Origin of the sequence: Pseudarthrobacter sp. AB1, assembly GCF_014926485.1 — a bacterium.
GTDB lineage: Bacteria > Actinomycetota > Actinomycetes > Actinomycetales > Micrococcaceae > Arthrobacter.
The window spans coordinates 1-55,311 of sequence record NZ_PZKO01000006.1; the positions used below are offsets into that span (position 1 = coordinate 1).

Sequence of the window (55,311 nt, forward strand, 5' to 3'; positions counted from 1 at the left end):
GTTGACGTGTTTGAGCCCACGAAAGTGGCCCGCTCGGTCCTGGCCATGCAGCTGCGCTACGCCACCGTCACCGGGGTGGCCCGGGATGACCTGGCCGATGAGGGTGTGTGGCTCTATGCCGAGACGGTGCGGAAGATCCACGAGCTGAACCCGGGCACCGGCGTCGAACTTTTGATCCCTGACTTTTCCGGCAAGCCCGAGCACATCGAGGCGATCTGCGCTTCGAAGCCGGAGGTCTTCGCGCACAACGTCGAAACCGTGCCCCGGATCTTCAAGCGGATCCGGCCCGCGTTCCGGTATGACCGGTCCCTGGATGTCATCACCCAGGGCCGGAACCTGGGCATGGTGACCAAGTCCAACCTGATCCTGGGCATGGGCGAGACCCGCGAGGAGATCTCCGAGGCGCTGCGGGACCTGCACGAGGCCGGCTGTGACCTGATCACCATCACCCAGTACCTGCGCCCGTCCGAGCGGCACCTGCCGGTGGACCGCTGGGTCAAGCCGCAGGAGTTCGTGGACCTCCAGGACGAAGCCAAGGAAATCGGCTTCCTCGGCGTCATGTCCGGACCCCTGGTCCGTTCCTCCTACCGGGCCGGCCGGCTCTGGGCCACCGCGATGCGCAAAAAGGGCTGGGAAATCCCCGCCCAGCTCGCCCACATCGAGTCCTCCGGCAGCACCCGCCAGGAAGCCAGCTCACTGCTGGCCGCCCGTTCCTAAGGCGTAGTTTGGTATCCCTGGGGGCCGGCACCGGACATTCTCCGGTGTCCGGTCCTCAGGCATAAATCACGTAGAATTGAAGAACTATGGCGAACACCCCTGATTCCAGTAACAGCACTCCGGCGGCCTCTGGCGCCCCGAAACGTGGCCTCTTCTCGCGCAAGCCAAAAGAAGCAAAGGTCAAGAAGCCCAGCCGGCTCAAGCAGATCGGCGAAGTCTTTAACATGACCCGCCGCCATGATCCCATGGTCCCGTGGCTGATGCTGCTGGTGTTCCTGGGTGTTGTGGCTGTCAGCTTCCTGGTGGGTTATTGGCTGGAAAACTGGATCACTGGCCTGCTCATCGGCATTCCGCTGGGCCTCCTCGGAGCCACCCTGATCCTCTCGCGTCGTGCCGAACGCGCCGCCTTCGCCCAGATCGAGAACCAGCCGGGAGCCTCGGGCGCTGCACTGGGCACGCTGAAGCGCGGCTGGATCACCGAGGACCAGCCGGTCGCCGTAAACCCACGCACGCAGGATGCCGTGTTCCGCGCCGTCGGCCGTCCCGGCGTCGTCCTCGTCAGCGAAGGCCCCACCATCCGAGTTAAGCCGATGCTCGACGCCGAGCGTAAGCGCCTCGCGCGCATCCTCCCAAACGTCACGGTCCACATGATCGAAAGCGGCCGCGACGAGGGCCAGGTCCCTATCAGCCAGGTAGCCAAGAAGATGGGCAAACTCAAGAACGAGCTGACCAAGCTTGAGGTGAATGCGGTATCCAAACGCATTTCCTCGCTGGGCAACCGACTCCCGATTCCCAAGGGAATCGACCCTTACAAAGCTCGTCCCAACCGCGGACGCTAAGACACTTGAACTGCCCTGGTTCCGGCCACGCCGGAACCAGGGCAGTTTTTGTCTGACCGACGCCGGCCACCCAGGCCGGTACATTGATTGGAAGCAGCTACATGGCGATCCCCGCAAGAACCCTCGTTGTCCGGACCTTCCGCGTCCTGGCGGTTGCCGAAGGCGTCAGCTGGGCTGCGCTCCTGGCGGGCATGTACTTCAAGTGGATCGCCAAGACCACCGAACTGGGCGTGGAGATCGCCGGCCCTATCCATGGTGCGCTGTTTGTGGGCTACGGCATCGCTGCCCTCGCCTTGTGGCGGCTCCAGCGGTGGCCCTTCGTGGTGGCCCTGTTCGCGGGACTGTCGGCGGTGTTCCCGTTCGCCACGGTCGCGTTCGAACGCTGGGCCGGAAAGCGCGGCTACCTGACGCCACGCACGGGCGTTCCTGCCGGGACGAAGGAAACGGCGGGGGTCTGACCCGGCACGGCACTGTATTGGCGCGCCGCGAGCTGCCGGCATACCGCCTTCGCCAGGTGCATAGACCCTGCTAGCGTCTGACGAGGACCGTATTCATCGCCTTGTCGTGCAGTCCCCGCTGGTCCGGATCGAAAATTACGGCAGGAATCACCAGGCACAGCAACACTGACCTCACCACGGCGGCCATCGGACCAGCGGGTCCGCCGCCCAGGCGCAGCACATGGATCCCGGCCACGCGGTGGCCGATGCTGTAACCAAGGGTGCCCACGAGCAGCATCTGTTCCGCGGCAAATACCGCCAACGTGGCCCAGGAGTCACCGCCAAAGGCAAAATTGCTGATCAGCAGAGCAATCCCCCAGTCAAGGACGATAGCGAGGATTCGCCTGCCTGCCCTGGCCATGGAGCCGGAACCGGATTCAGGCATTCCCAAGCGCTCCCCCGGGTACCTTGAGATGCCGGACGTGTCCGGTCCGCTGAGCCAGGAACCAATGTCATTGCGATCTACCACCATCCAAGCTTACCGACTCACCGCCGACCACAGAGTGGAAACCGTTGGACCACACTGTGGACACCGGATAGCGTTACCTGTTCAGGACAATTCTGTAACCTGATCAGGGCATTCTGTAACCTGCCCGAAACAATGTGGACACTGACGGGAAATGACGTGTCCATAGGCTGGTAGCAGTTTCAAGCAATACCTCCCAAGCAGGGAAACGAGGTTTCCCTGCCCTTCGGATTGCGCTGGATCAGTTGGCTTGCCAGCCAGATATTACATATGCGTAAGGAGCATAGATGTTCAAGACTGCGGACGAAGTCCTCAAGTTCATCAAGGACGAAGAAATCAAATTCGTCGATATCCGCTTCACCGACCTCCCGGGTGTGCAGCAGCACTTCAACGTGCCGGCAAAGAGCGTCGACGCGGACTTCTTCATCAACGGCCAGCTCTTCGACGGTTCCTCCATCCGCGGCTTCCAGGGCATCGCCGAATCCGACATGCAGCTGATCCCGGACGTTACCACCGCATTCCTGGACACCTTCCGCATGGAGAAGACCCTTGCGCTGAACTTCTCCATCGTGAACCCCCGCACCGGAGACCCGTACCACCGCGACCCCCGCGGCGTGGCCGAGAAGGCTGAGGCCTACCTCGCCTCCACAGGCATCGCCGACACCGCGTTCTTCGCTCCGGAAGCCGAATTCTTCGTCTTCGACAACGTCCAGTACCAGTCCTCCCCCGAGGGCAGCTTCTACAAGATCGACTCCGAAGAAGCACACTGGAACACCGGCCGCGAAGAAGAAGGGGGAAACCTCGGCTACAAGACCCCCATCAAGGGCGGCTACTTCCCCGTTTCCCCCACCGACAAGCAGGCCGACCTCCGCGACGCCATGTGCATCGCCCTGGATGAGGCAGGCCTCGAGGTCGAGCGCAGCCACCACGAGGTAGGCTCCGCCGGCCAGGCTGAAATCAACTACAAGTTCACCACCCTGACCCACGCCGCAGACGACCTGCAGAAGTTCAAGTACGTCGTCAAAAACACGGCCGATTCCTGGGGCAAGTCCGTGACCTTCATGCCGAAGCCGGTCTTTGGCGACAACGGTTCGGGCATGCACTGCCACCAGTCGCTGTGGACCAACGGCGAGCCGCTGTTTTACGACGAAAAGGGCTACGCCGGCCTGTCCGACATGGCCCGCTGGTACATTGGCGGCCTGCTGAAGCACTCCTCGGCCGTCCTCGCCTTCACCAACCCGACGGTGAACTCTTACCGCCGCCTGGTCAAGGGCTTCGAAGCTCCGGTCAACATGGTCTACTCGCAGGGCAACCGCTCCGCCGGAATCCGTATCCCCATCACGGGCTCCAACCCCAAGGCCAAGCGCATCGAGTTCCGCGCTCCGGACCCCTCGTCCAACCCGTACCTGGCCTTCGCTGCCCAGCTGATGGCCGGCATTGACGGCATCCGGAACCGCATCGAACCGCCGGCTCCGATCGACAAGGACCTCTACGAGCTGCCTGCCGAGGAAGCCAAGGACATCCCGAAGGCTCCGGGTTCGCTGGAAGAGGCGCTGGAGGCCCTGCGCGAGGACAACGAGTTCTTGCAGGCCGGTGGCGTGTTCACCCAGGACCTGATCGACACCTGGATCGAGTACAAGTACGAGTACGAGATCCGCCCGCTGTCCCTGCGCCCGAACCCGTACGAGTTCGAGCTCTACTACGGCGTCTAGCTACATCACGCGGCTGAAGCGGGCATAGTCCGCACACAGTCCGCAAGAATTCGGATACAGCGAAGGCCGGTCCCAGGTTTCATCACCTAGGGCCGGCCTTTTGCCATGCTGGGAACCGCTCAGCCGTGCTGCTCAGTTCGCAAGCTCAGCCGCTCCCGCAGCACACCGGCCACGGCGGCCCGCGCCGACTCTTCCTTGTCCGGCCACATGTGCCCGTAGGTGTCCAGCGTGGTCTTCGCTGAGGAGTGCCTGAGGCTCTTCTGTACAACCTTCACGTCAAGGCCCTGAGCAATGAGCAACGAAGCGAAATAGTGCCGCAGATCATGGAACCGGAACCCCTCTGGAAGATCCTTGACCGTGGCCCGCGCTTCCCGGAAATAATGTTCTAGCCTGTGAGGCGAGATAGCCCGCCCCCAAGCGTTAGTGACGAGCGTTTCACTCCCCCAGCGCGTGTGATTCACCGACAATTCGAGGCAGAGATTCTGAGGAATCGGGATAGGCGTCCTGGATTCCTTGGTCTTCAGTTCAACGCCCGGATACTGGATGGCCGGTGCAATGATTCCGCGCATGAAATCCACGTCAGAGACCCGCAGCGCCACGGCCTCAGCAACACGAAGCCCAGCGAACGCCGCCAGCAGCACGGCAGGCTGCAGGCCGTCCGGCATCGCGTCATGCAGTGCCCAGACCTGTTCCGTTGTGGCTACATAGGGCCGCTGCTCCCCCGCCTTAGGCGCCGTGCGACGGCTCAGCGGCGACTTGGGCAACAGCCCGTCATGCACGGCGTCGCTGTAGAGCTGCCCCATGCGTGAATGCAGGGCGTAGATGGTGGAATCAGCCAAACCCTCATCACTGAGTTTTGCCGTCCACGCCTTGACCTCTGACGGCCGCACACTCTTCAGTGCGCGGTGCCCAAACGCCGCATTGATCCGCTTTAGGTGGGTCTTCGCCTGGCGAACAGTGGAGGGCCGGTTGTTCTCGTAGCCCTTCAGCCAGATCACCGACCACTCCTGAACAGTGGTCAGCGCCGTCTTCGGATCCACATAAGTCCCTGTGACCACCGACGCTGTAACCTCATCGAGCCACGCCTTGGCATCCTTCTGCCGCGTGAAGTGCCTGGCGTGCTCCTTGCCCGCGTCGTCACGGTACCGGGCACGCCAGGAGCCGTTATCCCTCTTCTGGATCGACGCCATAGTAGCTCTCCAAGAACTCCTTCATGACACCGTTAGGGGTCATCTTCAGTGCCCGGCGGGCGGCCTCGATCACACTCGAATACCGTTCCCTAACCCAGTCGTCCGCCGACTCGTCCACGGAAATCTCAAGAGCTTCCTCAAGTTCATACTGCAATGACGTCTGGGTACCTAAGAGTTCCTGGGCGGACGCCGCAATAGCTGTTGCCGCCTTCTCCGCGTTCACAACCGAAAGCTCAAGGTCTCTGAGCGTCTTGCTCTGCTCCGCGGGCAGGAGCATCTGACCAACTAGAGCGCCAAGTGCTTTGGCCAAGCCTCTCGCTTCCCCGAGCCTAACCGGCCGTTCGCCCTTTTCGATTCTCGAGATTGTCGTCTGGTGGAACCCCTCCCACCCGGAATCCGACATGCGTTTAGCCAGTTCGCCTTGCGACCAGCCCAGTTCCTCGCGTATCCGCTTCACGGCCGCAATGAAATGAGCCTCTTCCTCAGCGCCGGGCCCGTTAGTTTCATCCTTTTTCACCATTTGCCAACAATCCCACAAACCGGACTAGACAGTCAACACAAACTGGTGTTAGTGTCGATTGTGTTAGCTCACCAACACAAATTGATGGAGGACGGATGGAAACCGTAAAGGCCATGAAGTTGCACACGATGGACGAGGTATCGGAGATGTTGCGGAAGTCGCCGGCTCAGCTCCGGTGGATGCGCCACAACGGGACAGGCCCGAAGTCAGCCAAGCTGGGCGGCCGCGTGATGTACCGGGAGCAGGACGTTATCGATTGGGTAAACGCAGCGTTTGAAGATGACGCCAAAACGGCATGAGCGCCCGAACTTACACCGAGGCCGATTTGGCCATTGCGTTCGAGCGTGGCTACTGGCGCGGGGTGGACCACAAGGGCCCGCTGAATGACGCGGCCGTGAGAGCCAAGAACCCGTACACCAAAAAAGAAAGCGACGCCGGTTCTCCCGCCAAGAAGAACACCAGCGCCGCCACCGAAAACACCTACGAAAAGGATGATTCCAATGACTAATGCTACCAACTGGCCCGCCACAGTGCGAGAACTTGGCGAAATGGCTGCAAACAAAGACTTGGATCTGTCGGCAATGCTGGCAGAGCTCGAAGCGGCGCATGGTCCCATGCCGATGCCGCCGGCCGGTTACACCCTGGCGCCGGGATGCGATGACCTATGGGTTGCTGACGAGACGATGAACCGCGGGTGGATCATGACGCCGGGATGGAAGTTCCACACCGGCCACTGCATCAACGTCTGGACCGTCCAGGACCGGGACCTAACGCCCACTGAGGCCCTAGAACTCGGAACAGCGCTTATTACCGCCGCGCAGGCTGCCGGCGTCGCTGCAGGCGAATAGGCCGGACGGATGATCAGCGTCGCCACTTACCAGCGCTGGGAATTTAGGAACTGGCTCGCCGTACACGACCCCGCCTACCTCCGAGAGATGGACGCCGCCGCATGAAAGAAATCACTCCCGAACTGGCCGAAGCGGTTTCGGCAGCCCAATTCGACGCAGCCCACACGGTGCCCACTGAACTGCATGTCGAGCCGACCGTCCCACCGTTCCCGACAGGCTCGCTGCCCGCGTGGTGGAAATCCTTTGTTGAAGCCACTGCGGAGGCGACACAGACACCCCTTGACCTCGCCGCGTCCGTGACGCTGGGGGTCATGGCGGCCGCCGTCTCCGGCAAGAGCAGGATCCAGGCGGCTCCCGGTTGGGTGGAGCCCCTCAATCTGTACCTCGCCTGCGCGCTGCCCCCGGGTAACCGCAAGTCAGCGGTCTTCAATCTCGCAACGGCTCCGCTGCGAGAGGTGGAGATGGACCTCATTGAAGACGCGAAGCCCGAAGTGCGCCGGCAAGCAACACTAAAGAAGCTTCGGGAGGATACGGCCGAGAATGTCCGCAAGCAGGTCATGAATGGGAAGAAGACCGAGGATCAGTACCTCGCCGCGGTTCAGGCAGCGGAAGAAATCCCGGTGCTCACCCTCCCCCGACTCCTGGCCGACGACGCAACGCCAGAAGCGCTCACATCCCTAGCTGCGGACAATGGCGGGAAGATATCCGTTGCCTCAGCAGAGGGTGGAATCTTCGATATCTTCGCTGGACGGTACAGCGGCGGCATGCCGAACATGGACATACTCCTGAAAGGCCACGCCGGCGACGCGATGACCGTTGACCGGAAGGGCCGACCTTCGGAACGGATCGAGTCCGTTTGCCTCAACATGAATCTCACGGTTCAGCCGGCAGTCCTCAGGCAGATCGGTTCCGGTTCGCCGGAGAAATCCAAGGGTGAGTTGGAGCGGTTCCTGTTCACCGTCCCGAAGTCCAGTGTCGGTTTCCGCTCCGTGGACTCACGGCCCGTACCGGCAGCGGTGAAAGCCGCCTACTACCACCACGTAAGCGCCCTGGCGCGGGCAGGCGCGGAACCCGGAGAGCCTCTCCTTATCCGACTGGACCCGGATGCAACCAAGCTGTTCACCGACTGGCAGCGGGTCATTGAAGCGGACCTGAGGCCCAATGGATTGTTGGGAGATCCCCGCGTCATCGGCTGGGGCTCCAAGCTCGCCGGAACAACAGCCAGGTTCGCCGGGATCCTCCATCTTGCTTCAGGAAAATCGGCCGATGAATTGGTTTCTGCGGATACTGCGGATTGTGCGGCGGCCATGGCGGAACACTTCGCACAGCACGCCTTGGCTGCTTTCCACCTTATGAGCCTCTCTGATCCTCATAAGAAAGCTAAGGAGTTGAGAATGATAATCATTATCAACAAGTTCTATAGCTTCACTGAACGGGACCTCCTGACTAAGGCCAGCCGGTCAGTGTTCCCGGATGCCCTGGCCATAAAGGAAGCACTGGCCATCCTGTTGGATCACGAATGGGTCTTCCGAGTAGAGATGCCAGACCAGCCAGGGCCCGGCCGGAAACCCTCCCAAATGTACGTACCTCACCGAAGCATTTTCGACCAATCGCATACCGCCGCAGTATCCGCACAATACGCAGAATCAGCCTAAGGAGCAGAAAATGACCGCTCAACCCCCCACACCTGCCGACGTGTGGTTCGGTATGCACTCCCCGACGATCGTCACGGTTCCCCGCGCCGACGGCGCAACGGACTTAGTGCTCAACTTCGACGGCGGATACGGCAACCCGGACGACGCCGCCGAAAGTGCAATCCTATGGGCCCAAGAGCTCAACCAGGCGGGCCTCAAGACATACGTGCACGCCGACATCATCAAGACAGTTCGGGGGATGAAATGACCACCGCAAAGGAACTACGCGCAACGTTCCATGAGGCAATCCTTGACCACGGCGGACGCCGCACCGGCGGGTATTACACAGTCCCCGTAGGCGGTCCAGTAGACGGCCGTCAGCCCTGGCTCAGCGTCAGAGTAAACCCCAACGGCTACGGGCCATCAGCTTGCACCATCGTCCTCGACAGGTGGAACGCCTCAGACCCTCCCGAATCAGCCCGCGACTGGTTCCAAGAGCATGTCTACCCGTTCGTCAAGAGCGCGGTTCACAGCATCCGTAAAGGCAACTACTGGATGACGCTCCCCGGAATCAGTTCCTACACTTCCGCAACGGTCCTACGCACCGACGTCGCCGCCGTCCTGGACGTCTGGATCCCCCAAGAAAAGCAGTGGCAGCAGGAGCAGGCCCGATGACCACCCCACCGCCGTCTGTTGCCCTTATGAAGCTTAACAAATCCGAGTACATCGAACTCTGCGACAGGTTCCGGGATAAGGCCCAGGAGGCCCACCAGGACATGCGCGCATGGATGAACCGGGCGTTGGTCGCTGAGTCCCGGATAGCTACCCTCAGGGCCGCTTATGAGCCCCAGACCGCCAAGGAGAGCAATTGAGCCGCCGCCCCTACGTCACCGCCAAGCCCTACGTCTGGAAGGACGCGGCAGGCGTAGCAACACCAGGAATCGCCCTCATGCAGGGCGCAAAGGTGAGAGCCCATCTCACCGCCGATGAGGCCCGCACGCTGGCCGACACCCTGCATGACATGGCCGACCGGATAGACGCCGCCGAATCCACCCCAAAGGAGACCAACTAATGGCAAAGCAAGCCCACGATCCTGGCGTCAAAAAGAGACGCGCCCGCGAACTCGCCGCCACCAGCACGACCAGCACCACCGACTCAGACCGCCGTACAAAGAAAGAAGAATCCAAATGACACGCACACGCCCCAACTCCGCACCCTCTGACGCCGCTTACGCCGCCATCCACGCCGTGCCGCCCCTCGAACTCCTACCCCCGGCACTCGCCAAGATCATCACCGAAATCCGGGGACTCTCCGGACGCCAGCGCGACGCCCTGAACAAGGTCAACGAGTTCACCAGCGACGAGCGCGCCACGGCCGCTAAAGCCGCAGATCTCGCTGAACACGGCAAGCAGGTTCGGGCGGGCAAGAAAGGCATGGTTGTTCAGGACGCTCAACGCCAGCTCGCCCAGGACATCACCGCCGCGCAGCATGAACTCGACGGGATCAACGCCGCCATCACCCAGGCTTACGCCGAGTTCTGGACCCTCAGGGATGAAGCCGACGCAGACCCGTCAGCAGCAGGCCAGGCCCGCAAACTCGCCAAGGTCACCCGTGACGCCCTAGATGCCTTCCAGAAGGCCTACGCCGAATACAACGAGTTCGACATGATCCGCGGTTGGTATCACCGCAACCAGTACCAGCCCATCCCCGGATTCGTTCTCACTGAACTGGTCACCGCGGCCCGCAACGGCGACCGCCCCCACCTTATCCGCGTGGATATCAACGACCTTGTAACCAACCTCAAGCAGGAGCTGTTCAACGATGACGACAAGTAACCCACAGCAGACCATCCGCCACACCCCCGGCGACATCATGGCAACCATCGCCCGAATCAATGCAGGGATGCCAGCCGTCAACGGCAACGGCCAACCGGTCAACGCACCCGAACAGCACACCGTCATCCACCTTGTCACCACCCCCGAGCAGGTACTCATGGCATCCATCCATGCAGAGAACGCCAAGCTTGCGCCCGAGCCAATCACGGACGCGGAGAACGCCAACAAGGACACGGCGCCTGACGCAGCGGTAAACGACTAATGGTAGCCGTGGCAGTAGTCAAGGGCCGCGACGGTAGCGAAGTAGTCATCAATGAGCTAGCCCAGTCCTTCGCCAAGTGGACATCCGAAGTGCAGTACATCGCACGATGCACATGCTCATGGCAAGAGCAGCACATCGTACTAAGGCCGCTACTCACCACAGCAGCACAGCACGCCGCGCAACACACGAGCCTGACCACACAGACCGGCACGACTCCACCATGACCCGTGAAGCGTGCCACGGCGCCGTCTGCCAACCACGTAACCGGCAGGCGGCGCCACACCCCACAGGCAAGGCCCGAAGGGTGTGGGGGGGACCCCAGGGTAGCCCCCTGCTTTTGACGCGCCCGGGAGGCGGCTCGGATCGGACGCACGCATCGCCGTCCATTTTTCGCCCTATTGGGCTTGGTTTCGTTGATTTCTAGGGAGTTTTGATGACAAAGGTTAGGGCACCGAGCGGGCTAAATGCCCGTGGTAAGGCGTTTTGGGCACTGATTACCGAGGGTTTCGAGCTGGATTCGGCCGAACTTGAGGTTCTGAAGGAGGCGTGCCGGACGCTGGACGAGATCGACGCGCTCAAGGCGGCGGCTGACGAGCACGGCCCGATGGTGAAGGGCAGCACGGGGCAACTCGTGGTGAATCCGGCGCTGTTGGAGGTACGCCAGGCGCGGGCTGCTTTTGAGCGGATGGTGAAGGCGCTGGCGTTGCCATCGGAGGATGACGAGCATCAGACGGCGGCGGAACGATCCATTTCTGAGGACGCCAGTAAAGCCGCGCAGGCGCGTTGGGGTAAGCGGGCATCCGGTGGCTAAGCGGCGCGTGGCGCCCCGCCCGCCATCCGCTGACGTCCTACCCGCGGAGTTGCTGCCATCAAACGACCTGTTCGATTCCTTCACTGTTCCGAAGAACGGACGGCTGGGAATCGACCAGGCCGCCGCTGTGAGACAGCAGGCGGCGGAAACGGCACGGCGAACCAAGTTTGCTGAATGGTTCGCCCGCCGTGGCATCAAAACACGATACGCGGACCACGACGAGCGGTTCGAGGAAGTCCTGGCAGCGAGCCGGGCGCAGGGCAACAAGAGCTAAGCGCTTCCGGCCACGGCGGCAACACACCACGAGCGGTCCCGGATCTCATTAGAGGTTCGGGACCGCTTTCGTGCTTAAACCGGGCTTAGAGCTTTGCGGCAGGCGCCGTTTCTGCAATCTCAGATGAAGCTATGAGCGCCGCGGATATGCGTTTCAGGTAGCCCACGCAGATGATGAGCAGCCCAAGCACTCCGCCGCCGGTAAATATCAGCCCATTTGGTACGCCGTTGAGCGCGGTTATGACATAGAGCGCCACACTCAGAAAGCAGAAGATTATTCCGGTTCCGATAAGAGCGTCGCCCGGCAGTTTCCCGTTTTTCCCCAATTTGATCCCCATGCGCTGATCTAACCATGGACTGTAGGCAATGAACACCCCAGGCGGGAAATAGCACGGGCGTGCTAAATAGATGCTATCCGCTGAGGGTACGTCCACGCGGGCCATCGCGCCCATTCAGACACGCGCTTCTGCTTGGCATACTGTGCGACCGCGATAATTTCCGTCCCTTGGTGTTGCGATCCGCACGGGCAGGAGCGTGGGGAGATTGAGACGAAATCCGAGGCGTCCATTCGAGCCACAGCAACTCGGGAAGTAAACCAAGGCCGACTAGATCGAAATAGTTTTACCAATTCGATCCCGGACAAGCCGAGGCCTACCGACTACGCCAAGGCGCACGAGCTGAGCGGTAGTGACAAGCAGCCGGGAATTTACATGATGTCGGACTCTGCCACCGACTCCGAGTTCGACGCCGACGACCTGCGCCGCGAAATACGCCCCGCACCGCACGGCAACCTTCCCGGCCTCGCGTTCGCCGCAGCACGGAACGCCGGCCATATCGAATCAGTAAGCGCCGCAAGACAAGCAGGTGTTCAGAACTGAACAGGTGGAAGCGCCAACCCAAGGGCTTGACGGCAAGACGCGAGTGTATCAGCCGACGTGGGACATGATGTCCCACCCCGCGCCTACGATTCCGGGCATGGTGAAGTTTGATCCTGAGGGATTCCTGGCGATGATGGCGCGCATAGAAGCGGAGGACCGAGACAGGGCCGTAGTGCGCTCACCGTATGAGGATCTAGAGCCTGACTATGAGTTCCTGCCAGCGCCGCGTATTTGCGTAACGTGACGCCTACCCGAAACGTTACGGTTATGGATAACGTTACGGGTAAGTGCGCAGAGTGTGGCAACGAGATGCAGGGCCGCGCCGACCGCAAGTTCTGTTCCGCCGCCTGCCGTCAGAAGGCGTACCGCAATAGCCGTAACGAGACGGCTACCCATAACGTGACGGCTGAACCGTTCCCGCTCAGTGATGATCCCGTGCCATACAAGGGCAAGGATGACTTTTGGCTGGCAATGTCCGCCCTACCCGGAACGCTTGGGGGTCTGGGCGTGTTTGATGCTGACGCCGACCTAGCGAGCTTCGGGTTTGATGCTGCTGACCCCCGGCCCGTTATCTCTATCTATCCGGCGCGGCGGAAGGCCGCGGCTCTTGCAGAGCAGGATACCGCCGATGCCAAGCGTTCTCTAGGTGAGTTCCTGGCGCAGTACGACGAGATGCAGGACAACCTGGTGCGCATGAAGGCCACGGCGGAGCAGATCGCCAAGCACCACGGCTGGAGCTGACGGCATAGAAAAGCCCCGGACCGATAACCGGAGCCGGGGCAGTTTCTAGGCGCTGACGGCCGCGTCAGGCGTACTTGGTAGCGAGCCTTGCCAGCGCGGTTCCCGCTTCGAGTGCCTGGGATGCCGAAAGCACGCCCAGCGAATAGCCTCCATTCAGTGGCACGAGCTCGAACTCGACTCCGCGCTCAACGGTGAAGACTGTTTCGATCCGCCAGCCGTCGCCCGTCTCGGAAGGTCCATCGAAGTATTCGGCCGGCAGATCAGGCTGCAAGGCGTCCATTGCCTGGATGAAGCCCTCAGGAGCGACAGGGGAAGTCGTGGTGTGGTTCATGGCTGATGCCGTTCTCTTGGTACTGGGTAGACGCCGTGAGTCTAACGGGCGGACGTGACCATCACGCCATCAGTCCGCAGAAAGTCCGCAAGAGGTCCGCAAAGTGCCCAATTCAGACAATCAGAACCAACCATGAAAACGCCGGAATCTAGCTGATTTTTAGCCCACTCAACACCAGCCAACCACCGTTGTTTAGTTCGAGCTCTACTACGGCGTCTAGCAAGATTCCCGGCTGAACCCGTTCAGTCCGCCAAAAAGTCCGCCCGGGCTGCCCGCATCAGTGCTGCAGCCCGGGCGGACTTTTTTGTCCCTTAAGGTGGGGGCTGCCTCCAGACGTGCTGAGACCAGGAGCCAGCCCCCTGACATGTGCTCCCCGAGACGAAGACTTTTCAAGCCTTCCCCCCAACAAGGTTTGAAGAACACCGCCAACCCTCATGATCGGTCAATGTTGAACCGGAGGCAATGCAAACCGCCGAACATTACTTTGTGAAGCTCCGGTACATGGTCCGTTGCGGTCCGGAACTGCCGCCCAGGTACTGCCCTTGGTCCACAAAACCGGCGGTCCGGTATGCGGCCAGCCCGGCCGGGTTGGTTTCGTTGACGGAAAGCACGACGCCGGCCTCGTGGGTTCCGCATCTGGCGGTCAGTTTCGCGGCGGCGTCCACTGCGGACGCGGCCGCACGCGGTCCGAGGCCTCGCCCCTGGTGGCGCCTGTCGATCAGTAAACCGCGTAGCAGCCACGCGGAATCCTCGTCCGGCCAGCCGGCCAGGCGCGCGGCACCGGCCTGGAGGGTCAGCACGCCGACGGCGTAGCCCGCAGCCTCCACGACATAAGGGAACCGCGAATCCTCCTCCAGTCCCGCCAGGATCATGCGGAGCGGGTCACCAACGAAGCTGCTTTGTCCAGGGCCCAGTTCAAGGTTGGCTACCTCACCCAGCTGAATGGCAAGGGCGTCACCGTCGAGGTCATCCAGGGCGATGAGCCAGACAGAATCGACCCGGGTTTTCAGGTGGGCTGTCCGTCTGATCCGGCGGGAGCCCCGTCGTCGGCCGGTGGACCGGCAGCGTCTGTCCACAGGACCTCCCACAGGTGCCCGTCCAGGTCCTGGAAACTGTGGTTGTACATAAAGCCGTAGTCCTGGACTTCCTGCGACGGGGCGCCGCCAGCGGCCAACGCCTTGCGTACGGTTGCGTCAACGTCTTCCTTGCTGTCCACCGAAAAGGCCACGATGGCTTCGGTGGAACTCGTGGCGTCGGCCACGTCCCTGGAGGTGAAGGTCTTGAAGAATCCCTCTACCAGGAGCATGACAAAGGCGTTGTCGTTGATGATCATGCAGGTCGCGTTTTCGTCGGTGTAGTCCGGGTTGAACGAGAAGCCCAGGGCGGTGAAGAAATCGACGGACCGCTTCAGGTCCTTAACGGGCAGGTTCACGTAAATTTGCGTTGCCATGGCCCCCAACCTAGCACCGCGCCTCTGCGGCTGTCTGCAGCCCTCCGGGGAGGACCCAAACAGCCGCTAATGTCCGTAGAAGGCTTTCTCGAACACGCCCCGCGCACGCCGGCTCAGCCGGAGGTAGTCCTCTTCCAAGGCGGCCGCGTGGCCTGGTTCGTAGCCACACCAGCGGGCCACCGCCTCCAGGTCCCCCCGCGCAGATGGCAGCAGGTCCGAAGCCCTGCCGCTCCAAATGACGTTGGCGGACCGGATCCTGCTGGCGAGCCGCCACGCCTCGGCCAGCAGCTTCGCGTCGGCAGCCGTGAGCAGGTTCAGTGAAGCCGCGGCGTCAAGGGCCTCCACCGTGGACGTTGTCCGCAGTTCCGGATGCTTGGCAGCGTGCTGGAGCTGGAGTAGCTGTACCAGCCACTCGACGTCGCTCAGTCCCCCGCGGCCAAGCTTCAGGTGGCGGGCGGGGTCCGCGCCGCGCGGCAATCGCTCCGATTCCACCCGCGCCTTTACCCTGCGCACCTCCCGGACATCCTGCTCCGAAATCGATGCCGGGTACCTGATCGGGTCGATGAGTGAAAGAAAGTCTTCGGCCAGGGCGTCGTCGCCCGCCATGGGCCGGGCCCGCAGCAGCGCCTGCGCTTCCCAGATCAACGACCAGCGGCGGTAATATTCGGCAAACGAATCGAGGGAGCGGACCATGGCGCCGTTCTTGCCTTCGGGCCGAAGATCGGCGTCCATCTGCAGTACACGCTCGGCCATAATGGCCGGTTTGAGTGGCTGCGTGAGCAGGCTGGAGACCTTGGCCACAATCCGGGCCGCCTGATCCTGCGCCTCATCGTCGGTATAGCCCGGCAACGCGCGGTGCACGTACATTACGTCGGCATCGGAGCCGTAGCCGATCTCGCGGCCACCCTGCCGGCCCATGGCCACCACCAGCATCGCGGTCTTCAGCGGTCCCTTAGCGGTGACGATTCCTTCGGCCACACGCAGGGCGCCCAGCACCGCTGCCCGGTCGGTGTCCGCCAGCGCCGCGCCCACTTGGTCCTGGTTGAGCAGCCCGGCAGAATCGGCGATCGCGATCCGGAGGATCTCCCGGCGCCTGATCAGCCGGATCAGCCTCATGGCGTTTTCCGGGTCCGGGTGCCGCGACATTTTGGCCGTGATTTCCTGCCATTGGGCTTCGAAGTTCAATGGCACAAGGTCCTTGTTGGTACCCAGCCATGCCACCGATTCCGGCGAAACCTCCAGAAGGTCCGCAATCAGCCGTGAGTTGGAGAGCACGTGGCATAGCCGTTCAGCGGCCGCCGTGGAATCCCGGAGCATGCCCAGATACCAGTGGGTGGTGCCGAGGGCTTCACTGACGCGCCGGAACGCGAGCAGCCCGGCGTCGGGATCAACGCCTTCGGCGAGCCAGTCCAGCAGGATAGGCAACAGCTGGCGTTGCAGGGCTGCCCGCCGGCTGACACCGGCGGTCAACGCCTCAATGTGCCGCATCGCGCCCTGTGGGTCGCGATAGCCCAGCGCGGCGAGGCGGCCCTGGGCGGCTTCAGGCGTCAGCCTGGCGTCCTCGCTGCTGAGTTTGGCCGCGGTATTAAGCAACGGACGGTAGAAAATTCGTTCATGCAGTTCACGGACAGAGCGTTTGGTCTTCTGCCAGGTAGCCAGGAGAGAAGCCGGTGGCGGCCTGTCATTGGAAAAGGGGCTGAGCACTGCCTTTGCGAGGGCGCGCTGCGCCGCCTCGCCAACAGGCATCAGGTGCGTCCGCCGGAGCTGGAACAGCTGGATGCGGTGTTCCAGGAGGCGAAGGTATCGGTAGGCGTGGTCGAAAGCGGCGGCGTCGGTCCGGCCGATATAGCCCCCGGCAGAGAGTGCCGCAATGGCCGCGGTGGTATCCCTGCGACGGAGGGTTTCGTCGGATTTTCCGTGCACCAGCTGAAGCAGCTGCACGGTGAACTCGACGTCCCGGAGGCCGCCCCGGCCAAGCTTGATCTGCCGCTGTTCCTCCGCCGCCGGGATATGCTCGGTGACCCTGCGGCGCATCGCCTGCACGGACTCCACGAACCCTTCACGGCCCGCGGAGCTCCAGATCAGTGGGGCTACGGCCTTTTCGTAGCGCTCCCCAAGGTCCCTGTCGCCGGCGATGGTCCGGGCCTTCAGGAGTGCCTGGAATTCCCAGCTTTCCGCCCAGCGCGCGTAGTAGCTTTCGTGCGACGCGAGGGTTCGGACCAGGGGGCCGGACTTGCCCTCCGGCCGCAGGTTGGCGTCCACTTCCCAGAGGCCGGGCTCACGTGCCACCGACGAGATGGCCCGGGAAATGCCGGCGGCCAAGGCTGTGCCGATGGTGTTGGCACGGGCGTCGTCGAGGTCGCCGGCGTCGATCACGTAAATGACGTCGACGTCGGAAATATAGTTCAGTTCCCGCGCTCCGCATTTGCCCATCCCGATGACAGCCAAGCCGACGGCGGCCACTTCCCCGGCGCTGAAGTGCTCAGCAGCCTCGGCACGGGAAACTGCCAGCGCAGCTTCGATCGCGGCCCCCGCCAGATCAGCGAGCTCAGCCCCGACGGCGGGCATAAAGTCCAGCGGGTCAGCGGCGCACATGTCCTTGACCGCCAGGTCCACCACCCCGCGGCGGTACGCCGACCGCAGCGCCGCATAAGCCTCGGTTCCGGTCATTCCTGCCACGGGCCGGGCTGAAGCGGGTTCCGCGCGGACAGATTTCAGGAGGACAGAGCGGAGCTGCTCCGGATCTGCCTGCAGTGGCTCGGGACTGGCGGTGACTTCGAAGGCATCGAGGTGTTCCGGGTGCCGGATAAGGAATTCCCCCAGCGCTTCGGAGGCCCCGAGCACCCTGTAGAGCGGCTCGCTGATCTCCGGATCGGCCGCCGCCAGCTCCCGGAGACCCGGGTGCTTTTCAATCAGCCGCACCAGTGACTGCAGGGCGGTGTCGGGGTTGGCGGCCAGCTGCAGGCCGGCGAAAATCCTGTCCGGGTCCAGGCCAACCAGCTCCGGGGCAGCAAGGAAGCGCTCACCCTTCTCCAGGTCACTGAAGCCGGCTGAGATGAGGCGGCGTGCGAGGCTCACCGCCGCCTAAAGAATGCCGAGGTTGCGCTGCAGTTCGTAGGGCGTCACCTGGAGCCGGTAGTCCTGCCATTCGGCACGCTTGTTGCGCAGGAAGTGCTCGAAGACCTGCTCACCAAGGATCTGCGGCATCAGCTCGGAGTCCTCCATGGACCTGATGGCATCGTGAAGGCTGGCGGGCAGGGGGTCGTGGCCCATGGCACGACGCTCGGCGGAGCTGAGTGACCAGACGTCGTCCTCTGCTGCGGCGGGCAGCTCGTAGCCTTCTTCGATCCCCTTCAGTCCGGCCCCCAGCAGGACGGCATAGGCAAGGTAGGGGTTCGCCGCTGAATCAATGCCGCGGTATTCGATCCGGGCCGACTGGCCCTTGCCGGGCTTGTACAGCGGGACCCGGACCAGGGCAGAACGGTTGTTGTGCCCCCAGCTGAGGTAGCTCGGCGCTTCGCCGCCACCCCAGAGCCGCTTGTAGGAGTTCACAAACTGGTTGGTCACAGCGGTGAACTCGGGGGCGTGCTTCAGGATGCCTGCGATGAATTGGCGGGCGGTTTTGGAGAGCTGGAATTCGGCGCCCGCCTCATAAAAAGCGTTAGTGTCGCCCTCGAACAGCGAGAAGTGCGTGTGCATCCCGGAGCCGGGGTGGTCGGTGAAGGGCTTGGGCATAAACGTGGCGTAGGTGCCCTGTTGGAGGGCCACTTCCTTGATCACCGTGCGGAACGTCATGATGTTGTCCGCGGTCTGCAGGGCGTCCGCGTAGCGCAAGTCGATCTCGTTCTGGCCGGGACCGGCTTCATGGTGGCTGAACTCCACCGAAATACCCACGGATTCCAGCATGGTTACGGCCGTGCGGCGGAAGTCCTGCGCCACGCCGCCGGGAACGTGGTCGAAGTAGCCGCCCTCGTCAACGGGTATGGGCGCGCCGTCGGGCCCGGGCTGCTGGGACTTGAGGAGGTAGAACTCGATCTCCGGGTGGGTGTAGCACGTAAACCCCATGTCCGCGGCCTTGGCCAGCGTGCGCTTGAGGACATTACGGGGATCCGCGGCCGACGGTTCGCCGTCCGGAGTCAGGATGTCGCAGAACATCCTCGACGTCTGTTCCGTCTCGCCACGCCACGGCAGGATCTGGAAGGTGGACGGATCCGGTTGCGCCAGCATGTCCGATTCGAACACGCGCGCCAGGCCTTCGATGGCTGAACCGTCGAAACCGAGTCCCTCCTCAAAGGCCCCTTCAACCTCGGCCGGGGCAAGTGCCACCGATTTGAGTGAACCTACGACGTCGGTGAACCACAAACGTACGAACCGTACGTCGCGCTCCTCGATTGTGCGCAGGACAAACTCTTGCTGGCGGTCCATGATGGCCTCTTCTCCGGTCAATCGTTCATGCCCCGGGCCCGCGGAAGCGGCGTCCGGCAGCAGTTCACCATTACTTTACTAAGCAATCGGCTCCAATGCGGGCGACCGCACCGCGCGTAACACAGCGTTAACACGGCAGCCCCGCCGGCCGAGCCCGCAGGTGGCAAATATGCCCTCGCCGGGCACTTGAATATGACACGGATCACGGTCCGTTGGCCCGTCTGCGGTGGCTAGGACTGCCCGTGCCGCATTACGCTCTTGCCATGGACTCCACCAATAGCTCTGAGTCAAGCGCGTCCGCTGAAGTACGCGCCCCCTACGGAACCGGACCTGCACCGGTGCAGGCACCGTCGTCGGAAATTAACGCGAAGCCCGCACCCAGAGTGCGCATTCACCACCTGCAGCAGGCCAAGCGGGACGGTAATCGCTTCGCCATGCTGACCGCCTATGAGCAGTACAGCGCGGAGATCTTCGACCAGGCCGGCATCGAGGTCCTCCTGGTGGGCGATTCGGCATCCAACAACGTTTTCGGCAACGAGACCAGCCTGCCCGTCACGGTGGATGAACTCCTCCCTCTCTGCCGCGCCGTGGCGCGGTCCGCCAAGCGCGCCCTGGTGGTGGCAGACCTGCCGTTCGGCAGTTACGAAGTTTCGGCGCAGCAGGGTGTCGAAACAGGCGTCCGGTTCCTCAAGGAAGGGCTGGCCCACGCCGTCAAAATCGAGGGCGGAAAATACTACGCGGAAACCGTCCGCGCCATGGTCCAGGCCGGCGTCCCGGTCATGGCCCATATCGGCTTCACCCCCCAGAGTGAACACGCGCTGGGCGGCTACCGGGTCCAGGGCCGCGGGGAGGATGCGCAGCGCCTGATTGACGACGCGGTGGCGCTGGTAGAGGCGGGGGCGTTCGCCGTCCTGATGGAAATGGTTCCGGCGGACACGGCAGCCGCCGTTGACGCGGCGGTCAGCGTGCCGACGGTCGGGATCGGCGCCGGCAATGCCACTACCGGGCAGGTGCTGGTGTGGCAGGACATGGCCGGGTTCCGCGGCGGCAGGATGGCGAAGTTCGTCAAACAGTACGCCGACCTGCGCACGGCGCTCAGTGACGCGGCGAAGGCGTACGGCGACGAGGTCCGAACAGGTGCGTTCCCCGGCCCGGAACACTCTTTCTAGGCCACGGCGGGACGCGGGGCCGTTCTGGGCGCTGGCACGTCACGGGCCGGCAGATGAGTGCGGTTCAGTCGTCATCGCCCTTTTCCCACGACTCATTCCGGGCCCGGACCTTTTCGAGGGCGTGTTCGGCCTCTTCCCGCGTTTTGTAGGGGCCGATCAGCTGGCTCCAGTCCGAGAGTGCGTCTTCTTCCACCTCGTGGGTGTTCACGTTGTACCAGTACTCAGTCATCGGTGCTCCTCGTTCCGGCTGGCGGAGGCCCGGCCGTGATCCACGTAACTTAAACGTCGATGCGGACAGCTTGGGGCTCCCAGTTACTTGGCCTAATGCGGTGCCTTATATGATCAATCTATGCCTTCCCTAGCCTCGACTGCACCCACCGGCACCCTTACCCGGGGAACCGTAAGTCCGCAGCTCCCCGTTCCAGCGTCCATCACGCGCCCGGAATACGTGGGCAAGCCCGGCCCGGCCAAGTTCACCGGCTCCGAAATCAAGTCCGCCGAGACCGTAGAGAAAATCCGGATCGCCAGCCGGATCGCCGCACAGGCCATCGTTGAGGTGGGCAACCACATCAGGCCCGGTGTGACCACCGACCAGCTGGACAAGGTGGGTCACGAATTCCTGCTGGACCACAAGGCCTACCCGTCCACACTGGGCTACCGCGGGTTCCCGAAATCCCTGTGCTCGTCGCTGAATGAAGTGATCTGCCACGGCATCCCGGACAGCACCGTCGTCCGGGACGGCGACATCCTAAATATCGACATCACGGCATTTATTAACGGGGTACACGGCGACACGAACCACACCTTCCTGGTGGGCGACGTGGACGACGAATCGCGCCTGCTGGTGGAGCGCACCCGGGAATCCCTCAACCGCGCCGTCAAAGCAGTGGCCCCCGGCCGGGAGATCAACGTGATCGGCCGCGCCATCCAGTCCTACGCCAAGCGGTTCGGCTACGGCGTGGTGCGGGACTTCACCGGCCATGGCGTCGGCGAAGCGTTCCATACGGGCCTGATCATCCCGCACTATGATGCGGCGCCGGCCTACAACACCGTGATCGAGACCGGCATGGTGTTCACCATCGAACCCATGCTGACACTCGGCACCATCGAATGGGACATGTGGGAAGACGACTGGACAGTTGTCACCCGGGACCACAAGCGGACCGCCCAGTTTGAGCACACCCTGCTGGTAACAGAGTCCGGCGCCGAAATCCTCACGCTCCCCTGAAATTTCCCGGTCAGCCGTCCGGCCGACCAGCCCGCCCAGCCACGAACGGAACAACATTGGCCAAGAAGGACGAGAAGTCGCACAAGAACGCCCCGCTGATCGGCATTGACATCGGCGGCACGGGAATCAAGGGCGGCATCGTCGACCTGAAAAAAGGCAAGCTCCTGGGGGAACGGTTCCGCGTGCCTACGCCCCAGCCCGCCACCCCTGACGCCGTAGCGGACGTTGTGGCGCAGGTGGTTGCCGAGCTTTCAAGCCGCCCGGAGGCTCCGGCCGCCGACTCGCCCGTGGGGGTCACCTTCCCTGGCATCATCCAGCATGGCGTGGTCCATTCGGCGGCTAACGTTGACAAAAGCTGGCTCAACACCGACATTGACGCGTTGCTCACCGCACGGCTTGGCCGCCCGGTGGAGGTCATCAACGACGCCGACGCCGCCGGACTGGCGGAAGCCCGTTATGGCGCGGGCAAGGGCGTGGACGGAACTGTCCTGGTCATCACCTTGGGCACCGGAATCGGCTCGGCATTCATCTTCGACGGACGGCTCGTCCCCAACGCGGAACTGGGGCACCTGGAGATCGACGGCTTTGACGCCGAAAGCAAGGCCTCAGCGGTGGCCCGTGAACGGGACGGACTGACCTGGGAGGAATACAGCGTGCTGCTGCAGCGCTACTTCTCCCACGTGGAATTCCTCTTCTCGCCTGAACTGTTCATCGTGGGCGGCGGCATCTCCAAGCGCGCCGACGAATACCTGCCGCACATGAAACTGCGGACCCCGATTGTGCCGGCCGAACTCAAGAATGAGGCCGGGATTGTCGGCGCGGCCGTCGAAATTGCCGTGAAGCACAAGCTCACAAAATAACCGGTGGCTGACCGGCGCCCGAGGGGCAGCCGGTGCCGGTGGTGGCGGCGGCTTCCCCTCCGCGGCCACCACCGGAGTTTACAGGGGGCTCTTTTCGGAGCTCTTGGCGGCCGCCGCCGTGCGTTGCGTGCCTTCTCCCACTGATTCATGGCGGAGCAGTGCAATGGCGGTCTCGAAATCCTCCAGGGATTCGAACGCCTGGTACACGCTCGCAAAGCGAAGGTAGGCCACCTGGTCAAGCTTCTGCAGCGGACCAAGGATGATCAGGCCAACTTCATGGGCGTCGATTTCGGCCGCGCCAGAGGCACGGATCTGCTCCTCCACCTCCTGGGCCAGGAGCGCCAGGTCATCTTCGCTGACCGGCCTGCCCTGGCATGCCTTACGCACGCCGTTGATAACCTTGCTGCGGCTGAAGGGTTCACCCACTCCGGAGCGTTTGATCACCGAAAGGCTGGTGGTTTCCACGGTGGTAAACCTGCGGCCGCATTCCGGGCACTGCCGGCGGCGGCGGATGGCCGAGCCGTCATCGGCCATGCGGCTGTCCACGACGCGGGAGTCCGGATTGCGGCAAAATGGACAGTACATGGTGTCCCCTCCCTCGATGTCTTCCGGCGCCGATGTTTCCGGCCCCGGCAGACCTCTCCGTCCCTCAGTTTACGACTACATGTTGCGGAATAACAATCCTGTAATTACCACATGTAGTGGTGCCTGCAGCATGCGCCGCAGACCGTCTGTATCAGCGGGCATGACGGAAGCGTGCCGTGACAGCTTCACCGTGCGCCGGCAGGTCCTCGGCGCCGGACAGGCTCACAATGTGGCCGCTGACTTCCTGCAGCGCGGCGCGGCTGTAGTTAATGACCTGGATGGCGCGCAGGAAGGTGGTCACGTTCAGACCCGAGGAGAACGCCGCCGTCCCGCTGGTGGGCAGGACGTGGTTGGAGCCGGCGCAGTAGTCGCCCAGGCTGACAGGACTATAGTCCCCCACAAAGATCGCGCCGGCGTTCCGGATCCGGGCAGCTACCGCCGGCGCATCCGCGGTCATGATTTCAAGGTGTTCAGCAGCGTAGGCGTCGCATGCGGCGATGCCTTGTTCCAGGTCCTCCACCAGGACCACTCCCGACTGCGGGCCGGACAGCGCCTCACATACGCGCGCGGAGTGCTTGGTGCCGGCCGCCTGCCGGTCCAGTTCGATGCGGACTGCCGCGGCAAGGTCATCCGAGTCCGTGATGAGCACGGAAGCCGCCTGGGGGTCATGCTCCGCCTGGCTGATCAGGTCTGATGCCACGAGGTCAGGTTGCGCCGTTGAATCAGCCAGAATGGCGATTTCGGTGGTTCCCGCCTCGGAATCGATGCCCACCACACCCTTGACCAGACGCTTCGCCGTCGCCACAAAAATGTTTCCCGGACCCGTGACTACATCAACGGGTTCCAAAGCGGGCCCGGCGTCATTTGCCTCCACGCCGTAGGCGAAGGCAGCGATTGCCTGTGCACCGCCGATCGCGTAGACCTCGTCGATGCCGAGCAGGGCCGCTGCCGCGAGGATGGTGGGGTGCGGGAGGCCGCCGAAATCTTTCTGCGGCGGCGATGCCAGGGCGATGGACTGCACCCCCGCAGCCAGTGCCGGGACAACATTCATGATGACCGACGACGGATAGACGGCAAGGCCACCGGGCACGTACAAACCCACCCGAGAAACCGGAACCCAATTCTGGCTCACCAGCGCGCCATCGCCGAGTTCAACGTCGAGATCACGCGGCCGCTGCCCGTCCGCGAAGCGCCGGGCGCGGCTGATGGATTCTTCCAGCGCGCCGCGGACCGCCGGATCCAGCTCCGCCAGCGCCCGGGCCAGGGATGCTGACGGGACCCGCGGGTGGATCTGCTGGACTCCGTCGAAACGGAATGCCAGGTCGCTGAGGGCGGCAAAGCCGTCCGTCCGGACGGCCTTGATGATGTCCAGTACCTTTTGTTCCGCATCCGCCACGGTGTGCTGCCGCGCCCGGGGAACGGCGGCGCGCAAACCGGCGAGGGTCAGACCCTTGCCGCGAAGGTCGACTGTCCGGAAGCTGACAGCGGCGGCAGCGGGTGTGGCTGGAAATTCAGGAGAAATGGTCACCGGTCCATTTTACGCGCCGGGCGCACTGCCTTCGGCTACCGGCGTGCCCGCGATCCCGGGCCCGCTCTTGAGCAGGTTCACCAGGCTTAGGACAAACACGGACGCGGCAGTCGCGGCCGGCCACAAAATAAGCACGGGCAGAGACCGGAGCGAGAACGCGACGCTGGCATTGACCGACGTGTCTGCGGGTCCGCCCCACAGCTGGCCCGCAAGGACGCCGGTCAGCCACGCGATCAGGGCCCCGCCCAATCCGCCGGCCAGGCCCAGGAGAAAGGCCGCCTGCGCATCGCGGCCGCCCTTATCGGCCAGGAACACGGCGACCAGGCACCCTGCGAACACACAAAGTCCAGCAAGGGTGAGGTCCCTGGGCAGCCATACGTCCGGATTGGTCCCGGCTGTCAGGGCGGGGTCGCGCGTGATCAGGTTCAAGCCACCTGGGGCAAGCAGCCACCACAACAGGCCGACAGGAACACCACCGGCAGCAGCAGCGGCAAAGCATTTCCACGGCAGCCGGGCGGACCGGCGGCTGATGTGTTCTCTCATGAAACAAACCTTAACAAATCTCGGCGTGTCCGGTCAGATGACGTGGGCAGTCTTGACAGATGACGTGCCGGGCCCAGCGATTGCTCGCTGTCCGGCGGGGACTAATACCCTTAAGGAAGAGTCCATTTCAGCCTGCTTTCCAGGGAGCAAATTTTACGATGACAGACAAAACGCCGTTCGAGGGCACTTTCAAGGAAATGTTCCGGCGGCATGCGGCGGGGGTCGCCATCATCACCGTGAACTACCAGGGCGAGCCCTACGGCTTCACCGCCACGTCCGTGGCGTCACTTTCCGCACAGCCGCCGCGGTTCACGTTCAATATGGCCCGCAGTTCAAGTTCCTGGCCGGCCGTGGCCAACGCCACCCACCTCGGTGTCCACATGCTGGGCCTGGAAAACCAGGCGCTAGCAGACCGTTTCGCGCGCACCAGGGACAGGTTCGGCGGGGACCACTGGAAACTTGGCCCGCACGAGGTCCCGATCCTCAAAGACGTCGCCGGCTGGCTGATTGGTAAGATCCAGATGCGGCTCTCCTTCGAGAACAATGCCGTGGTGGTTGTCGAGGTTGTGGACGGCGAAGTGGGCGACGACGGCTCGCCGCTCCTGTACCACGCCGGCGGCTATGGCCAGCCGGTCCCCCTGGACTACCAGATCTGATTACCGGAACCTAGTTATCCAGGCAGGTTGGGCCCAGGAGCACCTTCAGGTCACCGAACAGTGACGGACTGGGGTTGACCCTGAGATGGACGGGCAGCCCCATGACTTCCGTCCGGGTGTCACCCTGCAGGTGCAGCCTGACTTCCGAGTTCCCCCGATGGTTCCGAAGGACATCGCCCAGTTCGGTGACAACAGCCTCGGTGGCCTTGTGCGTGGGCATCGAAATGAGCACGGGGCCGTTGGTTCCTTCACTGAGGTCCGGAACGGACAGTTCCATGCAGTTCAGCGCCACGGCACCGTCGTCCCGCCGCTGCAGGCGGCCCTTGACCACGACGATCAGGTCCTCGGCAAGGACCGACGCGATGGGGCCGTAGACCTGGCCGAAGAACATCACCTCCATCGAACCGCCGAGGTCTTCGATTTCGGCCCGGGCATAGGCGTTGCCACTCGCCTTGGCGATCCTGCGGCTGAGCGAGGTGATCATGCCGGAGATGGTGATGATGGCGCCGTCGTGCGGCCCGTCTTCGCCGATGATCGAGGTGATGGACTGGTCCGCGTGCTGGCTGAGGAGTCCTTCCAGGCCTTGCAGCGGGTGGTCTGACACATACAGGCCAAGCATGTCGCGCTCAAAGGAGAGCTTGTCCTTCTTCTCCCATTCCGGCAGGTCGGGGATCTCGATGCTCAGCGACGCTTCGGATTCGGCCTCCTCGAAACCGGCGAAGAGATCGAACTGGCCGATTGCTTCGTTTCGCTTGAGGGTAATCACGGAGTCGATGGCCTCTTCATGGATCATCGCCAGGGCACGCCGGTGGTGGTTGAGGGAATCGAAGGCTCCGGCCTTGATCAGGGATTCAATGGTCCGCTTGTTGCAGACCACCGCGGGGACCTTCATGAGGTAGTCCTTGAAGGACGTGTAGGCGCCTTCCTTCTCGCGCGCGGCCACCATCGCTTCAACGGCATTGACGCCCACGTTGCGGATGGCACCCATGCCGAATCGGATGTCGGTGCCTACGGGAGTGAAGTTAAGCGCGGATTCGTTCACGTCCGGCGGCAGCACGGTGATTCCCATGCGCCGGCATTCGTTGAGGTAGATTGCCGATTTGTCCTTGTCGTCACCGACCGACGTCAGCAGGGCAGCCATGTACTCCGGCGCGAAGTGCGCCTTCAGGTACGCGGTCCAGTAGGAGATCACGCCATACGCGGCCGAGTGGGCCTTGTTGAAAGCGTAGTCGGAGAACGGCAGCAGGATGTCCCACAGGGTCTTCACTGCGGCCATGGAGTAGCCGTTGTCCTGCATGCCCTGGGAGAATCCGGCGAACTGCTTGTCCAGCTCGGATTTCTTCTTTTTGCCCATGGCGCGCCGCAGGATGTCTGCCTGCCCGAGCGAATAGCCGGCGAGTTTCTGGGCTACGGCCATCACCTGCTCCTGATAAACGATCAGGCCGTAGGTCCCGCCAAGGATTTCAGCAAGCGGTTCCTTGAGCTCGGGGTGGATAGGGATGACTTCTTGGATCCCGTTCTTGCGCAGCGCGTAGTCGGTGTGCGCGTTCGCGCCCATCGGACCGGGCCGATAAAGAGCCAGCACGGCGGAGATGTCCTCGAAGTTGTCAGGCTTCATCAGCTTCAGCAGGGACCGCATGGGACCGCCATCAAGCTGGAACACACCCAGGGTGTCGCCCCGGGCCAGCAGTTCATAGGAGGCCACGTCATCCAGGGCCAGGCTGTCCAGGTCCAGGTCCATGCCGCGGTTGAGCTTGATGTTCTCCAGGGCGTCGGAAATGATCGTCAGGTTCCGCAGGCCGAGGAAGTCCATCTTGATCAGCCCCAGGCCCTCACACGTGGGGTAGTCGAACTGCGTGATCACCTGGCCGTCCTGGATACGGCGCATGACCGGGATGACGTCGATGATGGGATCCGAGGACATAATGACGCCAGCAGCGTGCACTCCCCACTGGCGCTTCAGCCCCTCAATGCCGAGGGCAGTCTCGAAGACCTTCGCGGCCTCAGGATCGGTAGCGATCAGCTGGCGGAAGTCACCCGCCTCGCTGTAGCGCTTTGAGTCCTTGTTCTGGATGTCGGCGAGCGGGATGTCCTTGGCCATCACGGCCGGCGGGAGCGCCTTGGTCAGCTGCTCCCCCATGCTGAACGGGTAGCCCAGCACACGGGAGGAGTCCTTCAGCGCCTGCTTGGTTTTGATGGTGCCGTACGTGACAATCATTGCCACGCGCTCGTCGCCGTATTTCCGGGTTACGTAGTCAATGACTTCGGACCGGCGCCGGTCATCGAAGTCAACGTCGAAGTCAGGCATGGACACCCGGTCAGGGTTGAGGAACCGCTCGAAGATCAGACCGTGAAGGAGCGGATCAAGGTCCGTGATTCGCATGGCGTACGCCACCATGGAGCCGGCGCCGGAGCCACGGCCGGGACCGACGCGGATGCCGTTCTTCTTCGCCCAGTTGATGAAGTCGGCCACCACCAGGAAGTATCCCGGGAACCCCATGGAGGTGATGACTTCGAGCTCGTAGTCGGCCTGGGTGCGGACTTTGTCCGGGACACCGCCCGGGTACCGGTATTCCAGTCCCGTGGCAACTTCCTTGACCAGCCAGGATGTCTCGTCCTCACCCGGCGGGCACGGAAACCTCGGCATGTAGTTTGCGCCGGTGTTGAATGAGACATCGCAGCGCTCGGCGATCAGCAGGGTGTTGTCGCAAGCGTCCGGGTGGTCCCTGAACAACTCCCGCATCTCCTGCGGGGATTTGAGGTAGTAGCCGCTGCCCGAGAAAGCGAAGCGAGAGCCGCCGTTGTCATAGGACGGCTCCAGCAGCGTGGAACCTGACTGGATGGCAAGCAGGGCCTCGTGCGCCTTGGCGTCATGTTCGTGCGTGTAGTGAAGGTCGTTGGTGGCCACCAGCGGCAGGTTCAGGTCCTTGGCCAGCCGCAGCAGGTCCCCCGTGACCCGTCGTTCGATGTCCAGGCCGTGGTCCATCAGTTCGCAGAAATAGTTCTCCGCACCGAAAATGTCACGGAATTCCGAGGCGGCTTCCAAGGCCTCGCGGTACTGGCCCAGCCGCAGCCGGGTCTGGACCTCCCCCGAAGGGCAGCCCGTGGTGGCGATCAGGCCCTCGGAGTATGTGTTGAGGAGCTCACGGTCCAAACGCGGCCATTTGCCGAAAACTGCGTCCAGCGAGCCGATGGACGAAGCCCGGAAGAGGTTGCGCATGCCGACGTTGTTGTAGCTCAACAGCGTCATGTGCGTGTAGGAACCACCGCCGGAGATGTCGTCCTTGCGCTGGTGTTCCTCGCCCCAACGGACACGGCTTTTGTCCGTGCGCGCAGTACCGGGGGTTACGTAGGCTTCCACACCGATAATCGGCTTGATCCCCTGGTCCGTGGCGCGCTTCCAGAAATCGAAAGCCCCGAACAGGTATCCGTGGTCGGTGGTGGCCAGTGCCGGCATCCCGAGGCGTTCAGTCTCGTTGAAGAGCTCACCCAGGCGGGCTGCGCCGTCCAACATGGAGTATTCGGTGTGGTTATGGAGATGGACGAACGAGGCATTGCTGGAAGTCACCGCACCATTCTAAGCGCTGGCCGGCCGGCCAAGGCCCAGCGACCCCGCCGCTAGGCTTCCCCCGACTCCAGGACTGCGAGGGCAAAGGACAGATCCTGCGGGTATTCGCTGGTCACGGTGACGCGTTCCCCCGTGGCCGGGTGGTCGAAGCCGAGCTGCCGGGCATGGAGCCATTGCCGGGTCAGGCCCAGGGTGGCGGCGAGCCGAGGATCCGCCCCGTAGGTAAGGTCTCCGGCGCATGGGTGCCGCAACGCCGAAAAGTGGACACGGATCTGGTGTGTGCGCCCGGTCTCAAGGTGCACCTCCACCAGGGTGGCCTTGCCAAACGCCTCCAACACCTCATAGTGCGTGATCGACGGCCTGCCGTCTTCGATCACGGCAAAGCGCCAGTCGTGTCCGGGGTGGCGCCCGATTGGCGCGTCGATAGTGCCCTCCAGCGGGTCCGGGAGCCCCTGGACCACCGCGTGGTAGACCTTGTCCACGGTGCGCTCCTTGAAGGCCCGCTTCAGGGCCGTATAGGCGCGCTCCGTTTTGGCCACCACCATTACCCCGGACGTGCCGACGTCGAGCCGGTGCACGATCCCCACCCGCTCGGGGGAACCGGACGTCGAGATCCGGAATCCGGCCCCGGCGAGACCGCCAACCACGGTGGGGCCTACCCAGCCGGGGGAAGGATGCGCGGCAACGCCCACTGGCTTGTCCACAACAACAAATTCGTCGTCGTCCAGCAGGATTTTCAGGCCTTCCACAACTTCCTCCACCACTTCGAGCGGGTCCCGTCGTTCAGGCACCGTCACTTCCAGGACATCGCCGGTAACCAACCGCGCGGACTTGCCGAGCTTCTTGCCGCGGCTCACCACGTTGCCCTCGGCGATGAGGGTCGCGGCCATCGACCGGGAAATCCCCATCAGCTTGGCGAGCCCGGCGTCCGCCCGTGTTCCGCCGACTTCGTCGGCGACTACCACACGCTCAGACACCGTCCGTGTCCTTCGGCTGGGCTGCCTCTTTCCGTGGCGCTGTGACGTGCCGTGAGCCATCAAGGGCGGTCCCCCGCAACGTCAGGATGCAGATGATGACCACTGCTGAAACCACGGCGGAATCGGCGATGTTGAAGATCGCAAAATTCGGCAGTTGGATGAAGTCCACCACATGCCCCATGCCGAACGAGGGCTCCCGGAAGAGCCTGTCCGTCAGGTTGCCCAGGGCTCCGCCCAGGAGAAGTCCCAGTGCCAGCGACCACCAGGCCGAGCCCAGCTTGCGCACCTGGAACAGGATGGCGATGGCGACGCCGGCCATGATGATGGAGAACACCCAGGTGACATTTTCACCGATCGAAAATGCGGCTCCGGAATTTCGGATGAAGTACCAGTGCAGGAGCGGCGGCAGCACCGGGATACGTTCACCCTCCACCATCGAGGACGTCACCCACAGTTTTGTCAGCTGGTCCAGTACGTACGCAAAGACGGCGAAGCCGGCGAAGAGCGAGAGCAGGAGTGCCTGCCGGGGGCGGGCCGATGAGGGAGAAGGGTTTGCGGCGTCAGCGGCGAGGTGGTCAGTCATGGTGCTTTCATTTTGTGAAACCGATGTTAAATCCCAAAAACCGGCAGCCGAGGAATCCTCAGCCACCGGTTCTCAGAATACGTGCTTGGCGGACTAGTTCGCTTCAACCTCGGGGGCCGCTACGGAACCGCGGGCGTCAAGGTCGCGAAGCTGGCCTTCAATGTAGGCCTTCAGGCGTGAGCGGTAGTCGCGTTCGAAGCCGCGGAGCTGCTCTACCTTGCGTTCCAGGACGGAGCGCTGCTGCTCGAGGGCACCGAGGATCTTCCGGGACTTCTCCTGGGCATCGTTGACCAGGCTGCTGGCCTCAATCTGGGCCTCGGCGATGATCTTGTCCTTCTGGGACTGACCGTCGGCGACGTGACGGTCGTGCATCTGCTGCGCCATGGCGAGCAGTCCTGCTGCGGACTCGGCCGAAACCGTGCTTCCAGCGGCTGCGGCGGGCGCAGCCGCTGGAACGGCGGCAACAGGTGCGGCCGGCTCGGCTTCCTTCTTCTTGGCAGCGTCGGGAGTTTTAGTCTCGACTTCAGCCTTCGCCGGGGACTCAACTTTGTCAGCCTTGACGGGGGCGGGAACCTTCTCGACCACGGGGGCGGACGCAGCGGAGCTGGCCGGCACGCCGGAACCTGATTCTGCAAGCTTCTTGCGGAGCTCGTCGTTCTCCTGGTTCAGGCGCCTGAGTTCCACAACGATCTCGTCCAGGAAGTCGTCAACTTCATCCTGGTCGTAGCCTTCGCGGAACTTGGTCGGCTGAAAGCGCTTGTTGACAACGTCTTCTGGCGTCAAAGCCATCTGGTCACCTCATTGGTCTAGTTAGTCAGTAGGCCTTCCGGCCGTCAAAACTACGGTACCTAAATATTGTCTGGTTCCTCTAATTCAACACTGAGTGTCAAACCGGAGATTTCTTCGCGGCTCAGAGGGAGTTCCAATTGCAGGAACTCCGCCCGCTCTGCTAGGTCTTGTCGAAGATTACGCGAAACCCCTGGTGACCGCCATCGCGATGCTGACGCCGATGAACAGGACCAGGAACCCGAGGTCCAAGGTCACCCCTCCGAGCCTCAACGGCGGGATCAGCCTACGGAGCCCCTTCAGCGGCGGATCGGTGATCGAATACACAGTGTGGGCCGCCACAAGGGCGATACCACGCGGACGCCATCCCTTGGCAAACATCTGGACCCAGTCAAAAACCAGCCGGATGATCAACGCCACGAAGAACAGCAAAAGGGCGATATAGACAAGTCCGAAAATAATTCCCATGACTTAACTCATATCTCCATGTCCATTCCCGATACCGCGGTGCCTTGCCAATGTTTCTTGTCTATTTCAGCACAGATGCCAGACAGGTGTACCTGTCTGGCATCTGGAATATGCTCAGGGCTAACTTTGATTGAAGAAGCTGGCCTGGGTCTCGCTGACCTTTTTGTCATCGCCAATGACTTCAATGTACGACGGCGACAGCAGGAAAACCTTGTTGGTGACGCGTTCGATGCTGCCCCGGAGTCCGAAAACCAGACCGGCCGAGAAGTCGACGAGACGCTTGGCGTCCGCTTCGCCCATGTCGGTCACGTTCATAATGACCGGGATGCCGTCCCGGAAACTCTCACCGATGAGCTTGGCGTCGTTGTAGGACCGCGGGTGGATCGTGGTGATCTGCCGAAGCCCGGACGGTTCTTCGCGGCTCGAGGCCGCACGCTTGATGGGGGTCACTGGTGCGCGGTATTCCTCTTCGGGGGCGTGAGATGACTCGCGGCTGACATCGCGGACGGGTGCCGGTGCACGGCGTTCCTCGCGGTCAACTTCCATCGAATCGTCCTCGTCCTTACGTGTTGTGGTGTGCTCGGACTCGTAGTGTTCATCGCCATCGGCGAGCCCAAGATAGATCATTGTCTTGCGCAGAGCGCCGGCCATGGTCGACTCCTAATCGTGTCCGTAGGCGGGCCGCCCAATGACTTGACAGCCTTGAATCCCCCGCCACTCACTTCCTATGGGTTCGACGCTACCCCACGTCAGGACGCGATCCGAGAATATCGGAACCGATCCGCAGGTGTGTCGCACCGAAACGGATGGCCGCTTCCAGGTCCTGGCTCATGCCGGCCGAGATGGCCGTTGCGCCGGGATGCTCGGCCACCAAGCGCATCGAGATGGCTGCCAGCTTTTCGAAAGCTGCAGCCGGGCCGGTGCCCAACGGGGCGACGGCCATAACACCCGCCAGTTCCAGTCCTGCCGCAGCCGCCAACCGCTCGGCCAGGAGCGGCACCTCCGCCGCAGCCGCGCCGCCGCGGTGGGTGCCGGCGTCGTCGTCGAGGCTGACTTGGATGAAGCATTCCAGGGCTCCCCGGCCCGTCCGCTCCTGTTCCACCGCCATGGCGCGCTCCAGGCCATCCACCAAGGCCAGCCGGTCCACCGAATGGAGCGCGTGGGAATATTTGGCCACGGATTTCGCTTTTTTGCTCTGCAACTGCCCGACGAAGTGCCAGTTGAGGCCGAGGCCCGCCAGTTCGGCCGCCTTCGAAGAGGCTTCCTGATCCCGGTTCTCGCCGACGTCGCGGACGCCCAGCGCGGCGAGGCGCCTGATATCCGCGGCCGGGTGGAACTTGGTGACCACAATCAGCGTGGGCCGTTCCCCCGCCCGGCCTGAATCCTGGACGGCGGCTTCAATGCGACGCTGCACGGCGGCGAGGCGTTCCGCCAGATCAGCCATCCGCGCCGGGTTGTCCTCCACTACATCCTCATTCATGCGACCACACCAGTCCGGCAAAGCGCCCGGTGGTGCGGGACCTGCGGTAGGAGAAAAGATCGTCGGACTCGAGCGTGCACGGGCCCGCATATTCAATGACAACCCCGGCTGCTTCAAGCTGGCTTTTCGCCCCCGCCGGGAGATCAAGTGCCGGTGTGCCCCAGGATGTGGCGGCCCACGTTGCAGGCACCTTCGCTGCCACGTGGCCGCGCAGGTCCGCGGGCACTTCATAGCAGCGTCCGCAGATTGACGGGCCCAGCCAGGCGCGGATGCCGGTGGCCCCGGCTGAGCGCATCCGCTCCGCTGCCGCCGGGAGAATTCCGTTTTCTATCCCCGGCCGGCCTGCGTGCACGGCGGCGAGGACCGGACCGCCCGGCCCCTGACCCACCAGCACCGCGGGGATGCAGTCGGCCACCATGACCGCCAGCGGCAGTCCCCGCGACACCATGGCGTCGGCGGTTGGCGCCGGCGTGGCCGGCTCCATCATTTCGACGGCTGTGCCGTGGATCTGTTCCATGAACCGGAGGGAACCACGGGTTATGCCGGCCGCGCTCTCCAACGCCTCGCGGCGCTGGAGAACGCCAGCGACGTCGTCCCCGACGTGCAGGGCGAGATTGCCGGCCTGGGTGTCTGTAAACGCCACACTCACGCCAGCAGAGACTTCGGCCCGCCAATAGAACAACCCGGGGCCTACTTCAGGAAGTCGGGGACATCCAGGTCATCGGCGCGGTTCCCCGAGAGGTCCGGCTCCACTACGGAGGGCAGATCGACGTCGAAACCTGAATCGGCGGGGACCGCCGACGGGCGCTGCTGGCCCCAGTTGCTCAGGCCTGACGCCCCGACTCCGGCGTGGACCGGCTGGACGTTGTGCTGGTGGCTACCGCCCGAGGTGGGCGCCTGAGCCGGCGCGGGCGCCGCGGCAGGCCGCTGCGGTGCAACCTGCGGCTGCGACTGGTCCATGGAGGGAGAGGTGGCCTTGACGTCGTCGAAACCGGCTGCGATGACCGTGACACGGGCCTCGTCGCCGAGTGCGTCGTCGATCACGGCACCGAAGATGATGTTGGCTTCGGGGTGGGCCACTTCCTGGACCAGGCGGGCAGCTTCATTGATTTCGAACAGGCCAAGATCTGAACCACCCTGGATGGAGAGCAGGACACCATGGGCGCCGTCGATGGAGGCTTCCAGCAACGGCGACGCAATGGCGAGCTCAGCAGCCTTCACCGCACGGTCTTCACCGCGGGCGGAGCCGATGCCCATCAGCGCGGAGCCCGCGCCCTGCATCACGGACTTGACGTCCGCGAAGTCGAGGTTGATCAGGCCGGGGGTGGTGATGAGGTCCGTGATGCCCTGGACACCGGACAGCAGGACCTGGTCAGCGGAACGGAAAGCGTCCAGGACGGAGACGTTGCGGTCGCTGATGGACAGAAGCCTGTCGTTCGGGATAACGATCAGGGTGTCCACTTCGTCGCGGAGGGCGTCGATGCCCGCCTCTGCAGAACCCGCACGACGGCGGCCCTCAAACGTGAACGGGCGGGTGACAACGCCGATGGTCAGCGCGCCAAGCGAGCGGGCGATGCGGGCGACGACGGGCGCGCCGCCGGTGCCGGTGCCGCCGCCTTCGCCGGCGGTGACGAAGACCATGTCCGCGCCGCGGATGACCTCTTCGATTTCCTCGGCGTGGTCCTCGGCAGCCTGCTTGCCGACCTCCGGGTTCGCACCGGCTCCCAGGCCGCGCGTCAGCTCACGCCCGATGTCGAGCTTGACGTCTGCATCGCTCATCAACAATGCCTGCGCATCGGTGTTGACAGCAATGAATTCGACGCCGCGAAGACCGACCTCGATCATGCGGTTGACTGCGTTCACGCCACCGCCGCCGATGCCGACGACCTTGATGACGGCCAAGTAATTCTGCGGAGCTGCCACGTTACGTGTCCCTTGTTCGTGTCCTATTGCGAAAACTGTGGAGTCGGGCTTGAAGCTTCGAACCTTAACCTTCGAGTTGAAGGTTATAGTTATGTCAAGTAACTCATGTTGGAACGCTATTTCCTATGGTTCGGACATTCAATAACCGGAGCCGCGTGTCGCGGGAATACCGGGTAAATAAAGCGTTCACCGCGTCACCGGATGCCGTGGCGCGCTCACATCGTACACACGGACGGGGTTCTTCGGGTCTGCGGGAACCTTGAGCAAGGCTTCAAGCACTTTGGCCTTGAGCTCCTTCTCCCCCGCATTCCCCCAAATGATGGTCTGGCCGTCCACCAATTTGAGCTCCACGGCATCCACGGACTGCGCGGATGCGTTGGACAGCCTCGACAGCACGTCCAGCGGGAGGGCACCGAGGACCGCTGCAGTGGCCTGGAAAAGGTCCTTGCCGATGGCTCCGGCGCCGCCGTCGATCACGGGCAGGGCAACCCCGGCCGGGTCCGCGGGGCTGGCCAGCACCACGCCGTCCACATCCACCAACTGGTACTGCTCCCCCTGCTTGACCAGTGCCACCGGAATCCGCTCCAGCACCTGGACCACCAATCCTGACGGCGGCCGCGCCTGGGTTGAGACGGATTTAATCTGAACGAGGGGCGCCAGGAGGCGGCTGACCTCCTCATCGCTGATCTGGGGCAGGGGCTTGCCCTTCAGCGGTTCCAGCGCGGCCTGGACCTGCTCCGTCGTGACGAGCCGCGTCCCGGACACCGATACAGTGCCTACGGCAAGGACCGGCGAGAAGATTGCGGCGGCCAGCAGCGCGCAGACCAGCGCCAAGACAATGCCCAGCGTCACCAGGATGTTCCGTTTGCGGCGCTTTCCGGGCGGCTCCGGGAATACCAGCACATTGTCAGTGCCTGCCGGTGCCTTGTCAGGGCCCGCTGGCGCCTCGTCCGCTGACCGCTTGCGGCCGGCGTCCTTCACTTTCTTGCGGCCAGGCAAACAGGGCGTATCCGCTTCCGGGGCGCTTTTGGACGCCGAGATGACCTCCGGTTCCGCTGGCGCGGGTGGCTGCCGCCTGCCCGGTGAAGCGTAGGTAGGCCGGCGCGGACTACCCACCGAGGGCCTGCACTATCTGCGGCCCGTAGGCCGTCACGTCCCCTGCCCCGACGGTCAGGATGATGTCGCCGGGACCGGCCACGTCCGTAAGGGCAGCGACCGCTCTGCCCGACTCCACCAGCCGTCCGCCGGCGGCCAGATGTTCGGCGATGAGCTGGCTGGTGACGCCTGGGATGGGATCTTCGCGCGCGGGGTAGATGTCCAGGACCAGGGCGGTGTCGGCAAGGTTCAGCGCTGCCGCGAACTCCTTGGCAAACTCCCTGGTGCGGGAGAACAGGTGCGGCTGGAACAGGACATGGACGCGGTGCCCGCCGGCCACGGACCGGGCAGCCGCCAGGGCGGCCCGGACCTCGGTGGGATGGTGGGCATAGTCGTCATAGACGCGCACGCCGCGCACCTCCCCTTTCAGTTCAAAACGCCGGGAAGCGCCCGAGAAATGCGCCAGGGCACCTGCGGCAGCTTCGGCGTCGACCCCCAGCTCCAGCGCGACGGCTACGGCGGCGGCGGCGTTCAGCGCGTTGTGTCGGCCCGGGACCTGCAGGTCCAGGGCGACCCGTCCGGCGGGTGAGGAGACCGCAACGTCCCCCGGGCCGCCGTCGTGCAGTACCAGGTCCGACCCGCCCGAGGTGCCGTACAACACCACCCGGGTATTGCCGCGCGCGAGCGTGCGCTCTGCGAGGGCCGCGGCACCCGCGTCATCGGCGCAGGCAATCAGGACCCCGTCGGCCGGGAGCAGCGCCGTAAAGCGGTCGAAGGACTCGTAGACGGCCTCGGCGGTGCCGTAGTGGTCCAGATGGTCGGGCTCGACATTGGTAACCACGGCAATCCTGGGCCTGTAGTTCAGGAAGGACCCGTCGGATTCGTCCGCTTCGGCCACAAAGACCGGTGAGGTGCCGTGGGCGGCATTGACGCCGAGCGCAGGCACGTTGGCGCCAATGGCAAACGACGGATCCACCCCGGCACCCTGGAGCAGGACGGTGATCATGGAGGTGGTGGTGGACTTTCCGTGGGTACCTGCCACAGTCACCACGAGGTCGTCCCCCATGGTGGCCGCCAGCGCCTCCGAGCGGTGCAGCACCGGCAGGCCGGCCGCACGCGCGGCCACGAGTTCGGGGTTGTCCGCACTGATCGCCGAGCCGGCCACCACGGTCTGGGCATCGCCCAGGTTGGCTGTGGCGTATCCCACGGCGATCCTCGCGCCGGCGGCTGCCAGCTCCGCCATGACCGGAAGGTCCTTCGCGTCCGATCCGCTGACGGCGACCCCGCGGGTGACCATAATGCGGGCCACGGCGGACATTCCCACCCCGCCGATGCCGATGAAATGGACGCGGCCCAGGGACTCCTGGCTGCGGATGCTTGCGGGGATCATGCGGATACCGCTTCCAGGACAAGATCAACCATGCGCTGATCGGCGTTTCTGATGCCAAGGCAGCGCGAGCTGGCGGCCATGGTGGCAAGGCGGCCGGGGTCGGTGACCAGGGGAATCAGCTGGCTCGCCACCCACTTCGCGGTGAAGTCCTTATCCTGGACCAGAAGTGCGCCGCCGGCATTCACGAGCCCCGCCGCGTTGAGCGCCTGTTCCCCGTTGCCGATTGGCAGCGGGACAAACACCGCAGGCACTCCGACGGCGGCCACTTCGCAGACGGTGGCTGCGCCGGACCGCGCAAGCAGCACGTCTGCGGCGGCGTACACCTGTTCCATGCCGTCCACGTATTCCACCTGCCGATAGCCCGGTACGGCGAGGGGGCCGCCGTCGGGACCCAAAACCGTCTTGCCGCGGCCGGTGATGTGGAAGGTCTGGATTCCTGCCGCGCCAAGGTCCTGGACGGCGGCAGCCACCCCACGGTTGATGCTTTGGGCCCCGGAGGAACCGCCGGTCACAATCAGGGTGGGTGAGGTGGGATCCAGGCCCAGGGCTTCGCGGGCGGCGGCCCGGGCAGCGTCCCGGTCCAGGCTGGAGATTTCGGTCCGCATGGGCATGCCCACATGGCGGGCGTGGCGCAGGCGGGTGGTGTCGAATGCGGTGGCCACGTGGCATGTCAGGAACGATCCCACCCGGTTGGCCAGGCCTGGCCTGGTGTTGGCTTCGTGGATCACGATGGGGATGCCCCGGCGCCGGGCAGCGAGGTACAGCGGTGTGCAGACGTAGCCGCCGACACCCACCAGGACGTCGGCCGAGGCTTCATCGAGGATGCGTCCGGACTGCCTGACCGCCCCGGCCAGCCGTGCAGGCAGCCTGAGCAGGTCAACGGAAGGTTTCCGCGGAAAGGGCACGCGGTCGATGGTGGCCAGTTCCAGGCCGGCGGCGGGCACCAGCCGGGTTTCCATGCCGGCAGGTGTGCCCACGGCGAGCAGCCTGGCACCGGGCGCAGCCGCACGCAGGGCGGCCGCGATGGCCAGCAGGGGGCTGATGTGGCCGGCGGTTCCGCCGCCCGCCAGGACAATGGACAGGTTCTGGGAAGTCATCTGGAGCTACGTACTCTTTCTTGCGGTTGTTTTGGGGCTGGCGGTTTTTTTGCGGCCGGCGGTGTTGGTGCCAGTTGTTTTGCGGCCGGCAACTGTTCGGCCAGAGGCTCCCCCGGCCTTCCGGGCGCCGAAATTGAGCAGTTTCTTCGGCCGGAGGGCCGGCGCCATCTGATCGCGGGCGAGCGACAGCACCACCCCCACGGCGCAGAGCGACATCAGAAGTGCCGAACCGCCGTAGGAAATGAACGGCAGCGGCACGCCGATCACAGGCATCAGCCCTGTCACAACGGCCATATTGACCGTGGCCTGCCCCAGCAGCCACACCATGATGGTGCCCGCCAGGACCCGGTGGAACATGTCTGCCTGAGCCACCACTACGCGGTAGATGGCGGCCCCGAGGATGGCAAAGAGGACAAGCACGACGACGGTGCCCACGAGGCCGAGTTCCTCGCCAATAATGGCGAAAATGAAGTCGTTGTGGGCTTCCGGGATCCAGCTGTACTTCTGCCGGCTTTGGCCGAGGCCGACGCCGAACCAGCCTCCGGAGGCAAGCCCGTAGAGCCCGTTGGTGGCCTGGTAGTTGGCGTCAATGCCGTCGGCACAGGACTGGCCGGTCCACCACGAGGTGATGCGGCACACGCGGTTTGAGCTGGTGATAGCCATGACAGCTGTGCCGGCTGCGGCCGCCAGGGCGGCGAACCCGAACAGGTACAGCGGTACTCCAGCGAAGAAGAGGGCGGCGGCGGTGATCATCATGATGATCATGGCTGTCCCCAGGTCATTGCCCAGCAGGACCAGGCCGATCACCGCACCCGCGAGCGGCACGGCCGGGATCAGCACGTGGAGCCAGCGCCGCAGCAGCTTCCCCTTCCTGGCCAGGACTGTGGCCATCCACAGCGCCAGTGTCAGCTTGGACGCCTCGGACGGCTGGAAGGTGATGCCGCCGAGGTCGATCCAGTTCTTGTTTCCGTTGACTTCGTCACCGATCAGCTGCACCAGGACCAGGAGGAGAAGGGCCACGCCCAGGCCGGGCCAGGCCAGGCGCTTCAGCCAGACCACGTTGATCCGCGAGAGGACAAACATGGTGAAAATGCCGATAGCCGCGAACATACCCTGCTTGAGGGCGTCGCCGTACGGCGATTTTCCGGCAGCGATGGATTCGACGCTTGAGGCCGACAGCACCATCATGATGCCGATTGCGGTCAGGGCCAGCGTGGAACCAAGGATCAGGTAATACGTTGAGCCGTTCTTGGAAGTACCGGTTCCTTCCAACATCGACCAGAAGGCCCGGTACATGCCCCGGATCCGGTCCGGCACGGTGATGGTGGACTTTAAGGGCGAAGCGGGTTTCCCGGAGTGCGGCCGTGAGTCCGGCGACCGGGTGGGCGTGCTGACCATTGTTACTCCTCGCCGGTCTGGGCCTGCCCTTCCACCAGCTCGCGGACAGCTTCAATAAAGGCGTCGCCGCGGTGAGCATAGGAAGAGAACTGATCCATGGAAGCAGCTGCCGGGGCCATCAGCACGGTGTCGCCTGATGCAGCCAGCTGCGCCGCTGACGCAACGGCCCGGGACATCACGGCCGCACCGGAATCCGGCGAGCTGCCCGTGGTGGCCCCGCCCGATGCGGCAGTCTGCATATTTTCAGTGTCGCCCGCCGGCGTCGTAATCACGGGGACATTCGGCGCGTGTCGCTGCAAGGCGTCCGCCAGTGCGGCGGTATCCGTGCCGATGAGCACCACGGCCTTGAGCCGGGCCGCGTGGTCCCGGACCAGGTGGTCGTAGCTGACGCCCTTGGACAGGCCGCCCGCGATCCAGATGACGTTCTCAAAGGTGGCCAGTGAAGCTGCTGCTGCGTGTGGGTTGGTGGCCTTGGAATCGTTGACCCAGAGCACGCCGTTCTGCTTGGCGACCGGCTGGATGCGATGGTTGCCGGGCACGTAGTCCTGGATTCCCTGGCGCACTGCCTTCGCATCCACACCGTAGGCCCGGACCAGGGCAGCCGCCGCAAGGGCGTTGGCCACCATGTGCCGGGGCGCAAACTGGCCCAGGTCGCTCATCGAGGCCAGCTCGGCTGCGCTGTCCTTGCGTTCCTCGATAAACGCACGGTCCACCAGCAAGCCCTCCACCACCCCGAGCATGCTGATGGCCGGGGTGAGCGTGGTGACTCCGACGGCACGGCAGCCGTCGACGACGTCGGCGTCTTCAACCATCCGTTCGGTCTCGATCTGCTCCGCGTTGAAGATGCACGCCTTCTGGGTCCGCGCGTAGACCTTTGCTTTGTCCGCGAGGTAGGAATTGTAGGATCCATGCCAGTCAACGTGGTCCTCGGCAACATTCAGGCAGACGCTGGCCACCGGCGACAGCGATTCAGCCCAGTGCAGCTGGAAACTGGAAAGTTCAACGGCGAAGGCGTCGTACTCCACGGGGTCGCGGAGGGCGTCCAGGATGGGGGTGCCCACGTTGCCGACCGCGATGGCTTTAAGTCCGGCAGCCTGCAGCATCGACGCGGTCAGGCCCACCGTAGTGGTTTTGCCATTGGTGCCGGTGATGGTCAGCCAGTCAGCGGTTTTGTGCCCGGCCCGGACGCGCAGGCGCCAGGCAAGCTCGACGTCGCCCCAGACCGGAATGTGCGCACGTGCAGCGGCTGCCAGGAGCGCCTGGTCGGGACGCCAGCCCGGGGAGGTCACGATGAGTTCGGGGAAGCCGCCATCGATTTTGGGGATCCGGTTTACGGCCTCCTCGCCCAGGAGCACGTCCACGGCACCGACGATCTTCAGGGTGTCGGCCTGTGCCTTGGCTGTATCGCTGGTGGCGGCGTCAACCACCACCACCCGGGCCCCGAGTTCGATGAGGGTATCTGCAGCGGCGAACCCGGACACTCCGATGCCGGTCACTGCAACGCGCAGCCCTGCCCAATCCGAATCCCAACTGACCAGGTTTTGCAGGCGGGGAGAAACAGTCACAGGAGCACAACCCATTCAGCGTAGAAGACACCCAGGCCCACGGCCACGAAGAGCCCGCCCAGGATCCAGAACCGGACCACCACCGTGACTTCTGCCCAGCCCTTGAGCTCGAAGTGGTGCTGCAGCGGCGCCATCTTGAAGACGCGTTTCCCGCCGGTGGCCTTGAAGTAGCCCACCTGGATGATCACGGACAGCGTGATCAGGACGAACAGACCGCCGATGATTCCCAGCAACAGTTCCGTGCGCGAGAGGATGGCAAAGCCTGCGATCGCGCCGCCGATAGCCAATGACCCGGTGTCGCCCATAAAGATCTTCGCCGGGGACGTGTTCCACCAGAGGAACCCCACCAAGGCTGCGCTCAGGATAGCGGCCAGGAGCGCCAGGTCCAGGGGGTCCCGGACGGAGTAGCAGCCGCTGCCGGTCTCGCGCGGTGACCCGCAGCCCTGGTTGTTCTGCCAGATGCCCATCAGCGTGTAGGCACCGAACACCATGACCGACGCACCGGCCGCTAGCCCGTCCAGTCCGTCAGTGAGGTTCACGCCGTTGGTCGCGGCGGTGACGATCAGGTTGGACCACAACACAAAGAGGATTGCGCCGACCACCGTGCCGGCGAAAGCCAGATCCAGCCAGGGAATGTCACGGACCAGGGAAATTTTGGTCGAGGCCGGCGTCAGGCCGTCCGCATCGGGAAAGTTCAGCGCCAGGATAGCGAAGACTATTCCCACGGCAGCCTGGAGGATGAGCTTGGCCTTCGCATCGAGGCCAAGGCTCCGCTGCCGCGAGATCTTGATGAAATCGTCCAGGAAGCCCACCAGCCCCATGCCGACCATCAGGAACAACAGGATCAGGGCCGAGGCGGAGGGGCCTGCCGAATCCGGGTTCATCATCCACATAATCAGGTGGGTCAGGCCATAGCTGAGCAGGACCGCGCCCACCACCACGGTGCCGCCCATGGTGGGAGTACCGCGTTTAGTGTGGTGGGAGGTGGGTCCGTCATCACGAATGAATTGGCCGTAGCTCTTGCGGACAAGCAAGCGGATAAACAGCGGCGTTCCCACCAAGGCAAACAGCAGGGCAAGTCCTGCGCCGATCAAGAGTGCAATCACAGCAGTTCGCTCCCTTCATCGGTGGGTTCGGTGGATTGTGGGGGTAATGCTATCCGATCGCCAAGGTGCCGCAGTCCAACGCTGTTGGACGACTTGAAAAGCACCAGGTCACCGGGTTGAAGCTCGGCGTTCAGAAGCGCGTATGCGTCCTCGGCGGTTTCGGCAAATACACATTCGTCGCCCCAGGAACCCTCCTGGACGGCGGAAACGTAAAGTGCGCGGGCTTCGCGGCCGACGACGACCAGCCGGGAAATGTTCAGGCGGACCACCTGGGTGCCCACAACAGTGTGTTCACGGATTGAATCAGGTCCCAGTTCCAGCATGGCGCCCAGGACCGCCCAGGTGCGGCGCCCGCGGCCCAGGTCGGCCAGGGTGCGCAGGGCCGCCCGCATGGACTCCGGGTTCGCGTTGTAGGCGTCGTTGATGACGGTCACTCCGTCAGCACGTTCCGTGCGTTCCATCCGCCAACGGCTTGCTGCTGACTGTGTGCTCAGCGATGCGGCGATGTCCTTGCCGGGAACTCCGGCCGCGTGCGCGGCAGCTGCTGCGGCGAGGAGGTTGCCTGTGTGGTGGGCGCCGATGAGGCGGCTGCTGACGTGCACGCCTGTTTCACCGCCGGGCAGGACGAGCTCGAATTCCGGGTTGCCCTGGGCGTTAGTGTCCGGATTCAGGGCCCGGACGGTCGCGTCAGGGCGCCCTTCGGCCGAGAAGCCCAGCACGCTGGCGCTGGTGCGGCTGCGCATAGCGGCGACGCGGTCGTCGTCGAGGTTGATGATGGCAGTGCCGCCGGCCGTGAGGGCCTCCACCAGCTCGCCCTTGGCCCGGGCAATGTTGTCCACGCCGCCGAACTCTCCGGCGTGGGCAGTGCCGACTCCCAGGACGACGCCGATGTCAGGCTTCACCATGTGGGCCAGGTAGCGGATGTGCCCGATGCCCGTGGCGCCCATCTCGATCACCAGATACCGCGTTTGGGTGTCGGCCCGGAAGACCGTCAGGGGCACGCCCACCTCTCCGTTGTAGGACCCTTGCGGGGCAACGGTGGCGCCCTGCTCGGTGAGGATGCCGGCGAGGAGGTCCTTGGTGGTGGTTTTCCCGGCGGAACCGGTGATCCCGATGACGGTCAGGGCCTCACCTGCAGCAGACCGGGCCAGCCGGATCCGACGTACCGCTTCGGATGCCAGTGCGCCCATGGCCAGCACGACATCATCGACCAGGACAGCCGGATAGTTAACGCCATCCGGCCCCGTCACGGGGCGCTCAGCCAGAACCAGCACCGCGCCGCGGCTGACGGCCGCGGCAACGAAGTCGTGGCCGTCGGCGTGTTCGCCGGGTTTCGCCACGTACAAGGCCCCGGGGGCAGCCTCCCGCGAATCAGTGACGACTGACAGGGGTGCAATCCCCGGATCGGCGTCCAGGCGGCCGTGTGTGATATCGGCGATTTCCGCCGCAGTAAGTGCAATCATCTCGGTCTAGGACTCTATCCGGTCGTCTCGGAGAACGGTGAATCCCCTGGCTGTCAAGGCGTTCCGAAGTTCCACCCGGTCGTCGAGCGCCAGGTTGACGCCCTTGACTTCCTGCCAGACCTCATGCCCCCGGCCGGCCACCAGGATGGTGTCGCTCGGACCTGCCAGTTCAACGGCGCGTCGGATGGCGGCGTCGCGGGGATAAACCTCTTCGATGACACACTCTGGTGATTCGTGTTCGCGGGCTGACCGTGCGCCCGCCAGCACATCTGCCCTGATGGCCGCAGGGTCCTCATCGTGGGGGTCGTCATCCGTGACGATGACGATGTCGGCCATCTTCGCGGCGACGGCCCCCATGGCGGGTCGCTTGCCCTGGTCGCGCTGTCCTGTGGCTCCGAAAACCACGATCACCCGGGAGCCGGGAAGCGGTGACCTGACTGCTTCAAGTGCGCGTGCCAGGGCATCAGTGTTGTGGGCGAAATCCACCACAGCCGCCGGTTCCTCGGAGACGAGCTGCATGCGTCCTGGTACGGCCACGGTGAAGGGGTCGTGGTGGTCCAGGCCGGCCTGCACGGTGGTGGCGTCCATTCCGCTGGCGATGACCATTACCGTGGCCAGCGCGGCGTTGGCGACGTTGAAAGCGCCAGGCAGGCCGGTGTGTACATTCAGCGTGACGCCGTCGGGTCCCTCGAGGCTGAAGTCGGTACCCAGCCCCCGCGCGGCGGTGGCGGTGACCGTCCAGTCGGTGGGAGCTGCGCCGGGTGCCATCGAGAGTGTGGTGACCGGGATCGGTGCCGTGGCGGCAAGCCTGCGGCCCCATTCGTCGTCGACCGTCACCACAGCCCTGCGGGCACGGCTCCGTGTGAACAGTTCCGCCTTCGTGGCGAAGTAGTCCTCCATGGTGCCGTGCAGGTCCAGATGGTCCTGCGTCAGGTTCGTGAAACCGGCAACGTCGAAGAGGACTCCGTCCACCCGCTGGAAGGATACGGCGTGGGAGGAGACTTCCATGGATGCGGCGTCCAGCCCCCGTTCCCGCATGAGGGCGAGCAAGCCGTGGAGATCCGGTGACTCGGGCGTGGTCAGGAGGCTGGGAACCGGCTCTCCGCCGGCCAGGATTTCGATGGTTCCGATCAGGCCGGTCTGCTGCCCGAGCGCACGGAGCAGGGCATTAATGAAGTACGTGGTGGTGGTCTTGCCGTTGGTTCCCGTCACACCGTACAAGCGCGGCGTCCGCCCGGCTGTTGGCTGGCTCTGGTAGATCATGGCGGACAGCGGCCCCACCACGTTGCGCGGTCCGTCAACCACGAGGACGGGAACGGCAGTGTCCCCTGATAGCGCGAGAAGGCGGGCGCCGGCGTCGTCGGTCAGGACTGCCGCCGCTCCCCTGCCGACCGCCTGCGAAACGAAGTCAGCGCCATGGCGGGAGGCACCGGGCAGCGCCACGTAGAGGTCCCCCGGTTCCACGGTTCGCGAGTTCAGTGAAATTCCCATGACGCTGACGGCAGCCGAGGCGCCCGGGACCTGCACACCGATCGCGTCTCCGATCGCGTCCAGGCGGACCGCAGCAACGGCCGTAGGCCTGAACCGCGCGGAGGCTGGTTCCCCTGCCGGCCCCGCGTTGTTGGCTGATGCGTTCTGGTCTGACAAGAGAATCTCCGATGGTGGTGCTAGTGGATCATGCCCGCGGGATACTGCTTCCGCTGCGGGCGTCGGGGGGAACTGCTGCCTGGCTTGATGCTACTTGGCGTACTGCGGCAACCTGGCCGGTTCACCCGTGGACGGCTGGACGTTGTAGGTGCGCAGGGCCTGGCTCATCACCGAACGGAACACCGGCCCCTGCGTGATGCCGTAAATGCTGCCCTTCGGACGTTGCAGTACCACCTCAACAATAAACCGCGGGTCGTCCATCGGTGCCATCCCCACGATGGAAGCGGTGTAGCCGCAGAACCCTGACTTCCCGTCGTCGCATGGAGATTCAGACGTTCCGGTCTTTGCCCCCACCCGGTACCCGTCGATGGCGGCGTCCTTGATCTGGCCTTCGGTCACCGCGCTTTCCAGGATGTCCTGGACCTGTTGCGCCGTCCCGTCAGACACCACCTGGCGGGAAGGCTGCGGGGCAACCGCCTCTTCTGTTCCGTCCGGTGAAACGTACGCATCAATCAGGCGCGGCTGGAGCATCACACCATTGTTGGCGATCGTCTGGAAAGCGCGGACCGTCTGCAGCGTCGACTGCGCCACACCCTGGCCGAAAAGCACTGTGTACTCCTGGCGGCCGTCCCATTGGTCTGCGGGGGTAAGAATACCGGCAGCGGTGGCAGGCAGCCCGACCTCCGGCGCTTCGCCAATGCCGAATTTCTTCAGCCAGTCGTGCCTTTGGTCCTTGGTGAGCCGGGAGCCGGCCGCCACGGTGCCGGTGTTCATGGACCAACCCAGGATGCCGGCGAGCGTGCGCTCTTCTGTGCCATGGGTAAAGGAGTCAGTGAACGTCTGGCCGTCCACCGTGTACGACGGGCCGAGCGTGAAGGTGTCCAGCGGGCTGGATTTTCCTTCCTCGATCAGGGCGGCCGCGGTGATCATCTTCTGTACCGATCCGGGCTCGTATGCAGCAGTCACGGAGCGCACGCCGCGGTCCTTGGCGGCCACCCGGCCGGGATCGTTCGGGTCCGGCGCGTTGGTGTCGGCCATCGCGATCAGGTTGCCGGTCTTGGCGTCCATCACGATGATGACACCCCACTCGGCACCGAGCTTGTCCGACTGGCTCTGGATGGCTTGCTGGGCGAAATACTGGAGATCGGAATTGAGGGTGAGCTTCACGTCCTTGCCGTCCTCCGGGGGTGTCAGCTCATCCACGCCGACGGGAATCCGAAGACCGTCCGCGCCGATCTCGAAAAGCCGCTTGCCGTCCTTGCCCCGCAGCAGCCCATCCTGGGTCTGTTCGATCCCCGCCTGGCCGGTACTTCCGTCCTGGAGGAAGCCGATAATGCCCCCGGCCACGGAACCGTTGGGGTACACGCGTTTACTGACGCCCTCGGTGACGATGCCTGGAATACTAAGATCCGAGACCCTGAGCTCAACGTCCGGTTTCAGGTCCTTTGCGACGATGTGGTACTTCGATTCGCCCGTCACGGCGTTCCTGAGGTCTTCAGTGTCCATGCCCAGGACAGCCGCGAGTTCGCTGATGCCCTGCTCCCGGCTGACTTCAACCAGATTGTCGGCGCCTTCCTCCAGGCGCCAGAACTTATCGGTCTTTGTGTTGGTGGTCTGGTCCACCACAATGTTGTAGCGGATCACGCTGTTCGCCAGGACCGTCCCTGCGGCGTCCAGGATGCTGCCGCGTTCGGCGGGGAGCGAAGTCGCGCGCATCCGGTAATCGAGCGCGGCGGCGGCCATCCCGCCGACGTCGAGTCCTTGGACGAAGAAGAGCTTGCCGCCCACCACTAGCAGCAGCGTCAGCATAATGCCCAGGCCGAGGCGCAGCCGTTTTGTGGCGTTAGGGGCCTTACCGCTTTTTGCCTTGCCGGTCCTCTGCGCCACCGTGATTCCCTTGCTGCTCGCCATTGTTGCCTGTTTAGTGCCTGACTGGCTGTCCTTCAGCGGCTACCGGTTAGAGCCCGGGCATCTTCTGTTCGGGTGCCGGTACCGAACCGCCGTGGAGCTCCACGGCAGGTGCCGGCGGAGCGGGTGCTTCAACCGGCGGGGCCGCCGCGGCAGGTGCCGGTTCCTCGGTAGCCGGTTTACGGTTCGCCAGCGGCTCACCGGACGTTGCCGGGGGAACCACAATGAGCATTCCCTCGACGGCCGGGGCAGGGATGACCGCTCCAGCCGCGCCACCCTTCACAGCCGGAGTTGCCTTGCCCGTAACGGCAAGCGTGGAGAGATCGATCTGGCCTTTGACCGTCGAAGCGACCATTCCCAGGTCTGAGGCCTTAGCTGCCAGGTTCTGGGGAGCTTCGAAGTTTTGGACCTGCTGTGTCAGGTCCTGGTTCTGCTTGGTCAGCGTGCTCTGCTTACCCCTCAGTTCCACCAGCTGGTACTGGGAGGTGGAGACGGAGATGTTCAGGACCAGCACGGTGACGAGCGCAACAGCGAGCAGGGCAAAACACATGACGACAAACGGCGCCCGGCGCTTCTTGGGGGCGGAACGGACCACAGACAGAGGTGTGCGTTCCCTGCGGCCAGCGCCAGACGGAAGCGACCTGATCGCCGGGGCGCTGCTGCCGGAGACGACCGGAAAGTTCTTGACGGCGGCAGTGCTCATGCTTCTCTCCTGGCTCTGATACGTTCCACGGCCCGCAACCTGGCGGATGCCGCGCGTGGATTTTCTGCAATCTCGACGGCGGTGGGTACCTCGGTGCCCTTGGTCAGGGTTTTGAGGAAGGCCTTGTGTTCCTCAAGTTCCACCGGAAATCCGAGCGGCGCGGAGGACTTGGAGCCGGCCTGGAAAAATGACTTGACGATCTTGTCTTCGAGGGAGTGGTAGGACATGACCACCATGCGTCCGCCCAGGGCCGTGGCTGCCACGGCTGCCGGAACGGCGCGCTCCAGCACGTCCAGCTCCTCATTGACTTCGATGCGCAGTGCCTGGAATGTCCGCTTGGCGGGGTGGCCGCCCGATTTGGCGGCTGCGGCCGGAACCACGGAGCGGATCTGTTCCACCAGTTCCCCCGTGGTGGCGAAAGGCTTGGCAGCCCTCGCCGCGACAATCCGGTTGGCGATCCGGCCAGCGAACTTCTCCTCGCCCCACTTCCGGATGATCCTTACGAGATCCTCTTCGCTGTAGTTGTTGACCACATCCGCTGCGGTCTGCCCGCGGCTGGTGTCCATCCGCATGTCCAGCGGAGCGTCAAAGGAGTAGGCGAATCCACGCTCGCGCTCGTCCAGCTGCAGCGACGACACGCCCAGGTCCATGAGGATGCCGTGGACCTGCGCGACACCCAGGTCTTCGAGGACGTCGTCGATTTCGTCGTAGACGGCGTGGACCAGATCCGTCCGGGAAGCAAAGCGCCCCAGCCGCTCCCCTGCCAGCGCCAGGGCTTCCTCGTCACGGTCGATGCCGATCAGGTGCAGATCAGGGAAACGCTCCAGCATGGCTTCGGAGTGGCCGCCCATGCCGAGGGTCGCATCAATGGCGATGGGGGTTTCACCTCGGCGGCGGGCAGCTTCGAAGCCGGGGGCCAACAAATTAATGCACCGGTCCTTGAGGACCGGCACATGGCGTTCGGACGTTGGCTTCGGGTCATCGTTCATGCCTTCGTCCTTTCTTGCCGTGAGTGTTGGTATGCAGCTTCTTGAGCCAGATCCCCATCCGCGCCTATCATCCTGCCGGCCTGGCTCCGGGGAAGTGAGGCCAGGTTGACTGTCTGATGGGCGGCTGGAGATCTCGTTCAAGAAGCGGTTCCGCCGGGCCTTTCAGGGGATCACAGGATTCCCGGAATGGCGTCGTCGGTTTCGGAGAAGGCGGTTTCCTTCTCCGCGAGGTACTCGTTCCAGGCCTGGGCATCCCAGATCTCGGCCCGGGTTCCTGCACCGATGACGGCCAGTTCCCTGCCGAGGCCTGCGTACTCCCGGAGCGCGACCGGAATGGTTATGCGCCCCTGCTTGTCAGGTACCTCGTCAGAGGCTCCAGAGAGAAAAACGCGGATGTAGTCCCGGGCCTGCTTGGAGGAAATGGGCGCCTCCCGCATTTGCTCGTGGACACGTGCAAATTCCTGCTCACTGAAGACGTAAATGCAACGTTCCTGTCCCCTTGTGAGAACAAGTCCGCTGGCAAGCTCCTCACGGAACTTCGCGGGGAGGATAATTCGGCCCTTTTCGTCCAGACGTGGCGAGTGTGTGCCCAGAAACACTGGCCCACCGCCTGTCTGCCGTCAGGAACTGCAATATCCCCTGTGTTGCAACTACCCTCTTATGTCCTCCACATTACTCCACTTTCCACCACAGTCAACGCGAATCAGGCCAATATTCCCCCCTTTCAGGCGCACTGTCCCCCAAATGGCGTGGGAGCTGGAGGTGGATGGAGGTGGAGGGTCCGTGGCCGTTTCGGCTGGAACCATACGTGCCCGACGCCGGTGCCCTGCCGCCGCCAGGCTCAAAACGGGCCCAGCCGGCGCATCCGCGGGCGTCCGGCTGCCCATCCAGGCCGCAGCAGGGGTCGTTTTGAGCGCGCAAAAGGGCACCGGCTGCTACTTGCTGCGGTTAAACGCAGAAGACCCGCCGTGGCGGGTCTTCTGCTGCGGTCATCCTGACCGTGGGGAGCGAAATGGAGGGCAGGCCTGAACCTAAGGCCATGGCAGCGGACTTACAGTCGCTGCCTTAGGATTCGTCGCGGCGGCGCTCGTCCCAGCGCTCTTCCAGGCTGGACATAAATGAACTCCTGGGCTTTCCGGACTTACCTGCACCAGGTGCAGAGCGCTGCTTGCCGCCGGCAGCGTTGCGCATCGTGGCGAAGTAGACACCGCCGCCCATAACTATGAAGCCCAGGACACCGACAAAGATGTTCTGGACTGTGACGCCGACCAGGAGCAGGGCGATGCCCGCAAGGGTGCAGAGCACACCAATCACGATGTGACGGGTGGACCACGTTCGCCCGGGATCCGAACCCATGGAATTGGCGAATTTCGGATCGTCTTCGTGCAGCTGCTTCTCCAGCTGCTCCAGCAGCTTCTGTTCGTGCTCCGAGAGCGGCATCACGACCTCCTTAAGTAGGCCAACGTCCGGGCTGGTCCCATCCCGTACTACTGCTTCGATAACGACCGGCATGCCCGGGAGGTTCCCGCCCCGCCGACGATGGCGGAAAGCGAACACCGGCATGCGGGGCTTCGGAACTGCAGCATGTCCAAGAAGTCCGGCAATAACTGAGAACTATGTATATATAAGGATAGGTTGTCGGGGGCCGTTCTGAAAGACGGCCATCACCTCCCTGAACCAAACACGCAACGTGCCGGCGTCCGGCTAAGACCCGATTCCGGAATCCAGCAGGCTGGCGGGGAGAATCGATTTGTTTCCGAACTTCCGGCTGACCTCGTCCAGTGCCTGTTCTGCTGCCCGCCAGTTGTCATCCCGGCGGTCAAAGCTCAGCTGGAGGGACGTGTGGGCGGCGTCTTCCAGTTGCTCGGCCCGGATGCCAACTAGCCGCACGGTCATGGGCCGGCTCCCCAACGATTCCAGGAGTTGGATGGCGACGGCATAAATCAGTTGGGCGCTGTCTACAGGTGTGTGGACAGTGCGGCTCCTGGTGATGGTGGAAAAATCGGCATACCGGAGTTTCAACGCCACCGTCCGTGCCACCATCCCCGAACTCCGCAGCCGTCCTGCCGTCCTGTGGGAAAGCCGCAGCAACTCCCGTGCGATCAGGGCGTTGTCGCCGGTATCCACAGCGAAGGTCTCTTCAGCGCCGATGCTCTTCTCAGGCCTCACGGGGGTTACGGGCCGCGGATCGATCCCCCACGACAAGCGGTAGACGTGTTCACCGGTGGCACCGAGCATTTTCTTCAGGGAGGACACCGGAGTGGCAGCCACGTCCGCCACCGTCCTGATGCCCATCCGGGCAAGGACTTCCGCGGTCTTGGCGCCGATGCCCCACAACGCCCCGACGGGCAGGCTGTGGAGGTAGGGCACTGTCTCGTCGGGTCCGATCTGCAACAGCCCGTCAGGTTTGCAACGCGTGGAAGCAATCTTGGCTACGAACTTACTGGCTGCTATGCCCACGGAGGCTGTAATGCCCAATTCGGCAGCCACCCGGCGCCGGATCAGTTCACCTATTTCGCGCGGAGGCCCCAACCGCCGGATGGCGCCACCGACGTCCAGGAAAGCTTCGTCGACGCTCAGCGGCTCCACCAGATCGGTGATGGACGCGAAGATTTCCATCAGCCGGTCGGAAACGTCGTAGTACAGCTTGTGGCGCGGTTCAATGATGACGGCTTTGGGGCACATCCTGGCTGCGACCACCATGGGCATGGCGGACTTCACTCCGAAGGCCCGGGCTTCATACGACGCCGAGAGTACTACCGAGCGGTCCGCAGGGAACCCGACGATCACCGGTTTGCCGCGGAGTTCCGGCCGGGTGCGAAGCTCCACTGCGACGAAGAATGCATCCATGTCCACGTGCATGATGCAGTTACGCCGGAGCTCACGAAGACCCGCTTCGGTGTACTGGTTGTTCCGCTCAGGTCCCACACCGGCAATTGTATCGGCTGGTACTGACTAAACTGGAGGCTGAATCCGGCATCAACACCAGGAGGACAGTCCCCGTGACCGTCATGAAAAGTCTTAAGCCAACAGGATTAGCGGCACTGGCCGCGGGCGCCATTCTGGCTCTCGCTGCCTGCAGCCCCGCAGAGCCCGGAGCGGCATCATCCTCCTCAGTTACATCCTCACCAGCATCTGGCAGCGCCAGCATAACCGCGTCCGCGAGCCCGACGGCGTCGCCGGGAACTTCAGCCACTGTAGGGACAATCGTCGCGGGATTCCCGGAAACCCTGCTCCCACTGATGCCCGGGGCCACGGTGATTTCGAGCAGCTTTGATAAGACATCGACGCCCGCCACGGCGGCCCTCGTGGCCAGCATCAACGCCCCGACCGCCACCGTCGTGGATTTCTACACAAAGCACCTGGAAGCGCAGGGATTCAAAGCCGTCCCCGGCGACGCTGTGGGCGCTGTCGCTTCCAAAGACTTCGTCCGGAACGACTCCGAGACGGTCAACATCGCCGCCGTCGAAGCGGCCGGCCTTTCTACTTTCACCATCGGCGCAAACGTGGCTGCTGAGTTTGCCAAGTGAGTGTTTCGGAGCAGTTAAGGATTGAGCAGACTGCATTCGTCGCCGCCGTTGCCGGTGAGCTGACAGACTTCCTCACCACGCGGCAATCGCTCATGACTGCCATTTCACCCGATATCGATCCCATCATGGGTTCCATTTCCAATCTGGTGACGGGCGGCAAGAGGCTCCGCGCCCTGATGTGTTATTGGGGGTGGCGCGGCGCGGGCGGCGATCCGGCGGCCGAGGAAATCGTGACGGCGGGATCGGCCCTGGAACTTTTCCAGGCAGCTGCCCTGATCCATGACGACATCATTGACCGCTCGGACACGCGGCGTGGCGGGCCCAGCGTGCATCGCCGCTTCAGCCAGCTGCACCACGCGCAAGGCTGGGCCCTGGACAGCGAGCGGTTTGGGCAGGCAGCCGCGATCCTCACCGGGGATCTATGCCTCTCCTTCAGCGAGGAGGCCTTCACGGACATCGGCGAACAGGCGGCTGCAGGCAGCAGGGCGCGTCTGATCTTCAACCTCATGCGTGCCGAGGTCATGGCGGGTCAGTATCTTGACATCCTGGAGGAAGTGGCCGGTCCTGTCCGGGACCGGGCCGGAGCGGTGACGAGGGCACAGTCCATCATCAGGTTCAAGTCCGCCAAATACTCCACGGAGCACCCGCTGGCGCTTGGCGGCGCCTTGGCGGGCGCTCCGGACGACTTGCTCCGGGGCTACTCGGCCTTCGCGCTGCCGCTGGGCGAAGCGTTCCAACTGCGCGACGACGTCCTGGGGGTCTTCGGGGACCCTGTCACTACGGGCAAGCCGGCAGGCGACGATCTCCGCGAAGGTAAGCGGACAGTGCTCATTGCCCTCGCGCTGGGCCAGGCATCAACGTCAGAATCGGAATTTATCGACGCGAAGCTGGGCAGCCCTGACCTCGGCGACGCTGACGTGTCCGAGATCCGGCGGATCATTGAAGAGTCGGGGGCGCTTCAGGCGACGGAAGTGCTGATCAACGAATTCGGCGCCGCGGCGTATAACGCGCTGGAACAGCTGCCGCTGGACGAACTGCCCAAGACCGCACTGCGGAAGCTGGCGGAAGCCACGGTCAGCCGCGCGTCCTGACATTGGTCCTGGTCTTTGCAGCAGCTGCGGGCCCGGCGTCGACCGGGCCCGTTGTGTTGTTTACCAGGCCAGAGTCTGGGCCCGGCGCCTGATTTCCGTCTTGCGGCCTTCCCGCAAGGCATCAATTGGCCGTCCCCGGAGCGACTCGTCGGGGGTGAACAGCCAGACGATCAGGTCCTCGTCGGAGTAGCCGGCGTCCGCCAGGACCACAATGGTCCCCTTGAGGCTGTCAACAACCTGGCCGTCCAGGATAAACGCGGCAGGAACTGACCGTATTCGCCGTTCCCCGACCCGCAGGGCCGCCAAGGCACGTTCATCAATAAGGCCATGGACTCTCGTAATAGAAACGTCCAACATCTGCGCGACATCCGGCAGGGGCAGCCACTCGCCCACAAGGCTTTCTACGTTACTCACGGATCAAGGTTGCCACGGCCGGACCCCTGCCGCCTAGTCGGCATTGGCTGCCATTGCCGCGAATTATGCAACACTCCACAAAAGTCTTTATCCCACTTGCGTCGGAATTCTTGTGCTACGGGACATTTCATG

61 protein-coding genes are annotated in these 55,311 nt (G+C 63.8%); 24 read left to right on the forward strand and 37 right to left on the reverse strand.

Features of this window, described 5'->3' with window-relative positions; genetic code table 11:
- The 3 genes from DAD99_RS00895 to DAD99_RS00905 form a co-directional block, all read left to right on the forward strand.
- Window positions 1-717, forward strand: a 717-nt coding sequence (locus DAD99_RS00895) for a lipoyl synthase (protein WP_193339965.1), incomplete at its 5' end; no start/stop codon positions are given.
- A gap of 86 nt (window positions 718-803) precedes the next feature.
- Window positions 804-1,556 (forward strand): DUF4191 domain-containing protein, encoded by a 753-nt coding sequence (locus DAD99_RS00900; RefSeq protein WP_185263249.1) that lies wholly within the window; start codon window positions 804-806, stop codon window positions 1,554-1,556.
- A 101-nt stretch (window positions 1,557-1,657) separates the two neighbouring features.
- Complete coding sequence (locus tag DAD99_RS00905) at window positions 1,658-2,014, forward strand: DUF3817 domain-containing protein (RefSeq protein WP_185263248.1); 357 nt, start codon at window positions 1,658-1,660, stop codon at window positions 2,012-2,014.
- Window positions 2,015-2,084: 70 nt separating this feature from the next.
- Here the strand turns inward: DAD99_RS00905 and DAD99_RS00910 are convergent, their stop codons facing one another.
- Window positions 2,085-2,522 carry an RDD family protein gene (locus DAD99_RS00910; protein WP_185263247.1) on the reverse strand — a complete coding sequence of 146 codons (438 nt, stop codon included), beginning with the start codon at window positions 2,520-2,522 and terminating at the stop codon, window positions 2,085-2,087.
- Between the two features lie 284 nt (window positions 2,523-2,806).
- Between DAD99_RS00910 and glnA (DAD99_RS00915) the strand changes: the two genes are divergently transcribed.
- Window positions 2,807-4,231: a type I glutamate--ammonia ligase gene (gene glnA / locus DAD99_RS00915; RefSeq protein ID WP_193339966.1), complete on the forward strand. Its 1,425-nt coding sequence runs from the start codon at window positions 2,807-2,809 to the stop codon at window positions 4,229-4,231.
- Window positions 4,232-4,350: 119 nt separating this feature from the next.
- On the opposite strand, the gene DAD99_RS00920 is transcribed toward glnA (DAD99_RS00915), so the two are convergent.
- Window positions 4,351-5,421, reverse strand: coding sequence for a site-specific integrase (locus DAD99_RS00920; RefSeq protein WP_193339967.1), 1,071 nt, complete (start codon window positions 5,419-5,421; stop codon window positions 4,351-4,353).
- On the reverse strand, window positions 5,396-5,941 hold the full coding sequence (locus DAD99_RS00925) for a helix-turn-helix transcriptional regulator (RefSeq protein ID WP_193339968.1): 546 nt from the start codon (window positions 5,939-5,941) through the stop codon (window positions 5,396-5,398). Before DAD99_RS00925 ends, DAD99_RS00920 begins: the two co-directional genes overlap by 26 nt.
- Before the next feature lie 95 nt (window positions 5,942-6,036).
- Here DAD99_RS00925 and DAD99_RS00930 point away from each other — a divergent pair, with 95 nt between their 5' ends.
- From DAD99_RS00930 to DAD99_RS00985, 12 genes are all read left to right on the forward strand, one after another.
- Window positions 6,037-6,240 carry an AlpA family transcriptional regulator gene (locus DAD99_RS00930; protein ID WP_227007478.1) on the forward strand — a complete coding sequence of 68 codons (204 nt, stop codon included), beginning with the start codon at window positions 6,037-6,039 and terminating at the stop codon, window positions 6,238-6,240.
- Complete coding sequence (locus DAD99_RS00935; protein WP_193339969.1) at window positions 6,237-6,449, forward strand: hypothetical protein; 213 nt, start codon at window positions 6,237-6,239, stop codon at window positions 6,447-6,449. Before DAD99_RS00930 ends, DAD99_RS00935 begins: the two co-directional genes overlap by 4 nt.
- Window positions 6,442-6,789, forward strand: coding sequence for a hypothetical protein (locus DAD99_RS00940; RefSeq protein ID WP_193339970.1), 348 nt, complete (start codon window positions 6,442-6,444; stop codon window positions 6,787-6,789). The genes DAD99_RS00935 and DAD99_RS00940 overlap by 8 nt, the downstream gene beginning before the upstream one ends.
- Window positions 6,790-6,890: 101 nt before the next feature.
- A complete protein-coding gene (locus DAD99_RS00945) occupies window positions 6,891-8,444 on the forward strand; it encodes a YfjI family protein (RefSeq protein WP_193339971.1) in 1,554 nt (517 codons plus the stop codon).
- A 10-nt stretch (window positions 8,445-8,454) separates the two neighbouring features.
- Window positions 8,455-8,691, forward strand: a complete 237-nt coding sequence (locus DAD99_RS00950) for a hypothetical protein (protein ID WP_193339972.1) — start codon at window positions 8,455-8,457, stop codon at window positions 8,689-8,691.
- A complete protein-coding gene (locus DAD99_RS00955; RefSeq protein ID WP_193339973.1) occupies window positions 8,688-9,098 on the forward strand; it encodes a hypothetical protein in 411 nt (136 codons plus the stop codon). The genes DAD99_RS00950 and DAD99_RS00955 overlap by 4 nt, the downstream gene beginning before the upstream one ends.
- The gene (locus DAD99_RS00960) at window positions 9,095-9,295 is read left to right on the forward strand and encodes a hypothetical protein (RefSeq protein ID WP_193339974.1); all 201 of its coding nucleotides are present in this window, start codon (window positions 9,095-9,097) and stop codon (window positions 9,293-9,295) included. Before DAD99_RS00955 ends, DAD99_RS00960 begins: the two co-directional genes overlap by 4 nt.
- Window positions 9,292-9,495 (forward strand): hypothetical protein, encoded by a 204-nt coding sequence (locus DAD99_RS00965; protein WP_193339975.1) that lies wholly within the window; start codon window positions 9,292-9,294, stop codon window positions 9,493-9,495. Before DAD99_RS00960 ends, DAD99_RS00965 begins: the two co-directional genes overlap by 4 nt.
- Before the next feature lie 115 nt (window positions 9,496-9,610).
- On the forward strand, window positions 9,611-10,258 hold the full coding sequence (locus DAD99_RS00970; RefSeq protein ID WP_193339976.1) for a hypothetical protein: 648 nt from the start codon (window positions 9,611-9,613) through the stop codon (window positions 10,256-10,258).
- Window positions 10,245-10,520, forward strand: coding sequence for a hypothetical protein (locus DAD99_RS00975; protein ID WP_193339977.1), 276 nt, complete (start codon window positions 10,245-10,247; stop codon window positions 10,518-10,520). The genes DAD99_RS00970 and DAD99_RS00975 overlap by 14 nt, the downstream gene beginning before the upstream one ends.
- Window positions 10,521-10,953: 433 nt before the next feature.
- The gene (locus DAD99_RS00980; RefSeq protein WP_193339978.1) at window positions 10,954-11,331 is read left to right on the forward strand and encodes a P27 family phage terminase small subunit; all 378 of its coding nucleotides are present in this window, start codon (window positions 10,954-10,956) and stop codon (window positions 11,329-11,331) included.
- Window positions 11,324-11,605: a hypothetical protein gene (locus DAD99_RS00985; protein ID WP_193339979.1), complete on the forward strand. Its 282-nt coding sequence runs from the start codon at window positions 11,324-11,326 to the stop codon at window positions 11,603-11,605. Before DAD99_RS00980 ends, DAD99_RS00985 begins: the two co-directional genes overlap by 8 nt.
- An 85-nt stretch (window positions 11,606-11,690) precedes the next feature.
- On the opposite strand, the gene DAD99_RS00990 is transcribed toward DAD99_RS00985, so the two are convergent.
- Entirely contained in the window at window positions 11,691-11,942 is a 252-nt protein-coding gene (locus tag DAD99_RS00990) for a hypothetical protein (protein WP_193339980.1), read from the reverse strand.
- Between the two features lie 372 nt (window positions 11,943-12,314).
- Between DAD99_RS00990 and DAD99_RS00995 the strand changes: the two genes are divergently transcribed.
- Together DAD99_RS00995 and DAD99_RS01000 are read left to right on the forward strand one after the other, a co-directional pair.
- The gene (locus DAD99_RS00995; protein WP_193339981.1) at window positions 12,315-12,482 is read left to right on the forward strand and encodes a hypothetical protein; all 168 of its coding nucleotides are present in this window, start codon (window positions 12,315-12,317) and stop codon (window positions 12,480-12,482) included.
- 267 nt (window positions 12,483-12,749) lie between these two features.
- Window positions 12,750-13,223 (forward strand): hypothetical protein, encoded by a 474-nt coding sequence (locus tag DAD99_RS01000; RefSeq protein ID WP_193339982.1) that lies wholly within the window; start codon window positions 12,750-12,752, stop codon window positions 13,221-13,223.
- 64 nt (window positions 13,224-13,287) lie between these two features.
- Here DAD99_RS01000 and DAD99_RS01005 read toward each other — a convergent pair whose 3' ends face one another.
- The 5 genes from DAD99_RS01005 to glnA (DAD99_RS01025) form a co-directional block, all read right to left on the reverse strand.
- Window positions 13,288-13,554, reverse strand: coding sequence for a hypothetical protein (locus tag DAD99_RS01005; protein ID WP_193339983.1), 267 nt, complete (start codon window positions 13,552-13,554; stop codon window positions 13,288-13,290).
- 479 nt (window positions 13,555-14,033) lie between these two features.
- The gene (locus DAD99_RS01010; protein ID WP_309233174.1) at window positions 14,034-14,582 is read right to left on the reverse strand and encodes a GNAT family N-acetyltransferase; all 549 of its coding nucleotides are present in this window, start codon (window positions 14,580-14,582) and stop codon (window positions 14,034-14,036) included.
- Entirely contained in the window at window positions 14,561-15,004 is a 444-nt protein-coding gene (locus DAD99_RS01015; protein ID WP_193339985.1) for a VOC family protein, read from the reverse strand. Before DAD99_RS01015 ends, DAD99_RS01010 begins: the two co-directional genes overlap by 22 nt.
- Before the next feature lie 66 nt (window positions 15,005-15,070).
- The gene (locus tag DAD99_RS01020) at window positions 15,071-18,082 is read right to left on the reverse strand and encodes a bifunctional [glutamine synthetase] adenylyltransferase/[glutamine synthetase]-adenylyl-L-tyrosine phosphorylase (protein WP_193339986.1); all 3,012 of its coding nucleotides are present in this window, start codon (window positions 18,080-18,082) and stop codon (window positions 15,071-15,073) included.
- A gap of 6 nt (window positions 18,083-18,088) precedes the next feature.
- The gene (gene glnA / locus DAD99_RS01025; RefSeq protein ID WP_185263242.1) at window positions 18,089-19,429 is read right to left on the reverse strand and encodes a type I glutamate--ammonia ligase; all 1,341 of its coding nucleotides are present in this window, start codon (window positions 19,427-19,429) and stop codon (window positions 18,089-18,091) included.
- A gap of 263 nt (window positions 19,430-19,692) precedes the next feature.
- Here glnA (DAD99_RS01025) and panB point away from each other — a divergent pair, with 263 nt between their 5' ends.
- On the forward strand, window positions 19,693-20,598 hold the full coding sequence (panB, locus tag DAD99_RS01030) for a 3-methyl-2-oxobutanoate hydroxymethyltransferase (protein WP_193339987.1): 906 nt from the start codon (window positions 19,693-19,695) through the stop codon (window positions 20,596-20,598).
- A 64-nt stretch (window positions 20,599-20,662) separates the two neighbouring features.
- Here the strand turns inward: panB and DAD99_RS01035 are convergent, their stop codons facing one another.
- On the reverse strand, window positions 20,663-20,827 hold the full coding sequence (locus DAD99_RS01035; protein ID WP_185263240.1) for an SPOR domain-containing protein: 165 nt from the start codon (window positions 20,825-20,827) through the stop codon (window positions 20,663-20,665).
- 120 nt (window positions 20,828-20,947) lie between these two features.
- On the opposite strand from DAD99_RS01035, the gene map reads away from it, so the two are divergent.
- Both map and ppgK read left to right on the forward strand, forming a co-directional pair.
- On the forward strand, window positions 20,948-21,826 hold the full coding sequence (gene map, locus DAD99_RS01040) for a type I methionyl aminopeptidase (RefSeq protein ID WP_193339988.1): 879 nt from the start codon (window positions 20,948-20,950) through the stop codon (window positions 21,824-21,826).
- A 56-nt stretch (window positions 21,827-21,882) separates the two neighbouring features.
- Complete coding sequence (ppgK, locus tag DAD99_RS01045) at window positions 21,883-22,686, forward strand: polyphosphate--glucose phosphotransferase (protein WP_185263238.1); 804 nt, start codon at window positions 21,883-21,885, stop codon at window positions 22,684-22,686.
- Window positions 22,687-22,764: 78 nt separating this feature from the next.
- Here ppgK and nrdR read toward each other — a convergent pair whose 3' ends face one another.
- The 3 genes from nrdR to DAD99_RS01060 form a co-directional block, all read right to left on the reverse strand.
- Window positions 22,765-23,271, reverse strand: coding sequence for a transcriptional regulator NrdR (nrdR, locus tag DAD99_RS01050; protein ID WP_193339989.1), 507 nt, complete (start codon window positions 23,269-23,271; stop codon window positions 22,765-22,767).
- A gap of 151 nt (window positions 23,272-23,422) precedes the next feature.
- Window positions 23,423-24,799 carry a histidinol dehydrogenase gene (gene hisD, locus DAD99_RS01055; protein ID WP_193339990.1) on the reverse strand — a complete coding sequence of 459 codons (1,377 nt, stop codon included), beginning with the start codon at window positions 24,797-24,799 and terminating at the stop codon, window positions 23,423-23,425.
- A 9-nt stretch (window positions 24,800-24,808) separates the two neighbouring features.
- A complete protein-coding gene (locus DAD99_RS01060; RefSeq protein WP_193339991.1) occupies window positions 24,809-25,342 on the reverse strand; it encodes a hypothetical protein in 534 nt (177 codons plus the stop codon).
- 158 nt (window positions 25,343-25,500) lie between these two features.
- On the opposite strand from DAD99_RS01060, the gene DAD99_RS01065 reads away from it, so the two are divergent.
- On the forward strand, window positions 25,501-25,998 hold the full coding sequence (locus DAD99_RS01065) for a flavin reductase family protein (RefSeq protein WP_193339992.1): 498 nt from the start codon (window positions 25,501-25,503) through the stop codon (window positions 25,996-25,998).
- Between the two features lie 10 nt (window positions 25,999-26,008).
- Here the strand turns inward: DAD99_RS01065 and dnaE are convergent, their stop codons facing one another.
- The 23 genes from dnaE to dinB all read right to left on the reverse strand — a co-directional run bounded on the left by dnaE (window position 26,009) and on the right by dinB (window position 53,006).
- Entirely contained in the window at window positions 26,009-29,566 is a 3,558-nt protein-coding gene (gene dnaE, locus DAD99_RS01070) for a DNA polymerase III subunit alpha (RefSeq protein WP_193339993.1), read from the reverse strand.
- Window positions 29,567-29,616: 50 nt separating this feature from the next.
- Complete coding sequence (locus DAD99_RS01075; RefSeq protein ID WP_193339994.1) at window positions 29,617-30,543, reverse strand: RluA family pseudouridine synthase; 927 nt, start codon at window positions 30,541-30,543, stop codon at window positions 29,617-29,619.
- The gene (gene lspA / locus DAD99_RS01080) at window positions 30,536-31,126 is read right to left on the reverse strand and encodes a signal peptidase II (protein ID WP_193339995.1); all 591 of its coding nucleotides are present in this window, start codon (window positions 31,124-31,126) and stop codon (window positions 30,536-30,538) included. The genes DAD99_RS01075 and lspA overlap by 8 nt, the downstream gene beginning before the upstream one ends.
- 93 nt (window positions 31,127-31,219) lie before the next feature.
- A complete protein-coding gene (locus DAD99_RS01085; protein ID WP_185263230.1) occupies window positions 31,220-31,915 on the reverse strand; it encodes a DivIVA domain-containing protein in 696 nt (231 codons plus the stop codon).
- A gap of 177 nt (window positions 31,916-32,092) precedes the next feature.
- Complete coding sequence (locus DAD99_RS01090) at window positions 32,093-32,380, reverse strand: YggT family protein (RefSeq protein WP_193339996.1); 288 nt, start codon at window positions 32,378-32,380, stop codon at window positions 32,093-32,095.
- A 120-nt stretch (window positions 32,381-32,500) separates the two neighbouring features.
- On the reverse strand, window positions 32,501-33,031 hold the full coding sequence (locus DAD99_RS01095; RefSeq protein WP_056342219.1) for a cell division protein SepF: 531 nt from the start codon (window positions 33,029-33,031) through the stop codon (window positions 32,501-32,503).
- Window positions 33,032-33,119: 88 nt separating this feature from the next.
- A complete protein-coding gene (locus DAD99_RS01100) occupies window positions 33,120-33,860 on the reverse strand; it encodes a YggS family pyridoxal phosphate-dependent enzyme (protein WP_193339997.1) in 741 nt (246 codons plus the stop codon).
- Window positions 33,853-34,542: a polyphenol oxidase family protein gene (locus DAD99_RS01105; RefSeq protein ID WP_193339998.1), complete on the reverse strand. Its 690-nt coding sequence runs from the start codon at window positions 34,540-34,542 to the stop codon at window positions 33,853-33,855. The genes DAD99_RS01100 and DAD99_RS01105 overlap by 8 nt, the downstream gene beginning before the upstream one ends.
- Before the next feature lie 8 nt (window positions 34,543-34,550).
- Window positions 34,551-35,783, reverse strand: a complete 1,233-nt coding sequence (gene ftsZ, locus DAD99_RS01110) for a cell division protein FtsZ (RefSeq protein WP_111906923.1) — start codon at window positions 35,781-35,783, stop codon at window positions 34,551-34,553.
- A gap of 186 nt (window positions 35,784-35,969) precedes the next feature.
- Window positions 35,970-36,899: a cell division protein FtsQ/DivIB gene (locus DAD99_RS01115; RefSeq protein ID WP_193339999.1), complete on the reverse strand. Its 930-nt coding sequence runs from the start codon at window positions 36,897-36,899 to the stop codon at window positions 35,970-35,972.
- Window positions 36,892-38,268, reverse strand: a complete 1,377-nt coding sequence (gene murC, locus DAD99_RS01120; RefSeq protein WP_193340000.1) for a UDP-N-acetylmuramate--L-alanine ligase — start codon at window positions 38,266-38,268, stop codon at window positions 36,892-36,894. The genes DAD99_RS01115 and murC overlap by 8 nt, the downstream gene beginning before the upstream one ends.
- A complete protein-coding gene (gene murG, locus DAD99_RS01125; RefSeq protein ID WP_193340001.1) occupies window positions 38,265-39,365 on the reverse strand; it encodes an undecaprenyldiphospho-muramoylpentapeptide beta-N-acetylglucosaminyltransferase in 1,101 nt (366 codons plus the stop codon). Before murG ends, murC begins: the two co-directional genes overlap by 4 nt.
- Window positions 39,366-39,371: 6 nt before the next feature.
- Window positions 39,372-40,763, reverse strand: coding sequence for a putative lipid II flippase FtsW (gene ftsW / locus DAD99_RS01130; protein ID WP_227007480.1), 1,392 nt, complete (start codon window positions 40,761-40,763; stop codon window positions 39,372-39,374).
- 2 nt (window positions 40,764-40,765) lie between these two features.
- On the reverse strand, window positions 40,766-42,343 hold the full coding sequence (gene murD, locus DAD99_RS01135) for a UDP-N-acetylmuramoyl-L-alanine--D-glutamate ligase (RefSeq protein ID WP_193340002.1): 1,578 nt from the start codon (window positions 42,341-42,343) through the stop codon (window positions 40,766-40,768).
- Entirely contained in the window at window positions 42,325-43,434 is a 1,110-nt protein-coding gene (mraY, locus tag DAD99_RS01140) for a phospho-N-acetylmuramoyl-pentapeptide-transferase (protein ID WP_185263221.1), read from the reverse strand. Before mraY ends, murD begins: the two co-directional genes overlap by 19 nt.
- Window positions 43,431-44,897 carry a UDP-N-acetylmuramoyl-tripeptide--D-alanyl-D-alanine ligase gene (gene murF / locus DAD99_RS01145; protein WP_193340003.1) on the reverse strand — a complete coding sequence of 489 codons (1,467 nt, stop codon included), beginning with the start codon at window positions 44,895-44,897 and terminating at the stop codon, window positions 43,431-43,433. The genes mraY and murF overlap by 4 nt, the downstream gene beginning before the upstream one ends.
- A 6-nt stretch (window positions 44,898-44,903) precedes the next feature.
- Entirely contained in the window at window positions 44,904-46,544 is a 1,641-nt protein-coding gene (locus DAD99_RS01150; RefSeq protein WP_193340004.1) for a UDP-N-acetylmuramoyl-L-alanyl-D-glutamate--2,6-diaminopimelate ligase, read from the reverse strand.
- A gap of 90 nt (window positions 46,545-46,634) precedes the next feature.
- Entirely contained in the window at window positions 46,635-48,455 is a 1,821-nt protein-coding gene (locus DAD99_RS01155) for a penicillin-binding protein 2 (RefSeq protein ID WP_227007481.1), read from the reverse strand.
- Between the two features lie 46 nt (window positions 48,456-48,501).
- Window positions 48,502-49,155, reverse strand: coding sequence for a hypothetical protein (locus DAD99_RS01160; protein WP_193340005.1), 654 nt, complete (start codon window positions 49,153-49,155; stop codon window positions 48,502-48,504).
- The gene (gene rsmH / locus DAD99_RS01165) at window positions 49,152-50,144 is read right to left on the reverse strand and encodes a 16S rRNA (cytosine(1402)-N(4))-methyltransferase RsmH (RefSeq protein ID WP_193340006.1); all 993 of its coding nucleotides are present in this window, start codon (window positions 50,142-50,144) and stop codon (window positions 49,152-49,154) included. Before rsmH ends, DAD99_RS01160 begins: the two co-directional genes overlap by 4 nt.
- A 170-nt stretch (window positions 50,145-50,314) precedes the next feature.
- Window positions 50,315-50,743: a division/cell wall cluster transcriptional repressor MraZ gene (gene mraZ / locus DAD99_RS01170; protein WP_193340007.1), complete on the reverse strand. Its 429-nt coding sequence runs from the start codon at window positions 50,741-50,743 to the stop codon at window positions 50,315-50,317.
- 466 nt (window positions 50,744-51,209) lie between these two features.
- A complete protein-coding gene (locus DAD99_RS01175) occupies window positions 51,210-51,584 on the reverse strand; it encodes a DUF3040 domain-containing protein (RefSeq protein ID WP_193340008.1) in 375 nt (124 codons plus the stop codon).
- A gap of 264 nt (window positions 51,585-51,848) precedes the next feature.
- The gene (gene dinB, locus DAD99_RS01180; RefSeq protein ID WP_193340044.1) at window positions 51,849-53,006 is read right to left on the reverse strand and encodes a DNA polymerase IV; all 1,158 of its coding nucleotides are present in this window, start codon (window positions 53,004-53,006) and stop codon (window positions 51,849-51,851) included.
- A 140-nt stretch (window positions 53,007-53,146) separates the two neighbouring features.
- Here dinB and DAD99_RS01185 point away from each other — a divergent pair, with 140 nt between their 5' ends.
- Both DAD99_RS01185 and DAD99_RS01190 read left to right on the forward strand, forming a co-directional pair.
- On the forward strand, window positions 53,147-53,674 hold the full coding sequence (locus DAD99_RS01185; protein ID WP_185263216.1) for a hypothetical protein: 528 nt from the start codon (window positions 53,147-53,149) through the stop codon (window positions 53,672-53,674).
- Window positions 53,671-54,765, forward strand: a complete 1,095-nt coding sequence (locus DAD99_RS01190) for a polyprenyl synthetase family protein (protein ID WP_193340009.1) — start codon at window positions 53,671-53,673, stop codon at window positions 54,763-54,765. Before DAD99_RS01185 ends, DAD99_RS01190 begins: the two co-directional genes overlap by 4 nt.
- 60 nt (window positions 54,766-54,825) lie before the next feature.
- Here the strand turns inward: DAD99_RS01190 and DAD99_RS01195 are convergent, their stop codons facing one another.
- Entirely contained in the window at window positions 54,826-55,179 is a 354-nt protein-coding gene (locus tag DAD99_RS01195; protein WP_185263214.1) for an Rv2175c family DNA-binding protein, read from the reverse strand.
- Between the last annotated feature and the right edge of the window lie 132 nt (window positions 55,180-55,311).

What these genes read in the sequence shown, in the direction of transcription:
- ftsW (WP_227007480.1), bottom strand. Translation starts at nt 40,763, where the DNA reads ATGGTCAGCACGCCCACCCGGTCGCCGGACTCACGGCCGCACTCCGGG.
- DAD99_RS00935 (WP_193339969.1), top strand. Translation starts at nt 6,237, where the DNA reads ATGAGCGCCCGAACTTACACCGAGGCCGATTTGGCCATTGCGTTCGAG.
- DAD99_RS01000 (WP_193339982.1), top strand. Translation starts at nt 12,750, where the DNA reads ATGGATAACGTTACGGGTAAGTGCGCAGAGTGTGGCAACGAGATGCAG.
- DAD99_RS00950 (WP_193339972.1), top strand. Translation starts at nt 8,455, where the DNA reads ATGACCGCTCAACCCCCCACACCTGCCGACGTGTGGTTCGGTATGCAC.
- murD (WP_193340002.1), bottom strand. Translation starts at nt 42,343, where the DNA reads ATGGGTTGTGCTCCTGTGACTGTTTCTCCCCGCCTGCAAAACCTGGTC.
- DAD99_RS01060 (WP_193339991.1), bottom strand. Translation starts at nt 25,342, where the DNA reads ATGAGAGAACACATCAGCCGCCGGTCCGCCCGGCTGCCGTGGAAATGC.
- DAD99_RS00930 (WP_227007478.1), top strand. Translation starts at nt 6,037, where the DNA reads ATGGAAACCGTAAAGGCCATGAAGTTGCACACGATGGACGAGGTATCG.
- nrdR (WP_193339989.1), bottom strand. Translation starts at nt 23,271, where the DNA reads ATGTACTGTCCATTTTGCCGCAATCCGGACTCCCGCGTCGTGGACAGC.
- DAD99_RS00945 (WP_193339971.1), top strand. Translation starts at nt 6,891, where the DNA reads ATGAAAGAAATCACTCCCGAACTGGCCGAAGCGGTTTCGGCAGCCCAA.
- DAD99_RS00940 (WP_193339970.1), top strand. Translation starts at nt 6,442, where the DNA reads ATGACTAATGCTACCAACTGGCCCGCCACAGTGCGAGAACTTGGCGAA.
- DAD99_RS00990 (WP_193339980.1), bottom strand. Translation starts at nt 11,942, where the DNA reads ATGGGGATCAAATTGGGGAAAAACGGGAAACTGCCGGGCGACGCTCTT.
- DAD99_RS00970 (WP_193339976.1), top strand. Translation starts at nt 9,611, where the DNA reads ATGACACGCACACGCCCCAACTCCGCACCCTCTGACGCCGCTTACGCC.
- DAD99_RS01090 (WP_193339996.1), bottom strand. Translation starts at nt 32,380, where the DNA reads ATGGGAATTATTTTCGGACTTGTCTATATCGCCCTTTTGCTGTTCTTC.
- map (WP_193339988.1), top strand. Translation starts at nt 20,948, where the DNA reads ATGCCTTCCCTAGCCTCGACTGCACCCACCGGCACCCTTACCCGGGGA.
- DAD99_RS01015 (WP_193339985.1), bottom strand. Translation starts at nt 15,004, where the DNA reads ATGGCAACGCAAATTTACGTGAACCTGCCCGTTAAGGACCTGAAGCGG.
- panB (WP_193339987.1), top strand. Translation starts at nt 19,693, where the DNA reads ATGGACTCCACCAATAGCTCTGAGTCAAGCGCGTCCGCTGAAGTACGC.
- murG (WP_193340001.1), bottom strand. Translation starts at nt 39,365, where the DNA reads ATGACTTCCCAGAACCTGTCCATTGTCCTGGCGGGCGGCGGAACCGCC.
- DAD99_RS01095 (WP_056342219.1), bottom strand. Translation starts at nt 33,031, where the DNA reads ATGGCCGGCGCTCTGCGCAAGACAATGATCTATCTTGGGCTCGCCGAT.
- rsmH (WP_193340006.1), bottom strand. Translation starts at nt 50,144, where the DNA reads ATGAACGATGACCCGAAGCCAACGTCCGAACGCCATGTGCCGGTCCTC.
- glnA (WP_193339966.1), top strand. Translation starts at nt 2,807, where the DNA reads ATGTTCAAGACTGCGGACGAAGTCCTCAAGTTCATCAAGGACGAAGAA.
- DAD99_RS01035 (WP_185263240.1), bottom strand. Translation starts at nt 20,827, where the DNA reads ATGACTGAGTACTGGTACAACGTGAACACCCACGAGGTGGAAGAAGAC.
- DAD99_RS00995 (WP_193339981.1), top strand. Translation starts at nt 12,315, where the DNA reads ATGATGTCGGACTCTGCCACCGACTCCGAGTTCGACGCCGACGACCTG.
- DAD99_RS00975 (WP_193339977.1), top strand. Translation starts at nt 10,245, where the DNA reads ATGACGACAAGTAACCCACAGCAGACCATCCGCCACACCCCCGGCGAC.
- murF (WP_193340003.1), bottom strand. Translation starts at nt 44,897, where the DNA reads ATGATTGCACTTACTGCGGCGGAAATCGCCGATATCACACACGGCCGC.
- DAD99_RS00955 (WP_193339973.1), top strand. Translation starts at nt 8,688, where the DNA reads ATGACCACCGCAAAGGAACTACGCGCAACGTTCCATGAGGCAATCCTT.
- DAD99_RS00960 (WP_193339974.1), top strand. Translation starts at nt 9,095, where the DNA reads ATGACCACCCCACCGCCGTCTGTTGCCCTTATGAAGCTTAACAAATCC.
- DAD99_RS00905 (WP_185263248.1), top strand. Translation starts at nt 1,658, where the DNA reads ATGGCGATCCCCGCAAGAACCCTCGTTGTCCGGACCTTCCGCGTCCTG.
- murC (WP_193340000.1), bottom strand. Translation starts at nt 38,268, where the DNA reads ATGATCCCCGCAAGCATCCGCAGCCAGGAGTCCCTGGGCCGCGTCCAT.
- DAD99_RS01065 (WP_193339992.1), top strand. Translation starts at nt 25,501, where the DNA reads ATGACAGACAAAACGCCGTTCGAGGGCACTTTCAAGGAAATGTTCCGG.
- glnA (WP_185263242.1), bottom strand. Translation starts at nt 19,429, where the DNA reads ATGGACCGCCAGCAAGAGTTTGTCCTGCGCACAATCGAGGAGCGCGAC.
- DAD99_RS00900 (WP_185263249.1), top strand. Translation starts at nt 804, where the DNA reads ATGGCGAACACCCCTGATTCCAGTAACAGCACTCCGGCGGCCTCTGGC.
- DAD99_RS01005 (WP_193339983.1), bottom strand. Translation starts at nt 13,554, where the DNA reads ATGAACCACACCACGACTTCCCCTGTCGCTCCTGAGGGCTTCATCCAG.
- DAD99_RS01155 (WP_227007481.1), bottom strand. Translation starts at nt 48,455, where the DNA reads ATGGCGAGCAGCAAGGGAATCACGGTGGCGCAGAGGACCGGCAAGGCA.
- dinB (WP_193340044.1), bottom strand. Translation starts at nt 53,006, where the DNA reads ATGCACGTGGACATGGATGCATTCTTCGTCGCAGTGGAGCTTCGCACC.
- DAD99_RS00920 (WP_193339967.1), bottom strand. Translation starts at nt 5,421, where the DNA reads ATGGCGTCGATCCAGAAGAGGGATAACGGCTCCTGGCGTGCCCGGTAC.
- DAD99_RS00925 (WP_193339968.1), bottom strand. Translation starts at nt 5,941, where the DNA reads ATGGTGAAAAAGGATGAAACTAACGGGCCCGGCGCTGAGGAAGAGGCT.
- DAD99_RS01160 (WP_193340005.1), bottom strand. Translation starts at nt 49,155, where the DNA reads ATGAGCACTGCCGCCGTCAAGAACTTTCCGGTCGTCTCCGGCAGCAGC.
- DAD99_RS01100 (WP_193339997.1), bottom strand. Translation starts at nt 33,860, where the DNA reads ATGAATGAGGATGTAGTGGAGGACAACCCGGCGCGGATGGCTGATCTG.
- lspA (WP_193339995.1), bottom strand. Translation starts at nt 31,126, where the DNA reads ATGACTGACCACCTCGCCGCTGACGCCGCAAACCCTTCTCCCTCATCG.
- DAD99_RS01085 (WP_185263230.1), bottom strand. Translation starts at nt 31,915, where the DNA reads ATGGCTTTGACGCCAGAAGACGTTGTCAACAAGCGCTTTCAGCCGACC.
- DAD99_RS01175 (WP_193340008.1), bottom strand. Translation starts at nt 51,584, where the DNA reads ATGCCGCTCTCGGAGCACGAACAGAAGCTGCTGGAGCAGCTGGAGAAG.
- DAD99_RS00980 (WP_193339978.1), top strand. Translation starts at nt 10,954, where the DNA reads ATGACAAAGGTTAGGGCACCGAGCGGGCTAAATGCCCGTGGTAAGGCG.